Consider the following 57671-nt stretch of genomic DNA (forward strand, 5'->3'; position numbering starts at 1 on the left):
AAATTATACTGTACCAATATTGGCACATGTCGGACGATATGTCTTCGACACTGCGATTACATCAGCATATCGTCGATTTATTTTATAAAACCGTGTTGCGTTCGTAATTATTGCAGTGCACACTCCGGCACGCAAATCCTCGGCTCCGCGCCGATGATGCATGCATCAAACGACGAAGAGGAGTAGCAGATGGCCACTTTGGAAGGCGGCGCATACGACGACGCCCTGTTTGGCTCCCGCTTTGACGATTTCATCCGCGCCCACGGGGGTGATGATTTCGTCAACGGAGGCAATGGGAACGACACTATCTTCGGTGACGAAGGTGATGATTTGCTGTTCGGCGGCAACGGAAACGACACCGTGTTCGGCGGCGAAGGCACCGATGTGCTCCATGGCGAAAACGGTGACGACATCCTGGTCGGCGGATCGGGTGACGACCTCATCTATGGCGACAACGGCAACGACATTCTCCTTGGGGGCGCAGGCAGCGACTTCCTCCTCGGAGGCAGAGGCAATGACGTGCTCTTCGGCGGTGCCGGCAACGACATCATCGACGGCGGCTCCGGTTCCGACCTTCTTGTCGGCGGTCAGGGCAGCGACATTTTCGTGTTCGACGGCGGCGGCGGCAACGACGTCATCCTCGACTTCACTCCCGGCGAGGACGTCCTTCAGATATCCAAGGGCATCAATGGCCTCGACATCACCGCACCCGAGGATCTCGCTTCGCGCATCACCCAGGTCGGCGGCAATGTCGTCATCGACCTCGGCCACGGCGACACGCTGACGCTGGTCAATGCCGACGCCGAGGACATACAGGCGCACCCCGAAAACTACTTCACCGTTCACTGATAGGCTGACGCGGGATGCGGGTAGAACACCGCAGACGGCTTTCCTCATCCCGCCCCTGACTTCAAACGGTGCGCCCTGCCTCCTCCCGCGGGGCGCGCCTTTCCAATAGCAGAGGAGTGGCGTGTGACGTTTGACGACCGTATGCGGGGCGCCAGCGGTTTTTTCGAGGACGCCAGGGCTTTTCGGCTCGGCTCCGAAGTAGCCGTCTTGATCTGGAACGTTCGCGCCAGGCCGCCTGCCGCCGCCAAACACACCCTTGTCATGCCCGAGCAACCGGTCCCGCTCGTCAGCACGATCCTGCCGCTCGCCGACGGCGGCCAGCGTGTGCTTTGGGCCATGCGGCCGGAAGGCGAGCGCCGCCGCGGACAGATTTCCATCGACCGCGACTGTGTTCAGACGGTCGTCCTGCCCCCCGTCGGCGAACTTCCGCCGCTCGATGTGGAGGCGCTGTTTGCCGAACTCGCGCCGGAGGGCTGCGTCAAGTTCCTGAACAATCTTCTCACCGCCTGGCGGAGCGCTTTCCGCCTGTCCCGCGACCCGCTCTTCATCTGTCTGGTCGAGGACGCACTTCACGCGCTGACGTCGCGGCCGCGACCCGCCAAAATCGTATGTCCGATCACACAGGGCCAATACCTGGTCGAGACCGCGATAAGCCCTGATTTCGGTGAGATCAGCGCCGTCTATGCCCTTGGGACCGACGCCATCCTGCCGATGGCGTCGCAAGCAGTGATCGGCGCCCAGAGGGACAAGCTTCGTCCCTGCCACTTCGTCGTCGAGTCTCCCAAATACCCTCAGTCCTTCGTGCTCGTCGGAAAGAGGGGCATCGCGCTACGCGATCTCTCTTCCGTCAAACCCCAGTACCCCAACCTCCAGACCTGGTGGGCAGAACGGGGCGCAACGCCGGGACTGCACGAGTTCGTCGTTCGCTGGCTCTCGACTACGCCGGAGGGCGGGCTTGCGACCGCCGTTGACCTCCAGCTTCGGACCCCGCTCCCCCCTAGACGGATCGGCAGGTCCGCAATGCATCCTTCGGCGGAGGTGGATCTCGCATTGGCGGTTTCTGGCGGCCTGCTTGCTGGCGGCTGGTCCCATGATCCGACAGGCACTCTCGCCGGCATCGACTACCTGAAAGAAGACGGTACGGCCGTACCGCTCGACTGCAACTGGTACGAATTTCCCGCATGGGCACGCGGGGAGGACGACAACGCGCGGGCCGACGTGACCGGCTTCGTGGCCTGGCTGCCGTCGAATGACGCGCCCGGTGCCCTGCTCCAGCCGCGTTTCCAGATGCGGCTCGCCTCCGGCACCGCGAGACCGCTCGTGCCGAAGCCGCAACCGTTCGAGGCTTCCGCACAGCGCAACTGCATCCTGCGGGCAGTCCCCCCGCAGCACGCAGTCGACCAGGCCTTCCGGACGATCCTTGCCCCCGCGCTGCAGGACGTCGAGCAGCGGCTGGGCAAGGCCACCAAGGTCGACTACACCAAGGACTACGACCTGCCCGAAAGGGCGCCCCTGGTCTCGATCGTCGTACCGCTTTACCGCGTTCTCGATTTCCTCCGGTTCCAGCTCTCCGGCATGGCAACCGACCGCTGGCTCGCGAACAATGCGGAGATCATCTATGTCCTGGATTCACCGGAGATTCAGGACGAGACCGAGCATCTGCTTGGCGGTCTGCATCTCCTCCACGGACTGCCGATGAAGCTCGTGGTGATGAACCGCAACGGCGGCTATGCGCGGGCCTGCAATGCCGGCGCGCGCTTCGCACGTGGCTCGGTCATCGTCATGCTGAACTCCGACGTGGTCCCATCGGCACCAGGTTGGCTGCAGAGGCTGGCGCTGCCGCTGATCGAACAGAAGCGGCTCGGAGCCATCGGTCCGAAGCTGATCTTCGAGGACGGATCGCTCCAGCACGCGGGACTGTATTTCGCACGCGACCAGCGCGGCATATGGCTCAACCACCATTTCCACAAGGGCATGCCTGGGGACTATGCGCCGGCTCAGCTTGCACGCAGCGTTCCCGGCATCACCGGTGCGTGCCTGGTCACGCGGCGGGACACCTACGAGCTCGTGGACGGATATACGGAGGATTATGTGATCGGCGACTACGAGGACAGCGACTTGTGCCTGAAGATCCGCCGGTGCGGCTATGACATCGTCTACGAGCCGTCGGCGTGTCTCTATCATTTCGAGCGCCGCTCGATCCGCCGCAGCGAAGATTATATGCGCGGAGTCGCCAGCCAGTACAACTCGTGGCTGCACACCGAACGCTGGAATGACGACATTGGCGAGCTGATGAAGGCCGATCTCGGCGATCCGGACCACCTGACGGCTACCTTCGGGATCGGTACGGCAGCGAGGACCGCCGCATGAGCGAGACCGCACTGCGCCAGGAAAACACTGCACCCACGGAACTGCCCCCTCGCGACGAGCGCGTGGAAACCCTGCTGGGGAGCATTCTTCGAAACCGCTTTCTCCCCGAGCCCAATCCCGACAGCGTCTTCGTCGGCGACGGCGATTTCAGGGCGGTGGGCGTTGAATTTCTGGGCCATTTCGTCCGGCTGGGGGGGCTGCGTCCGGAAAGCCGCGTTCTCGACATCGGCTCCGGCATCGGCCGAATGGCTGTCCCGCTCACGCAGTATCTGGATTTCGAGAAGGGGCGCTACAGCGGAATAGACCCTGTGGAGGGCGGCATCGCCTGGTGCCGCCGCTTCATCACTCCGGCCTATCCGAATTTCACATTCCAGCGCGTCGATATTGCCCATGAACTCTATAATCCGAGCGGCAAGATCAGCGGCAACGCATTGAAACTGCCCTATGCCGACGGTCATTTCGACTTCGTGGTCATGACGTCGATCGTGACGCATCTGCCGCCGGACGAAGTCCTGGTCTATCTGCGAGAGGTGGGAAGGCTTCTGAAGCCGGGCGGCCGCCTCTTCATGACCGCTTTCGTCGTCGACCGCGTCGCGGCGGCGAACGAGAACGGCCGGCGCGACGCACGCCTTGGATTTTCGCGCGACGGCGACGGGCCGTGCTGGTACGTCCCCGACCTGCCGCGTCTCGCCGCCGTCGGTTTCGACGACGGCTTTCTCGACGCCGCACTCGACCGGGCCGGTCTCACAACAAGCCTGAAGGCGCTCGGCGCCTGGCGCGGAAAGGAAGCGGAGCACTATCAGGACATCTTCGTCGCCGAACGTCGGGGAGGCGGTGCGTGAGCATGCGCGTTCTGGTTGCAGCTCATAACCATCCGGCTCTCCACCCCGGAGGTACGGAGATCTTCGCCCACGACCTGTTCGCAGCCTATAAGCGCGCCGGCTGCGAAGCGCTTTTCCTCGGCGCGACAAACCAGATCCACCGCCAAGCGCGGCCGGGCACCAGCTTTCAGGGTGTCGGTCCCGCAGGAGACGAGTTGCTGTTGTGGTCCGGGCACTTCGACCGCTTCTTCATGAGCCAGATCGATCTCTACGGCATCGTGCCGGATCTCGCGGAGCTGTTGCGCGACTTCAGGCCCGACGTCGTCCATATCCATCACCTGCTTCTGCTCGGCGCGGAGTTTCCGCATATCGTTCGCCGTACTCTGCCGCACTGCCGGATCGTCATGACGCTGCACGACTATTATCCGATCTGTCACCACGACGGGCTGATGGTGAGGACGAGCGGCAAGGAACTTTGCCATATGGCAAGCCCCGACAGGTGCCATGCCTGCTTCAAGGACATAGCGCTCGACCGGTTCGCATTGCGCGAACGCCACCTGAAGGCCCTCCTGAGCGACGTGGACCGGTTCGTGTCGCCAAGCCGATTCCTCAAGCAGCGCTTCGTCGAATGGGGGCTGGCGGAAGACGCAATCAGCGTCATCCCCAACGGGCTGCCGCCTCGCAACCCACCGGCCGCAGCCCGAGGGCCCGGCTCGGATCGTCCGATCTTCGGCTACTTCGGCAATCTCAACCCCTGGAAAGGCGTCCCCGTATTGCTGGAGGCGGCGCGACAGCTCATTGCCGAGGGGCTGACCTTCGAACTGCGCGTCCACGGCGGAGCGCCCTTCCAGAGCGAGAGCTTCGTGGACGAGATCACGCGCCTTTTCCGGGAAACGGCGCCGACCGTGCAGCAGCGCGGCGCCTACCGGCGCGAAGACGTGGCGGATCTCGTGGCTGCGGTGGACTGCACAATTGTACCTTCGATCTGGTGGGAAAATGCCCCGCTTGTCATCCAGGAAGCGCAGGCCCTCGGGCGGCCGGTCATAGCCAGCAACATAGGGGGCATGGCCGAGGCGATCGAGGATGGCGTGAACGGCCTCACCGTTGCGCCCAACGACCCGCGGGCGCTGGCCGCTGCCATGCGCCGTCTCGCGGAAGACGGAGGTCTGGCGCGCCGGCTTTCCGCAAACGCTCGGGCGCCCGAGAGCATCGACACCACCGCCCGACGCTACCTCGAGTTGATCGAAGCGATCAAGCCGTCACGTATCGAAGCGGCATAAAGGGGGAATCGATGGCTGCTGTTGCCGAGAAATCAAATGCCGCATCTGAGCAGGACAATACGAAGCCGATGAGCGGCCGGGTCGACGCAATCGACCAGGGGCGAATCTTCGGCTGGGCGTTCGATCCGGCAGCACCCGACAAGCGTCTCACCATCCGCGTGTACCTTGACGGCAGCGTCATTGCCGAGGCGGCCGCCGACCGCAATCGCCCCGATCTCAAGCGCAACGGCATCGGCGACGGCAGCCATGCCTTTGAAATCGCGCTTCCCGACGCGGCAGCCTCGCGCGCCGCCGATCTGACGGTAACGGCCCTGGACGGGCGCGGCACGGAGCAGAAACTGCGCGTTCCGCGGCCGGACGAGCAGGCAGCCGAAGCCCTCATCGCCGCACCGCTCGCCAAAGTTCTCGATAAGCTCGACGTCCTCATGGCGGCACAGCGCCAATTGCAGGTCTCACAGCGATCTCTCCAGCGCACGCATACCGACGACGGGAGCGAAGGCGGGACCGTGGGACCTGCGGCCGCCGCCGAAATCGGGCAGCGCCTCAATGACCTCGATGTTCATTTGATGCGGCTCGATGGCGTGGTTGCAGCGATGGAGAAGAATCTCGGCGCCTTGCAGAAACGGTCGAACGGGGAGCTGAAACCGCTGCTGCTCCTGCTTTTCGTTCTCGTGGGCTTTGCCGCCGGCGCCGCCCTCTCGCTTTTCGCCGGTGCATAAGAGGACGATCATGAGTGGCGCGGACCAGGTGCTTCCTGCAATATCGCAAACGGCGACCAGGATCATGCGGGGCGGGAGAGTTGTCGCCTGCCCGATCGACGATACGCTGTTGCTCGTCATCGGCGCGAGCGGGCCCGTCGCCGGACAGCTGCCGGCGGAGGTCAACGACGACCCCGCATCCGAGACGAGTGCCTCCGTGACCGGTTGGCGCCTGGCCTCACCGTCGTCGTCGGCCACGCATGGTTTTGCGGCGCTGCTGCAGACCGATGACGCCGATCGTCCGCTCACCACCTTCCGCCTGGGGCAGGAGGGCAGTCCCAAACGCTACATTTTCGCCCCGCGAGCGCTTGCGCTTCGCGAGGCCGCGACAATCCTCGCGGAGCTTGCCGGCGGCCGACTGGCCGACGTCCTGGATTCCCTCGTGGATGCACTGATGCAACTGCCCACCGGCCGACAAAGGCTTGCGGCAATCCTCGCCCTGATACAGGCCCGAAAGAGCGGGGACGGCTTCATCGAATTCGCCGGCGAAACCCACGAGGGCGCAATCTTCCTTAGAGGTTGGGCCCGCGCCGCCGAGCCCGGCAACGCTCGCGTGATCGTATCCGGCGAAAGTCCGGTCATTGCCGACTGCGGCATCGCGACCTTTTCCCGGCAGGACATTCCGCCAGGCAGTACGGGTTTCATAGGTCTGCTGGCGACCAACGGTCCCCTCCGCGCGCGCGACGTCGAGGGGCTCGTCTACCGGGGGCGCGGGGGCTGGCGATACACGCCGGTTCATGAGCACCGGCTGGTCGCCGGTCCCACGGAGACGCCCGGACATATCCGCTCCGTCCTGCTTCAGACACACAGTTCGCCCGCCGTTCTGCTCCGGTTGCGTTCGGCTGCCAACAGCTTCGAGGGGCGCGAAACGATCTCCGCCCTTCCCGTTCCGGTGCGGCTGGGAGTAGACAACATCTTTCAGGCAAACAGCGGCGCTTTCCTGATCTCCGGCTGGCTCCTCGACCCCGATGGGCATGTCCAGAGCGTCCGATTGCGCCATGGACGGACCGAGGTCCGGCTTGACGATCGCTGGACGCGGCTCGAGCGCTCAGATGTGACGGATGCCTTTACCGAAGAGCCGCTGTTCAAAAGCATGCTCGACCGGGACACCCATCCGCACGGCTTCATCGTATTTGCCAGTGGGCTGGGGTCGGATGGCATGGCCCCGCTGCACCTCGAATTGACGCTCAAGGATTCCCGCCGGGCCTTCCTGCCGCTGACACCCGCAAGACTTCCGCCGCGTCTGGCGGCTCTGCGCCAGATCAAATCGATCGATCCGGAAAATTGGGGGCTGACGGAGATCGTCGATCGTCAGATCGTACCGTTCCTGAGCGCGTCGGAATACCCCTCGCCCGGCGTCGGGGCTACCCTCGACGCGGGTGCGTTCGCCGACGCGTCGGATCCGCCGATCATCGTCGCCGTCGGACAGGCCGAAGAAAGGGGCCTTGCTCCCTTCCTCGGCCTTCTGGCTCTCGACCCGGAAACGCGGCGCGCGCCGATCGCGCTCGTGCTGCATTCCGAGTGCTTTCGGCGCCAGGCCGGCCGTATCCGGCAACTCGCGCAGTTCTATCGACTGCCGCTCAGGCTGATGTCGGCGGAAACGGACGATGTCCATGACCTTCTGGAGGCGGGCATTCGGGCGCTTGCGAGCGAAACGGTCGTTCTGCTTGCCGGCTCTTTGTTGCCCCGCAGCAGCGGCTGGTACGGCAAACTCCTTGCCGCCTACGAGGAGAAGGGCGGGGTGGTTTCTCCCACCCTCGCCTACGAGGACCATTCCGTCCGATGGGCCGGCTCCTGGGCGGACCCGCAGTCCGAATATTCGCTTACTGGCCGTTATGCCGGCTATCCGTTAAGCGCCGTGACGGGTCTCAAGCTCACCCGAATCGCGGCGGCCTCCTTCGAATGCTGCATCATGCGGCGCGAGGCGTTCCTTCTCGCCGGAGGTTTCTCGGGGACTTATCTCGGATCACGGCAGAAGGGACAGGATCTCGGCTTGAGACTCAGCCGGGCGGGGATCGAATCCTGGTGGCTGCCCTCGGTGCAGATGCTGGGCTCCGACGAGACATCCGCGCCTGACGGCGCCTCCGCGGCTCCCCTCATCGAGCGGATCGACGAAAGACTGTTTTCGGCCCGGTGGGCTCCCCAACCTGAGAGCGAAGGCAATCGCATAGTGGAGGCTTGCCCATGAGCGAGCGGCTTCGGGTTCTCGTCGTCTCGCATGGACATCCGGCGATGTCTCTCGGCGGGGCGGAGATAGCGTCCCATAGCCTGCACAAGGGCCTGAACACCCTGCCAGGGGTCGAGTCGATCTATCTCGCGCGTGTCGCCCATCCGGTCCCGCGCCACGGCGCGTCAGCACTGATGAGCATGCGTCTTGCCGTGGACGAAGTGCTCTTCCATGCCGATGACTACGACCATTTTTTCCTCTCCAACGGCGATACGGAGGCGATCCGCCGCGACCTCCTGCGTTTCGTCGGCGATCTGTCGCCTCATGTCATTCACTTTCATCACCTGATCGGCATGGGGATGGAGGCGCTGTATGCCCTCAGGGAAGCGCTGCCGGAGGCGGTCATCGTCGTCACCTTTCACGAATATCTGTCGCTTTGCCACAACCACGGGCAAATGGTGAAGCGACAGTCCGCTCAGCTCTGCAACGGTTCTTCACCTATCAGTTGCCATGGCTGCTTTCCCGAAATCCCGGTCTCCCGCTTCCTGAGGCGCGAGGAGTTCCTGCGCGGCATGCTCGGCCTTGCCGATGCCTTCATCTCTCCGAGCATGTTCCTCGCCACGCGTTATGTCGAATGGGGAATCGATGCGGACAAGCTTTCGGTGATCGACAACGGCATCGTCATGGACAAAGCCGCGCCGGTGCGCGAACTGCCGGTGCCATCCGCCCGACGGAACCGCTTCGCCTATTTCGGGCAGATGACGCCCTTCAAGGGCATCGACGTTCTGGTGGACGCGGTTTCGCGCGTGCCGGAAAAGATATGGGGCGAAGATTCCTGCCTGATGATCTTCGGCGGCAATCTCGAGCGCCAGCCGGCCGAATTCCAGGAGCGCCTAAGAAAGCTCATCGACGACGCCGGGCGTCGTGTGCGCTTCTATGGCGCCTACCAGAATGCCGATTTGCCACGGCTGATGCGCTCGGCCGATTGGGTGGTCCTGCCTTCCATCTGGTGGGAAAACTCGCCCGTCGTCATACAGGAAGCCCTGCACCACCGCAGGCCGATCATCTGTTCCGACATCGGCGGCATGGCCGAAAAGGTCCAGGACGGACGGGACGGGCTCCATTTCCGCGCCGGTAGCGCGCAGGACCTTGCCGACAGGCTGGCCGAAGTACTGGACAGACCCGAGACATGGGACCAGCTGCACGCAACGCTGCGGCCCGCGACCAGCCATATCGAATCCGCCTGCGCGCATGCCGAGCTCTATCGTCGGGTGTTGGCGGACAAGCGGCGCTCAATAGGTGCAGGTCAATATGAAGCGGCGGCACAGGCCCTGGTCTAGACGGTTGCGGCTCCACTGAACTGATAGCTGCTCGGGAATTCACATGATCGTTTACACCGACGAAAACCTCGAGGTCATACATCGCCGCGGATCGTCGCCCTATCTTCTCGTCACCTTCAACGAAATGGAGATGCAGGCGAACGGCAGCCGCTTTTGGGGACAGCGGTTCTGCGAGAAAGCGGACGTCGCTGCCCTCGGCTTCATCAGTCGCCGGCCGAACTGGTTTCCGGCGGCGAGCGTGGTTGCCGCGGTAGATGCCGCCGCGCCGATTCTTGCCGCAGCGCCGGAACGCATCCTTTATGGCCATTCTCAGGGTGGTTATGCGGCACTGCGTTATCGTCGCCGTTTCGGCGCAAATGTCGCCATTGCTTTTTGCCCGCAGATTTCGATCGATCCGAAGGGCGCTCCGTTCGACAACCGCTTCGTCCGCTACTTCGCTCCCGACCTTCACAAAAACATGGCAATCGCCCCGGACCAGGCGGCCGGGCGCGCCTACCTCTTCTACGACCCCTTCCATGCCGTCGATCGCCGGCACGCGGAGCGGATCGCGGCGGTACAGAGCGAGACGCATCTCATTCCGGTTCATATGACCGGTCACGGCACCGTTCGGGCCTTCACCGGAACGGCCCGCGCGCTTTCGCTCATCGATGCCTGCCGCGCGGACGACGGAGCCGGTCTGCGTGCACTCGCCCGCTCGGCGCGGATCGGCGCTCCCATGCGCCCCTATCAGATCGCTGTTGCGGCAATCGCTCGCCACCCCGCCTGGGCCGACCGGTTTCTTCAACGCTTCGGCCAGGGCTTTTCGCCAGTCGAGCGGGTAAATTTTCTCTACCACCGGGCCAACCGCCATATCCGAGACGGCGCGCTTTCGATTGCACGCGACATGCTTGCCGAGGCCGTGACGCTCCAGCCAGGCAATCACGGCTTCGTCCGCCGACTGGAAGAGCTTGAAGGCCGCATCGCTCGCACGCGCTGCTCGGAGCAGAACGAGGAAATGCGTGCAGGAAATTCCGCCCGCGCTTTTTCGTAGAGTGACGCCTGTCTCGCTTCGTTGCGACATTCTTGGTCGCCAACGAGCAGCCTTCGAAATACGCATCCGTTGCAGCCTGAGCACGATGCGGGCCAACCGGAGCGCACGCTTGAGTGGAGGAGAGGAGAACGATGGCGGGAGAATTGGAATTCATGAGCCGTGAAGTTGTTGCGGGCCGCCTGTCGAGGCGGGATTTTCTCGGGCGTGCGGCAGCCCTCGGCGCCACTCTTGCATCGGCACAGGCGCTGCTCGGCAATGCGGCTCAGGCCAGCGGCCCGGTCAAGGGCGGCATATTGCGCGCCGGACTTGTCGGCGGCGAATCCACGAACAGCCTCGATCCGGCGACCTGGGCGAGCCAGGTGCCCTATACGTTCGGCCGCTGCTGGGGCGAGCAGTTGCTCGAGGTCTCGCCCGCGGGCGAGGTAGAGTATCGGCTGGCGGAATCCTACGAAGCCTCCAAGGACGCGAAGACCTGGGCGTTCACGATCCGCAAGGGGGTGACCTTCCACAACGGCAAGGAGCTCACGCCTGCCGACGTTGTCGCGACTTTCGAACGTCATGCCGACAAGAACTCGAAGTCGGCCGCTTTGCCCTTCGTCCGGGAATTCGAGACGATCAAGGCCGACGGCGACAAGGTGGTCATCACCCTGCACCAGCCAAACGCCGACATGCCGTTTATCGTCAGCGATTATCATCTGATGATCCAGCCGAACGGCGGCAAGGACGATCCTACCGCCGGTATCGGAACAGGGCCCTACAAAGTCGTCGTCAACGAACCCGGCGTGAAGCATGTCGGCGAGCGCCAGGAGGGCTACTGGGGCTCGGCCGAGCGTGGGCATGCCGACCAGATCGAAATCACCGTCGTCAATGACGCAACGGCGCGCACCGCTTCGCTCCAGGCAGGCGGCGTTCACATCATCAACCGCATCGAACCGAAGATCGTCGCGCTCGTAAAACGCATTCCCGGCGTCACGATCCGGAACGTCCCCGGCAAGGGCCATTATGTCCTCATCGCCCATTGCAACGCGGCGCCCTTCGAAAATAACGACCTGCGGCTCGCTTTGAAATACGCCGTGGATCGCGAAGAGATGGTGACGAAGATTCTCGGCGGCTACGGCACGGTCGGCAACGATACGCCGATGATCAAGGGCTATCCGCTCTTCGACGACGATATCGAGCAGCGCGTCTTCAACCCGGACAAAGCGAAGTTCCACTTCAAGAAGTCGGGCCATGACGGTTCGATCCTGCTGCGGACCTCCGACGTCGCCTTCCCCGGCGCGGTCGATGCCGCGCAGCTGTTTCAGGCCAGCGCCGCAAAGTGCGGCATCAATGTCGAGCTCAAGCGTGAGCCCGGCGACGGCTACTGGTCCGACGTCTGGAACAAGCAGCCCTTCAGCATGTCCTACTGGACCGGCCGGCCGACACAGGATCAGGTCTATTCCATCGCCTATCTGTCAAACGCGGAATGGAACGACACCCGCTTCTTCCGAGAGGACTTCGACAAGCTGATCTATGCAGCGCGCGGCGAGCTCGACGAGATGAAGCGGAAGGTTCTCTACCGGGAAGCCGCAATGATCCTGCGCGACGAGGGCGGCGTGATCGCACCCATGTTCAACAACTATATCGATGCCACCAGCGACAGGGTCGGGGGCTGGGTCGACGATCCGAATGGAGAACTCATGGGCGGACACGCGCTGACGAAGTGCTGGCTCACCGCCTGAACATGATCCCTGAAGCAGCCGGCGGCCCCGCGGCCGTCGGCTCACATCACAGCGTGCAGGCTCAGCCGCGGCGCCGGTGCAGCGAAAGCAATCCGTCTTCAACGAGGCGAGCCTCGACGTCGCTGTAATGCGACAGCATGACATGCGGCATCTCGGCCGCCGCGGCATGAGCCCCGGTGATGATGGCGACCTCGGCGCCCGCGGATTTGCCCGCGAGAATGCCCGCAGGCGCGTCTTCGAAGACGAGGCAATCCTCAGCGCGTACCCCGAGCCTCTCGGCCGCGAGCAGATAGCCCTGCGGATCGGGCTTCCCGGCCGAGACGTCCTCGCCGGTCACCAAGAGACGCGGCACCGGAATTCCAGCCGCCTCGAGCCGCCGCTCGGCGAGTTCGAGCGGCGCAGACGTAACGATCGCCCACTTCTCCGGCGGCAAGGTCTTCAGGAAGGTCACGGCGCCGGGAATTTCAACAATCCCTCGACATCGGCAATCTCCGCCTCGGCAAGAATGCGCGCCTCCTGTTCGGGATCGACCGGCAGGCCCAGCGCCCGGATCGTATCCACGGCTCGCACACCGTGGACGACCTTCATGAGCGCCACCGGATCTATTCCGTTGCGGAGTGCCCAGGATCCCCAGACCCTTTCAACGACTGCCATCGAGTTGAGTAGAGTGCCGTCCATGTCGAAAAGGAGGGCGGCGAAGTTCTTCGTGAAGATTGCGGAAGAGGACGTGTCCAAACCGGGTCCCTTGGATTTCGAGTTCACATGCAGTGCAGCTCGGCACAACTATCGCCTGAAGCGGCATCGCACAATGCTATCCATATCCATCCGTGACCAGAAAATCGATCGGCCCCCCCGCCATATCGTCGTCGAAGACGGCGCAGGAGAGCATGCCGCCGAAAACAGCGCCGGAATCGACATTGGTCCTGTTCCCGACCGTGCGCGGATTGCTTCGGCTCGGCGTATGCCCGTGGCAGACGTGCTTGCCCCAATAGCTACCGGAGTAGTTCGGATCGGTACGTATCCAGAGGAGGATATCGTCGCCCTGCTCTTCGAGGGGAATGGTCTCGTCGAGGCCCGCATGGACGAAAATACGGTGCCGATCGACGACGAGCGATGGCAGTTCGGCTATCCAGACCAGGTGGCTCAGGGGAACGGCGCCGCCATAGGAAGCCATCGTCTCCTCGCCCCCGTTCATCAGCCAAAGAGACATTTCCGCATGGCCTTTGCGTGCAGCCAGCAGCATGGCTTCGTGGTTGCCCTTGAGCGTGATCCATTCCCAGCCCGCCCTGCGCGGCCCGGCCATGATCCGCTCCACGACGCCGCGGCTGTCCGGGCCGCGATCGATGAGGTCCCCGAGGAAGATCACCCTGCCGCCGGGGGCGACTGATTCGATGCTGGACAGCAAGGTTTCGAGTTGTGCGAGGCAACCGTGAATGTCACCGACGGCGAAAGTGAAACGCCGGCTATTCATGAATCGCTTCTCCTTCGCTCGTCCAAGACGGCGCGCTCCTTTCGTCGCTGATATGAATCGGCCATCTGAGGCCGCCCGGCGTGTCCGAGAGCTTTATCGCATCTCTCGGGCAATCGGAACCGATATTCGGAAAGCCCGATGCGTAGCAGGAATGGCGGGCTCGGACAGGCAGAGGCCGCAGGGAGAGGCCATGTCGCAATCGCCTGTGAAGGACGCCCTGACTCGCTGAATCTTCCGGCGACGGCAGGAGGCTCCATCTCCTTCACGCGAACCGATATCTGCCCCAGGCCTACCGGTGAGACGAACCCTTGGGAATCGCAGAACTGGTGATCGAAACGGGATCGCTTGCGGGAAACGTATCTTCGAGGCCCTCTTCCAACTGCTCTTCCATGGCGTCACGGTCATGCGCCTGCCGCGCATTCGCAAGTGCTCCCTCGGGGACCGAGGGAGAACGCCTCGTGCCGGTGATGGCAGGAAGCGTTTCATCCGCCGCAATGGCCGCGGCGAGTATCTCCTTTGCCTGGGCAACGGCGTTCAGCCTGGTGAGGCTACCGTCGGCGTTCTGCGGACAGGAGACGGAGACGACCTCCCCGTTGGTGCCGACGAATTCGACGGTGAAGCCCGCCTTGCCGCCGCGCTCGGGATGGACCTGAATTCCGGCTATCTGCATCGGATTCTCCTCTGATGGACGCCCCGCCGACTGCGAATGCGAGATCGGGCGGCAGTCTACCAGACTTGGCGAAGCGCCGACAGCTTGCCGGTGGGAGCGGCATGCCGGAAATCACAGAACGCCCGGTTCCCGTCGCGCTTCCGACTGCCCGCCAGCGCGTGGCCCGGATCCCGCATTCTCGGCCGCGCGGTATCCCGGCGCCGGCTGGTTCTCTTTGCTTGCCGGCCGGGTGCAGGCGGCGAAAGCGTCGAGATCGCGGTTATAGACGCTCGTCTCGACGTCCATCATGCCGAGCACCGTGTGAAACAGGTTGTCGTGCGATTTCGGCTGGTCGACATCCTTGGCGAGACAGCCGGTATCGACGCCCATCGCAGCCTTGTACGGCTTCGAAAACCAGGCGATGAACGGCACCTGCGTCTGCTCCTTCGGAGCGATCACATAGGGCGCACCGTGGAGGTAGATGCCGTTCTCCCCGAGCGATTCGCCGTGATCCGACATGTAGATCATCGCGCCGGCAATGCGCTCCTGGTGCTTTTCGAGAAGCCGCGCAACACTGGCGAGAATATGGTCGGTATAGAGGATGGTATTGTCATATGCGTTGACGATTTCCGCCGTGGAGCACCGCATGAGTTCCGGCGTGCGGCAGTCGGGCGTGAAGCGGCGGAACGCCTCGGGATAGCGCAAGTAGTAAGAGGGGCCATGGCTGCCGAGCTGATGCAGTACGATGACGCTGTTCGACGTTAGCGCCCCAAGCTTCCGGTCGAGATCGCCGAGGAGAATCTCGTCCAGGCACTCGCCGTTGCTGCAAAGGGGACTGTTCTTGCGGCCAGTCAGACTGGCGAAGCTGATGAGATCGGCGATCCCCTTGCTGCCGGTATTGTTGTCCCACCAGTTCACCGAGACACCGGCATGCGTCAGAACATTGACGAGATTTTCGGTCGATCGTGATTTCCAGTCGCTGTACTGGCTGCGCGGATACACCGAAAACATGCAGGGAAGCGAGACGGCGGTTGCCGTGCCGCAACTCGTCGTTCTGCGGTAGTTCACGACCCCGAGCGTCTTCAACTCCGGATTCGTCTCGCGACCGTAACCGTTGAGCGAAAAATTCATGGCGCGCGCCGTCTCGCCGGCGACGACGACAACCACCACCGGCTTCCCGGCGCCGGCTATACGGGCGCCTTGATGCGCATCGGTTCCGAGCGGCTGCACGACGAGATTGCGCTCCCGGTAGGTAGAGAGACCGTAGCGCACGCCTGCGATCAGCGGTCCGGAGGGATTGAACCTTTTCATGAGGTCCGTGTGTTCGCGCAGCGCATAGGCGAGCGTGGCAAAATTTGCATATACGAGACCGGCGCCGGCGACGAGCGATACGGAGACGAAGAGGAAATTGACCGCCGCCTTGGGCAAGAACCGGCGGTGGCGTATTCTGACCCAGGCGATCAGAATAGAAGGAAGCGCCGCGTAGACCAACAGGTGCTGCGCAAGGCTGAACGTCAGCAGATGGCTCGCCTCGGCCTGCGTCGTCACTGCGGCGTTACCGATCATGTCGCGGTCGATGATGACGCCGAACGTGTCGGCGAAATAACCCGCCGTGGCAGACACAAGGATGAGAAAGACCAGCACGGGCTTCATCAGGTATTTGAGCGACAAGCTCGTCAGGATCGCAAACAGGGCCAGATAGAGTGCCGCCGCAAAGGCGATGAGGCTCATCGGGGCCTGATCGAAATAGACGATGGCATGAACCCAGAAAGAGTTGTTGGTCGCCAGCAGCAGATAAAGGGCGACGATCGCGCTCAGGGCTATGCTGCCGATCTCGAGTCGGGGAATTCGCAGGATCTTCAAGCCGCTACCTCCAAAGACGCGCGCCCCTCTCGATAGGCAGGATGCGGCGTTGACTTCATGCTCCCAGAACCGTTTGCGATCCGAGGGAACATGCCCAGTAGCGTCGTCGAGCTGTCGAAAACCTGTCGGGAAGCACCGCAGCCCTGAACGGAGACCCGCCCCTGAATGAGATTTCGCAAGTTGGCACCCGCGGAAAAACGTCCTATGTTCCGCCGTCACCGACGCCAGACGATTCAGGCTGCGATCCGCATGCGTTTACTCCTCGTCGAGGACAGTCCTCGCCTAACCGAACTCATCAGCGAGACCATGCATGACGCGGGTTGGAGGCTCGACGGCGTTTCGACGCTGCGCGATGCGGAAGCGGCCATTGCCGCGCGCGAGCATGATCTTGTGCTGCTCGATCTCGGCCTTCCTGACGGAGACGGCCTGCAACTCTTGCAATGGATCCGGCGTGAGCATGTCGGCCTGCCGGTGCTGGTCATCACGGCCAGGGGTTCGGTCGACGAGCGCATCGCGGGGCTCGACGCCGGCGCCGACGACTATCTCGTCAAACCGTTTCACCACCGCGAACTTCTGTCTCGCTGCCGCGCAATGCTGCGGCGCAATCCGCATGCGATACAGCCGGTCCTGGAGGCCGGATCGCTGCGCTACGATCCGGCAACGGCGGAGCTTGCCTGCGATGGGGCCGTTGTCGCCCTTCCGCCGCGCGAGCGCTCGCTGATCGAGATCCTGATGCGCGAAGTCGGACGCGTCGTGCCGAAACGCCGCCTCGAAACGGCACTTTCGGAATACGGCCAGGAACTGAGCTCGAATGCGCTCGAACTTGCCGTTTCCAGGGTACGCAAGCGCCTGCAGTCCGTGGAAGCCGGCGTGCAGATCGAAACCGTACGCGGCATCGGCTATCTGTTGCGGACGGTCGCATGAAGCGGGCAAACCCGTCGCTCATCGGAATCGTTGCCCGGCGCGTAATCGCGTTCTCGCTGCTGGCCATGATCCTGCAGATCGGCGTCGTCTTCGCCGATTACTGGTTCGACGATGACGAGCTCAGCGTCCTGATGCTGCAGGAGGAGACAGAGACTCTCTCGGCTGCGATCGCGAAGCAGGACGGGGAAGTGACGTTCGAACCCGATCACGGCGTGAGAGAGCGCTATCGGGTACGGGAGGGACCGGGCGCGATCTATATCAGGGTTCGAACCGCTTCCGGGCGGGTGCTCTTTTCCAACTGTTCGAGCGAGTGTTCGGACCATTTCCTTCCGCTGGCCGTCGACGCTCCGAATTTCTGGAAACGGCTGATTGCGCCCGGCAAACCCTTCAGTGTTGCCGGTGGCCAGTCCTTCGAACGTTACGGTGAGACCGTGCTCGTCGAGTTGGCCGTGCTCAAGGACCCCAACGGCTTCATGTACAGCGTTCTACTTCGAGAGATGTTCGATTCCATGATCGTGCCCATGACGCTGATGTTCTGCCTTGTGATCGGAGCCACAATCTGGTCGATCCGCAGCGCCCTCAACCCCGTGGCGGCGGCGGTAAGGGCGGCCGATGCGATCGACCCGCGCGACGGAACGGCGCGCCTGCCTTCGTCGCATATGCCCGAGGAGATCGAGCGCCTGGTCGCCGCCGTCAACCGCCTCCTCGCGCGCGTTGCCGATCTTATCCAGGCACAGAAGGTCTTTTCCTCTTCCATAGCGCACGAGATTCGCACCCCCGTTTCGATCGCCAGGATGGAACTCAGCCGCATCGCCGATCCTCGCGCCCGCAACGCCGAGCGCGATCTCGATGCGCTGACGCACATCCTCGAGCAATTGACCTCACTGGCCCGCGCGGACGCCGTGGACGCTTCCGCCTTTCAGTCCGCCAGTCTTTCGGCGATCGGAGCGGAGGTCGCGCAGATGACTGCACCATTCGTCTTCGACAATGCCAAGACCATCGAATTCATCGACCACGGTACGCCGCCGGTGCGCATGATTGCGCCACTTGTGGAGAACATGCTGCGCAACCTGATCGAGAACGCAGTGAAGCATAATCCCGCCGGTACGCGCATCGTGGTCACCTGCGGGCCAGGCCCCCTGGTGTCGGTGGAGGATGACGGCAGGGGATTGGTAGACCTGCCGGAACACCATGAGGATCTCGGCTATGTCAAGCGCTCGGGCCAGCTTGGACTGGGCCTCAAAATCGTTCACCGGATCGGTGAGCTTCACAAGGCGCGGATCGACATCACTACAGCTTCCGGCCAAGGAACGAAAATCGCGATCGACTTCGCCGCGGCCGGGTAGAGCGGGATAGGTCGTCCTCCATTTTCCGAAAAGCTTCGGGATGGCAAAACGGCATCGATAAACGGCAAATGAAGCCAGTCTCACCGGCTTCAACTCAAAACCGTGTTCGCGTTTCCGTGGTCGACGCTCCGATTTGGAATCCACAATCCGATTGCGCTTCCTCGTCGGGCGAAGGTCCAGGTCCGTTGGCCTCTCTCTGAAACGGCCCCGGCCTTGGGACAACGCAGGATTTATTCACATTCTCAGCTTTCATTCGATCGATTGACTTATTCGACCGAATGACGTACCATGCAACTCATGATCAAGGTCAACAACCGCACTTCCCAGCTTCGAGGCGACCGCGGCGACGCGACGCGGGAGAAGCTGCTCAACACGGCGATCGACGTCTTCGGGCGCTATGGCTTCGACGGCGCGACGACGCGGAAGCTCGCCGATGCTGCAGGCGTCAACCTTCAGGCGATACCCTATTACTTCGGCGGCAAGGAAGGGCTCTATGTGGCGGCTGCCGAGCACCTCGCCTCCATCATCGGCGGCCATGTCGGCGACCTTCGGGCCGTAATCGTCGCCCGCCTTGCCGAACTCGACGCCGAGGGCGCTGAAATGATGCCAGCCGAAGCGCGCCAGTTCCTCACCCGGATGGTCCAGCGGATGATAATCCTCTTCGTCAGCAAGGAATCGGAAAGCTGGGCCCGCTTTATCATCCGCGAACAGATGGAGCCGACGGAGGCTTTCAAGCGCATCTACGGCACTATCATGGGGCCGATGATCGAAATGGCGCGCCGGCTGATCGGCGCCATCCTTCAGGACGATCCGGCTTCGGAGCACATCCGTCTGAGGACCCTCTCCTTCGTCGGAAGCGTTCTGGTTTTCCGAATGGCGCATGCGGCCGTCCATGCCCAGCTCGAATGGGAGGCTGCCGGACCGAATGAGATCGAGACATTGCGCCGCCACGCCGCCGAGCTCGTGACAGTGCTCGGTGCCGAAAAGGACCGCCGGTCATGAAAAAAGTCGCTATCCTCATTGCAATCGTCGCCGCAGCGCTCGCCGGCGCCTGGTGGTTCGACCTGCCGGCGCGCCTCGGCTTTGCCGGCGAAACGCGCCAGCTCGTTCTTTATGGCAATGTGGATATTCGGCAGGTTTCTCTCGGATTTCGGGTGAGCGGGCGGATTGCCGAGTTGCGCGTCGACGAGGGCGATGCCGTCAAAGCGGGCGAATTGATCGCAAGGCTCGACGCCGAGCCGTTCCGGCAGGCGCTCGGCGCTGCCGAGGCGGAAGCCGAGGCTGCCCGGGCAACGCTGGGGAAGCTCAAGGCCGGCGCTCGCTCTGCCGAAATCGCCCAGGCACGCGCCACGTACGAGGAGCGCCTTGCGGAGCTTGAAAATGCGAAGCTCGCCTATGACCGTGCAAATCGACTGCGTCCGAATGGCACGATCTCGCAGGCCGAGCTTGACCAGGCGAGCGCAAGCCGTGCGGCCGCGGACGCCCGTGCAAGGTCGGCCCGCGAGGCCCTGGTGCTCCTCGAAGAGGGAAGCCGCGCCGAGGACATAGCGGCCGCCGCAGCCCAGGCGAATGCCGCGACGGCAAAGGAAGAGAGCGCCCGCATCTCGCTCAAGGACACGGAGCTCGCCGCTCCGAGCGACGGGATCATTCTCTCACGGGTACGGGAAGCCGGTGCGATCGTCTCGCCCGCCGACGTCGTCTACGTGCTATCGCTGACCGAGCCGGTCTGGGTCCGCGCCTATGTCGCAGAGCCCGACCTCGGCCGCGTGCATCCGGGAATGAAGGTGACGATCACCTCCGACACGGCTCCGAGCCACGGCTATGAGGGAACCATCGGCTTCATTTCCCCGGTCGCCGAATTCACGCCCAAATCTGTGGAGACACCGGAACTCAGAACCGACCTCGTCTACAGGCTGCGCATCGTGATCGCCAATCCGGGCAAGGATCTTCGCCAGGGCATGCCGGTCACCGTGCACCTGCCGGACGCGAAGGAGACCTCCTGATGCCCGCCCCCGCGACGGAGCTCGGCACGGCTCCATTCGTTCGGCTGACAGCCGTCACCAAGCGCTTCGGTACGGCGCCCCCGGCGCTCGACGCAGTTGCCGGCGAAATCTTTGGCGGACGGATCACCGGTCTCGTCGGTCCCGATGGCGCAGGTAAGACGACACTGATCCGGCTGATGACCGGCCTTATGCTGCCGGACGCAGGCACCGTCGAGGTCCTTGGCTACGATAGCCGCACAAATCCCGCCAGCATACAGGCGGTGATCGGCTATATGCCGCAGCGCTTCGGCCTCTACGAAGATCTGTCGGTCCAGGAAAATCTCGACCTTTACGCCGATCTGCGCGGCCTGCCTAAGAGAGAGCGCAGCCGGACTTTTGGCGAGCTGCTCGAGTTCACCGATCTTTCCCGCTTCACGACGCGGCTCGCCGGCAAGCTCTCGGGCGGCATGAAACAGAAGCTCGGCCTCGCCTGCGCGCTCCTGCGCAAGCCGCGGCTCCTGCTTCTCGACGAGCCCGGTGTCGGCGTCGACCCGATTTCGCGGCGCGACCTCTGGAAAATGGTCGAGAATCTGAGGGCGGAGGGCATAGGCGTCGTCTGGTCGACTGCCTATCTCGAGGAGGCGGAAGCCTGCGACCATGTTTTCCTGCTCAATCAGGGAAAACTCATGTTTTCCGGTCCGCCGAGCGAGATGACCGGCCGTGTCGAGAACCGCGTCTTTCGCCTTTCCGGCATCCGCGGCCGCCGGCGCGAAGCACTCGCGCGCCTACTCGACCAGGACGGCGTGGTCGATGGCGTGATTCAGGGCGAAGCCCTGCGTCTCGTCATGAAGCCGGATCTTTCGCCGCCGCTTGGCGACACAGCCGATGCAACGGATGCAACAGTCACCCCGCCGCGCTTCGAGGACGCTTTCGTCGATATGCTCGGCGGAGGTCCCGGCGGCCGCTCGAGACTCGCCGAAACACAGCGCCCCTTCGCCGAAGACGCCGGCCGACCCGTGATCGAGGCACGAGGGCTGACGAAGCGTTTCGGCGACTTCACCGCTGCCGACGGTATCACCTTCGACATTCCGCGCGGCGAGATTTTCGGTCTTCTCGGTCCGAACGGCGCCGGCAAATCGACAACGTTCAAGATGCTGTGCGGCCTCCTGAAGCCGACTGCCGGAGAGGGCCGGGTCGCCGGATTCGACCTCAGGCGAGACGCCCCCGAGGCGCGCAACCGATTAGGCTACATGGCGCAGAAATTTTCGCTCTACGGGGATTTGAGCGTCATCCAGAACTTCAAGTTCTTCGCAGGGGTTTACGGCCTTTCCGGCGCGAGAAAACGGGAACGCATCGGCCTGATGACCGAAATCTTCGACTTCCGCACGATTCTCGACATGTCGGCCAAGGACCTGCCGCTCGGCCTCAAGCAGCGCCTGGCGCTCGCCTGCGCGGTTCTGCATGAACCGGAAGTGCTTTTCCTCGACGAACCGACCTCCGGGGTCGATCCGATCACCCGCCGCGAGTTCTGGACCCATATCAACGGTCTCGTCGAAAAGGGGGTCACCGTACTCGTCACCACGCATTTCATGGACGAGGCGGAATATTGCGACCGTATTTCGCTCATCTATCGCGGCCGCTCGATCGCACTCGGCTCGCCGGACGAAATGAAGGCCCGAGTCGCAGGCAGGAACCTCCCCGATCCAACAATGGAGGATGCGTTCATCGCCCTGGTCCAGGACTCCGAAGCGAAGGAAGCAGCATGAACGCCCTAAGGGAAAAGGCGAAAGCGTACGACTCCCGGGGCCGGGCCAGGCGCTTCGCCGCCCTGGTGCGCAAGGAAAGCTATCAGGTCGTACGCGACCCGAGCAGTATCCTGATTGCCTTTGTCCTGCCATTGGTCCTGCTCTTCCTCTTCGGCTACGGCGTATCGCTCGACACGACGCGCACGCGCGTCGCTCTCGTCGTCGAGGAAGCGACCCCGCTCACGCGCGATCTCGCGGCAAGCTTCGTGGCGTCGCGGTATTTCTCCGTCGTCAGCGGACGCGACCGCAGGGAATTCAACGACGACCTCGTCCTCGGACGCGTACGCGGCATCCTCGTGATCCCCGCAGGCTTCGCCGCCGACCACGCGGCGGGGCGCCATCCCTCAGTTCAGGTGATCGTCGACGGCTCCGATCCGAACACCGCCAATTTCGTGCAGAACTACGCCCAGGGCGCTGTTGCCAATTGGGAACGCCAGCGCATGGGCGAAGGCGGGCGTGCGGCTCCGGCGATCGCCTCCGAACAGCGCTTCTGGTTCAACCCGCAACTGACAAGCCGAAACTTCCTGGTGCCGGGCTCCATCGCCATCGTGATGACGCTGGTCGGCACGCTTCTCACCTCGCTTGTCGTCGCCCGCGAATGGGAACGTGGCACGATGGAGGCGATGATGGCGACGCCCGTCTCCGCCGCCGAGCTGCTGGCCGGAAAGCTGCTGCCCTATTTCATCCTCGGCCTTACGTCGATGACGCTTTGCGTCCTTGTGGCGGTCTTTCTTTTCGATGTGCCCTTCCGTGGATCGCTTGCGGCGCTCTACGCCCTTTCGGCGACCTTCCTCATGCCGGCGCTCGGACAGGGGCTGCTGATCTCGGCCGCGACGAAGAACCAGTTTCTCGCTTCGCAGCTCGCGCTGATCTCGGCTTTCCTGCCGGCCTTCCTGCTATCCGGCTTCCTCTTCGAGATCAACTCCATGCCCACCGTCATCCAATGGGTGACCTATGCCGTTCCGGCGCGATATCTCATTCCCAGTCTGCAGACGGTGTTTCTCGCCGGCGATATCTGGCCGATGTTCGCGCGCGCCATCGCGGTAATGTTCCTGATCGGTTGCATGTTCTTCGCGCTTGCCGCGCGCAGCACCAGAAAGAGGGTCGGCTGATATGTGGTGGACACGGTTGAAAGCCCTGATCGTCAAGGAGCTGCTTGCGGTCCTGCGCGACCCGAAGGGCCGCACCGTGCTGATCGGTCCCCCGATCATCCAGCTCCTCGTCTTCTCCTATGCGGCGACGCTCGAGGTGACGAATGTCGACATCATGGTACTGAACCGCGACAACGGCCACTGGAGCCAGGAACTCGTGCAGCAGATCGGCGGCTCTGAGACCTTTCGCTCGATAGAGCTCACGAGCAGCCCTGACCAGGTCCGCCTCGCGATCGACACCCAGCGCGTACTCGCGGCACTGGAGATCGGTCCCACCTTCTCCCGCGACATCGAGGCGGGGCGACCGGCGGAAGTCCAGGTAATTCTCGACGGTCGGCGCTCCAACGCATCGCAGATCGTCGCCGGCTATCTCGGCCGGATCGTCGGCGCGGTGGCAGGGGAAACGCCGGCCGGCAAGCGTACGGCCTCCGAGACTATCCGGGTCGAGGCGCGCAACTGGTTCAATCCGAACCTCACCTATCAATGGTTCATGGTGCCCAATCTGGTCGCGAGCATCGCTCTCTTGATCGGGCTCATCGTCACGGCGCTATCGGTCGCGCGCGAACGGGAGCTCGGCACCTTCGACCAGCTTATTGTCTCGCCGTTGCGTACTCACGAAATCCTGCTCGGCAAGCTCATTCCCCCGATGATGATCGGCCTTTTCCACATCACCATCTATATCCTTGCCGCGGTCTTCGTTTTCGGCGTGCCGCTGCGCGGCTCGGTCTTCCTGCTCTATGGCAGCGCCATCTTCTATCTCGCCGCCGTCGTCGGCCTCGGCCTCTTCATCTCGGCGCTGTCCATGACCCAGCAGCAGGCGATCCTCGGAGCCTTTCTCTTCATGGTGCCCGCCATGCTGCTCTCCGGCTTCGCGACACCGATCGAGAACATGCCCTCCTGGCTGCAGCCGGTGACGCTCATCAATCCGCTCCGCTATTTCCTGGTGATCGTAAAGGGCGTGTTTCTGAAGGACATTCCGCTTGCCGAGGTCGTCCACCAGACGCTGCCACTTTGCCTGATCGCGATCGTCACCCTCTCCTCCGCCGCGTGGCTCTTTCGCAGGCGCCTCGAATGAAATGACGCCTAAACGAGTCGGATGGCACCGGGGTAGCGGCTGACGACTTCATCGGACGTGACGAGCGTGAGGCCCTCGACCATGGACTGCGCGATAAGAAGGCGGTCGAATGGGTCCTTGTGGATAGGGGGAAGTTGATCGAGTGCCACCGCATGGGTACTGCCCACCTGCAGTTCCTGATAACCATTGTCCAGCAAGCCTCGACGCAGAAGCCGTGGGTCGGCATCGAAGTCCGTCCGCCCCAGGCCACGCTTGATCGCGATCTCCCACACGCTCGCCGCACTGAAGTAAAGCTTGTTCCCGGGGTCTTCAATGAGAGCGCGGGCCTCCCTGGACAAGCGGCCGGGTATACCGGCCGCCCTGAGGAGAATATGCGTGTCCAAGAGAATGTTCATGCACCGAAAAGGCCTTCGATCTCGTCGCGGCCCATCCGATCGAAATCGTCGGGCACCGTCAACTGACCTGCCATGAAGCCGATCCGCTGCACCTTCGCATCGGAAGGCTGATCGACCGGGATCACCTTCACCATCGGCTTTCCGGCTTTGGCGATAATGAAGGGTTCGCCCCGCGCCGCCTTTTCAATCAGTCGCGACAAATGGGTCTTCGCTTCGTGAATGTTGACGGTTTGCACGGGGGGACCTCGCATTCGAACTTAGTTCACTGAACTTAGTTCAAACCACCGTCATGTTCAAGGCATTGCGCTGCCTCTTGCTGATTCAACCTTTCAGAAACCGTTCGATGGCAGCGATCTCGTTCGGGCGGATGTCGTGGCCGCCGGGATGCCATTCGAGTTCCACCGATGCCTTCTGCCCGGCGAAATAATCCCCCAGCGCTCGTGTCATCGGAGGCGGGCAGATCGGGTCATGTTCGCCCGCGGTCATCAGGATCTTCCGGCCGTCAAGCGCGCGATTGTCCTTCGGACGGAACGGGATCAGCGGGTGCATGAGCACGGCCCGGTCGAAGACGCCCTCTTCGATCAGGACATTCGCGAGAATGTTGGCGCCATTGGAATAGCCGAGACCGATGATCTCCGACGCATCGTGTACGCCTGCGAGGGCCTTGACGAAACGCGCCATTTTTTCCGTTGCCCGTGCGAGGTCCGCCATGTCGTAGACGCCTTCGCCGGTCCGCCGGAAGAAGCGGGCCGCCCCATGCTCCGAAACGTCGCCCCGCGGCGCAACGATAGTGGCTTCCGGCAGGAGCTGCGTTCCGAAGCCGAAAAACTGGTTCTCGTCGCCGCCGGTCCCGTGAAGCACGAAGAGGATCGGGCTGCCGCGCCGGCCGGTCTTCATTTTGTGGATATAGCCTTGATCCGTCATCGATTACTCTCCCTGAGTATCCAGCTTCTGCAGATGACTTTCGAGGATCGGGCGCAGATGCTTGTGCTGCTGTGGCAGCTTCAGCGCCTCGCCCAGATGCGCGACGTCCTCGTCCCGGTCGAAGCCCGGCTCGTTCGTGGCGATCTCGAAGAGAACGCCGCCCGGCGTGCGGAAATAGATCGCCCAGAAATAATCCCGGTCGATCACCGGCGTCACGTGATAGCCGGTATCCATCAGCGCCTTGCGCACTTCCAGCTGCTTCTCGCGGTTGTCGACGGCAAACGCGACGTGGTGCACCGAGCCCGCACCCTGCGCGGCGCGGTCGATGTTGGGCAGCGTCTCCAGATCGACGAGGCTCGCGCCGTTGCCGCCGGGCACGATCAGCCTGGTGACGCCGTCCTTGCGGTCGAGTTCCTCGTAGCCCATGAACTTCAGCAGTTCCGCCGTCGCGCCCTCGTCGCGTAGCCGCATGGCGACCGAGTGGAAGCCGCGGATGGCGTGATCCTCGGAGATGCCGCCTTCGGTCCAGGGCGTGCGCGGGTCGTCCTTGACCTCGACCAGAGCGAAGCCGTCGCCGTCCGGACCGGCAAAGTTCAGACGTCTCCCGCCGAAGCTTTCCGTTTGCTTGACACCGCTGACACCGAGCGTCGTCAAGCGCTCCTGCCAGAAGCCGAGCGAGCCCTGCGGGACGGAGAAGACGGTCGTCCCCACCTCTCCCGTGCCCGCGCGACCGCGCGGCATTCGCGGAAAGGGAAAATAGGTCATCACGGTGCCGGGGGTACCGGTCTCGTCGCCATAGTAGAGATGGTAGACGTCCGGCGAGTCGAAGTTCACCGTCTTCTTGACGCGGCGCAGGCCGAGCGTGTCGGTGAAGAACCGGTTGTTCGTGCGGGCGTCGTCCGCCATCGACGTTACGTGGTGCAGGCCTTTGATCTGGTCGAGCATGATCCGCTTCCTTTCTGTCCGCGGCTTTGCGGGATGCGTTTATGCCGATTAGATGCTCCCTCGACGCCGAGAGCGAAAGACTGTTCCGGACGGACGCATTGTCAACGGAGCGTTGACACGCACGGAACACCGTTAACAATTTAGCCCCACAGAAGAGGAGCGCCCGCATGGCGGCTTGCCACGCGTCAGGGCGCCATCTAGCATCGCCACGGTCGCCCAAACCTGCGGCCAGACCGCGAGCGGGAGGAGGAGCCCGGGCATTCCGTGAAATACCGTTTCTTTCTTGCGCTCCTTCTCGTCCCGGCGGCCGCCGGGTTGATAGCCCTGCAGGGAAACGCCGTCGCCACGCGCAGCTACATGCAGGAGGCCTCGTCGCAGGCGAACACGGCGCTGCGGCTGGCCGTCGCCGCTCTCAGCGGTCACCTGAACCGCTATCAAGCCCTGCCCGCGCTCATCGCCGATCATGACGACGTCAAGGAACTGGTGACACGTCCGGGCGACCGGCGGCTGCGCGCCGCCGTCAATTCCTATCTCAAGGAGATCAACGAACTCCTCAAGTCTTCCGACATCTACGTCATCACGCCGGACGGCAACACGATAGCGGCCAGCAATTATGATGGACCGACGAGCTTTGTCGGCGAGAATTTCAGTTATCGCCCCTATTTCCAGCACGCTCTCAAGGGCGAGCAGTCCCGCTTCTACGCGCTGGGCACGACATCGTCGAAGCGGGGCTACTACTTCGGTGCGCCGGTGCGTGTCGGCGGGGACATCCGCGGCGTGATCGTTTTCAAGGTTGATATCGAAACCATCGAAGCCTCCTGGCAGGGCGGCGAGTACCGGATTTTCGTCTCCGACCCGGAGGGCATCATCTTCATGAGCGGCAACCCGGAATGGCTCTATGCCGGAATCCTGCCGCTGACCCCGGAGCGGCTTGCCCGGACCGAAGCCTCCCGGCGCTATGCCGATGCGGCGGTTCGTCAGCTGCCGGTCGTTCGAAGCGAGTTTTCCGGGCACCGGTTGCTGAGGGTGTCCGACGTCCGCGAACGGGAATATCTGGTCCTCTCGCATTACATGCCCGAGGCGGATTGGACCGTAAACGTGCTGACGGATACGGCTTCCGTCCGGACGCAGGCCCTTACCACCGTCGCGGCCGCCATGCTGCTTCTTTGCCTTGCTGCGCTGGCCATCGCGATCGTCATTCAGCGACGGGCACGCCTCCGGGAACGCATCCTGATGCAGGAGCAGGCGCAGGAGGAACTGGAACGCCGCGTCGAAGAACGCACGGCCGATCTTGCGCGTGTCAACGCGCAGATCGAAGCGGAGATCGCCGAACGGCGGCTGACCGAACAGCAGCTGCGCCAGACCCAGGCCGATCTCATCCAGGCTGGCAAACTCGCCGGTCTCGGGCAGATGTCCGCTGCTTTGTCGCACGAGTTCAACCAACCGCTTGCCGCCGCCAAGACCTATGCCGACAGCGCCGCCCTGCTGATCGAACGCGGCCGCACGGCCGAGGCAAGCGACAATGTCCGGCGGATTTCGGGCCTTATCGATCGTATGGCCTCAATCAGTCGCCACCTGCGCAACTTTGCCCGAAAGCCCAATGAGAAACTGGGCCCTGTTCGTCTTGACGAAGTCATTCGCGACACGCTCGAGATCGTGGCCGCACGCGTAAAGGCGGCGGGTGCGGAGCTGGACATCGACCTCGGCGGGGAACTGACGGTCCGGGCCGGTTCTGTCCGGCTGCAGCAGGTGCTCGTCAACGTCATCTCCAATGCCGCCGACGCCGTCGAGGGACTTGCCGATCGCAGGCTTTCCGTGCGCGCGTGGCGCGAAAGCGGGAGGGTCGTGCTTACGGTGCGCGATCGCGGCGCGGGCGTCGCGCCGGCTGTCGCGGAACGCATCTTCGATCCATTCTACACCACCAAAGGCGTCGGCAGGGGCCTTGGCCTCGGCCTGTCCATTTCCTACAACATCATCAAGGATTTCGGAGGCAGCCTGACCGTGTCGAACCATCCGGACGGCGGCGCGGTCTTTCGCATCGAGCTGGCCCTTGCCGGGGAAGCCGGGCGGGAGGCCGCCGAATGAGCGAAAGCCGCGTCCTGCTCGTCGACGATGAAGAGGAATTACGCCGTTCCAGCGCTCAGGCGCTGGAACTCGCGGGCTTCCGGGTAGATACGTTCGCCAGCGCCGAGCATGCGCTCGAACGCATCGCCTTCAGCTTCCACGGTGTCGTCATTAGCGATATCCGCATGCCCGGCATGGACGGAATGACCTTTCTGCAGCGCATCCGGGAGATCGATACCGAACTGCCGGTGATCCTGGTCACCGGCCACGGCGACGTGCAGCTCGCGGTCCGGGCGATGCGCGAGGGCGCCTATGACTTCGTTGAAAAGCCCTTCACGGCCCAGACGCTTGCCGGAACCATCCGCCGGGCGCTCGATTGGCGCGGTCTCGTGCTCGAAAACCGCCGGCTGCGGGCCGTTGCCGGCAAACGCGACGACATCGAGCAGCGGCTGCCCGGGCGAAGCCAGGCGATGGTAGACCTGCGCTATCGCATCAGGGCGATCGGCGCCTCCGATGCCGATACGCTGATCATCGGCGAAACCGGGGTGGGCAAAGAAGTCGTCGCCCGCGCGCTCCACGATCTGAGTAGCCGCGCGAGCGGGCCGTTCATCGCCATCAACTGTGCGGCTCTTCCGGAAAATCTGATCGAGAGCGAACTCTTCGGCCACGAACCCGGCGCATTCCCCGGAGCGCTCAGGCCCCGCTACGGCAAATTCGAACACGGCCGCGGCGGCACCATCCTGCTCGACGAAATCGGCTCAATGCCATTCGATCTTCAGGCAAAGTTCCTTCGCGTGCTGCAGGAGCGGGTCATAACCCGTCTCGGCTCGAACGAGACCGTAGCGCTCGACGTTCGCTTCGTCGCCACCAGCAAGGTCGACCTGGAGCGCGAGGTAGCAGCCGGCCGGTTCCGTGCCGACCTGCTTTATCGGTTGAACGTCGCAACCTTGCGCGTGCCGACGCTTTCGCAGCGCCGCTCCGATATCCCCCTGCTCTTCATGCAGCTCGTCCGCGAATCCGCCGCCCGTTACGGGCGGGACGATATCGAGATCTCGCCCGTGCTTGCCTCGGAAATGGCCGCACGGGACTGGCCGGGCAATGTGCGCGAGCTGCGCAATGCCGCCGAGCGTCTGGTCCTCGGCCTCGAGGCCGAACGCGCAGAGGCGCCCGCACCGGTGAACGGCACGCGGCTGGCCGACAAGGTAGCCGCATTCGAAAAGAGCGTCATCGCCAGCGCGCTCGCCGCCCATGGCGGCGCATTGAAACCGGTCTACGAGTCTCTCGGGATTTCGCGTAAGACGCTTTACGAGAAGATGCAGAAGTTCGGGCTCGACAAGAGGACGTTGTCGGAGGAGTGATTGAGCTCCGAGGGCCAGGCTGCCCCTCTCCTCGGGTTTAACCCGAGGAACTAGCCCTCTCCCCGCGCGCGGGGAGAGGGGACGTGCCTGAAAAATGCTTGCGATGATGGTAACGAAGTCGGCCCGGCTAGTCCCTTCTCCCCGCCTGCGGGGAGAAGGTCGCGGCAGCGGGATGAGGGGCAATCCGAGGCGAGCGAGATTGGCCGTCTCACACGTTGAACGCCGCCCCGATCAGCGTCTTCGTATAGGGCTCCCTCGCCGATTCGAAGATCGCGTCCGTTTCCCCCTCTTCGACGATCCGGCCGTTCTTCATCACGATCACATAGTCCGACATCGCCTTCACCACCGAAAGATCGTGGCTGATGAAGATGTAGGAGAGGCCGTGTTTCGCCTGCAGGTCACGCAGGAGTTCGATCACCTGCCCCTGCACCGATCGATCGAGAGCTGAAGTCGGCTCGTCGAGAATGACGACCTTCGGTTTCAGGATCATCGCGCGGGCGATCGCGATGCGCTGGCGCTGTCCGCCGGAGAACTCATGCGGATAGCGGTTGCGGGATGCGGGATCGAGACCGACTTCCTTCAGTGCGGCGATAGCCCTGCGGTCGCGGTCGGCCCGGCTCAGGTCCGGCTCGTGCACATGGAGGCCTTCGGTGATGATTTCCCCCACGGTCCGGCGCGGCGAGAGCGAACCGTAAGGGTCCTGAAAGACGAGCTGGAGCTCGCGCCGCAGGGGCCGCATCGCGCCGCGGTCGAAGCCGGAAATGTCGGTCGAGCCGAAACGGTAGTAGCCGCTGCTCGGCAAAAGCCTCAGCAGCGCCCGGCCGAGCGTCGATTTTCCGGAACCGGACTCGCCGACGATGCCGATCGTCTGACCTTGCCTGAGCCTGAGGCTGACGCCGTCGACGGCGCGGAAAGCGGAGGATGCTCCGCGGAACAGGCCGCCGGGAATCGTATAGTCCACAGCGACATTGCGGCCTTCCAGGATGATCGGGGCGTTTTCCGGCGGCGAAGCCTTGCGCCCGCTCGGCTCGGCTTCCAGCAGCATTTTCGTATAATCGGCCTTCGGCCGCACGAAGATCTCGTCCGTCGTCCCCTGCTCCACGACCTCGCCGCGGCGCATGACCGCAACCCGGTCGGCGAAGTGCTTGACGATACCGAGGTCGTGCGTGATCAGCACGATCGCCATGCCGAAGCGCCTTTGCAGCGATTTGAGCAGATCGAGGATCTGGGCCTGGATCGTCACGTCCAGGGCCGTTGTCGGCTCGTCGGCGATCAGGATGTCCGGCTCGTTGGCAAGCGCCATGGCGATCATCACGCGCTGGCGCTGTCCGCCGGAGAGCTCGTGCGGATAGCTGTCGATGCGCCGCCCCGGCTCGGGAATGCCGACGAGCTCCAGGAGCTCGAGGACGCGCTTGCGCGCCTCCTTGAAGCTGCCGCCGCGGTGATGGACGATCGGCTCGGCGATCTGGCGGCCGATCGTGTAAAGCGGATCGAGCGAGGTCATCGGCTCCTGGAAGATCATGGTAATCTTCGAGCCGCGCACGGCGTTCAGGGCCTTCGGTGCAAGTCCTACGAGCTCCTGGCCACGGTAGCGTGCCGAACCGGTCACTGTCCCGTTCTTGGCGAGGAGGCCCATGATCCCCATCATGGTTTGGCTCTTGCCCGAGCCGGATTCGCCGACCACCGCGAGCGTCTCGCCGGAGCGGACGTCGAGATCGATGCCCTTGACCGCCTCGACGGCGCCGTCGGGCGTGGCAAAGTCGACCTTGAGCCCACGCACGGCAAGGATGGTGTCCTTCGTCTCTATCATGTCAGCGGTCCTTCGGGTCGAGCGCATCGCGCAGGCCGTCGCCGACGAAATTCAGCGAGAACAGCGTCACGACGAAGAAGATGGCGGGGAAGATCAAAAGCCACGGCGCCGATTGGATGTTGTTCGCACCTTCCGAGATCAGCGCGCCCCAGCTCGTAAGCGGTGCCTGCACGCCCAGTCCGAGGAACGACAGGAAACTCTCGAGCAGGATGACTTTCGGTACGACGACGGTGACGAAGACGATGACCGGACCGATCGTGTTCGGAATGATGTGCCGGCGGATGATCTGCCAGTCGGTAAGGCCGAGCGCCTGCGCCGCGCCTACGAATTCGCGCCGTTTGAGCGCCAGCGTCTGGCCGCGGACGATGCGGGCCATGTCCAGCCATTCGACCGCGCCGATCACCAGGAAAATCAGGATGAAGCTGCGGCCGAAAAAGACGACGAGCACCACGACGAGGAAGACGAAGGGCAACGAGTAGAGAATCTCAACGAGGCGCATCATGACATTGTCGACGCGCCCGCCGATATAACCGGACGTCGCCCCGTATACGACACCGATACCGAGCGAGACGAGGCTCGCCAGCAGGCCGACGGCGATGGAGATCTGTCCGCCCAGCATCACGCGGACCAGCAGGTCGCGACCGTTGGTGTCCGTGCCGAACGGGAAATATTCGCGATCCACCCGGCCTTCGAGCTTCAACCTGCGACCATCGTCCTCGGTCGCCACGACTGCGGTGCCCTCGAATTCGTTGGCCCGGTCGAAATAGCGGGTGGCGCGCGGATCGATCGGCTCATCCGACGTAACCGTGGCGGTGAAGCTCTGGCCCTCGACGCTGAATTCCGTAAGCGTGACGCGGGCGCGGGCCGCTACCGCCTCCATCACGTCCTGAAGCGTGGAGGTATCCGGCCGCGGCTCGAGGCTGGGGCCGATCGTGACATAGGAAGGAAAGACCTGATCGTAGCTGTGGGGGGAGAAAAGCGGCCCGGCGAAGGAAAAGAGCGCGATGAGCACCAGCATGACGCAGCCTGCCATGGCGGGACGATTGCGGCGAAAACGCAGCGCCGCAAGCTGGAAGAGGCTTCGGCCCTTGGTTTCAGGCGTCGATACCGGGATCTGAACGATATCAGTCATGGCGAACCCTCGGGTCGAGCAGGCCGTAGAGAATATCGACCAGAAGATTGAAGAGGATGACGAAGATGGCGATAAGGATCACCGTACCCATCACCAGCGTGTAGTCGCGATTGATCGCTCCCAGAACGAAGTAGCGCCCGACGCCCGGAATGGTGAAGATCGTCTCCACCACGGCCGAGCCCGTAAGCAGGGCGGCCGCGCACGGAGCAAGGTAGGAGACGACCGGCAGCATGGCACCGCGCATGGCGTGCGTTACGACGACGGCGCGGGACGGCAGGCCATAGGCCTTCGCGGTGCGGATATGGTCCGTGTTCAGCGCCTCGATCATCGATCCGCGCGTGAGCCTGGCGAAGACTGCAAGCTGGGGAAGCGCGAGGGCGATCATCGGCAGGATCAGGAAGCGGAGGGACCCGTCGCCCCAACCGCCTGCAGGCAGCCATGCGAGCATGATCGCAAAGATCAGCGTCAGTACCGGACCGACGACAAAGTTCGGAACGGTGACCCCGATCGTGGACACCGACATGACCGCGAAATCCAGGAAGCTGTTCTGCCGCAATGCGGCGATCGTTCCGGTTATGACGCCGCCCACGACCGCCAGTATCAGCGCATAGAAGCCGAGCTCCATCGAATAGGGCAGGCCCTTGCCGATCAGCTGCGCGACATTGTTGTCGTGGTAGATATAGCTCGGACCGAAATCACCGGTGACCGCATTGCTGAGATAGGTGACGTATTGGCGCCAGAGCGGCTGATCGAGGTGATAGGTCCTCATCAGGTTCTCCATCGTGGAGGGCGGGAGAGGACGTTCGAGGTTGAAGGGCCCACCAGGGGCAAACCGCATCAGGAAGAAGGATATCGTGACGACGATGAACAGCGTCGGCACCGCACTCGCCAGCCGGCGAAGGATGAAGGAGATCATGGACTTGGCTCCGGAGACGACGCGCGGGTGCCCGCGCGTCGTCTCTTTTCGTTATTCGGCGATGCTCAGGAACTTGCTCAGATGCGCGTTCGGCGCATTGTCCACCCAGCCCTTGACCCGCTCCGAAACCAGCCAGAGGTCCGCCTGGGTCAGGAACGGCGCGATCGGCTGTTCCTTCATCAGCAGCGTTTCCGCCTCGTGCAGGATCTTCGAACGTGCGTCGGGATCCTGTTCTTCATAGGACTTCTTCATCAGCGCATCGAATTCGGCGTTTTCGAAGTGACCGTAGTTGAAGGTCTTATTGGTGCTGAGACTGAGCGCCAGGAAATTCTCTGCATCGGCATAATCGGCGACCCAGCCGGCGCGCGCGACGTTGAACTTGCCGCCCTCCTGGAGATAGGCGTAGTGCGACGACACGTCGAGGTTCACGAGCGACACCTTGGCGCCGAAGGTGTTCTTCCACATGTCGGCAACGGCGGTCGCGACACGCTCATGGTTGGGGTTGGTGTTGTAGCGGATTTCGATGTTGAGCGGTTTGCCGCCTTCGCCGTAGCCGGCTTCCTTCATCAACTCGATCGCCTTGTCCTCGCGGTCGAGCTGCGACATGTCCGCGAAATCGGCCTTGGCCGGGTCGCCGTAACTCTCGATGCCAGGCGGCACCATCGAATAGGACGGCAGCTGCGAGCCGCTGTAGATTTCCTTGGCAAGGAAGTCGCGGTCGACTGCCATCGAGAGTGCCCGGCGGACGCGGACATCGTTATAGGGCTCCTGGCGCGTGTCGAAAGCGTAGTAGTAGGTGGCAAGCGTCGGAGAGACGTGCACCTGCTCCCCATAGGAAGTGCGCAGGCGCTCGATCTGGTCGGCCGAGAAGTTGTAGGCGAGGTCCATCTCCTTCGCTTCGAAACGACGCACCGAAGCCGCCTGGTCGTCGATCGGATAGAAGATCACCTTGTCGAGCTTGACGTTGGCGGCATCCCAGTAATTCGTGTTCTTCTCCACGGTCAGGCTGTCGTTCGGCACATGCGCCGTCAGCCTGAAGGCGCCGTTCGAAACCATCACGCCCGGCTTCACGAAATCCGCGCCGTTCTTCTCGACGCTTGCCTTGCTGACCGGAAGTGCCGTCTGGTGTGCGAGCAGTTCCAGGAAAAACGGCGTCGGCCGCTCGAGGGTAACTTCGAGCGTCTTCTCGTCGACGGCCTTCACGCCGAGCTGGTCGACCGGCAGTTCGCCCTTGTTGACCTTTTCGGCGTTCTTGATCGGGAAGAGGATATTGGCGTATTCGGCCGCCGTCTTCGGATCCTCCACGCGACGGAAGGAGAAGGCGAAATCTTCGGCCGTCACCGGCGAGCCGTCCGACCACTTGGCATCCGCACGCAGCTTGAAGGTATAGACGGTGCCGTCATCCGAAAGCTCCCAGGTTTCGGCGGCGCCCGGGACGATCTTGCCTGCGGCGTCGTAGATCGTCAGACCTTCATAGAGGTCCTTGAGAATGAACTCCTCGATGTTGATCGAGGTATGGGCCTGATCGAGTGTCTGCGGCTCACCGGCATTGCCGCGGTGGAGTACCGCCTCGGCGAGCGCGGGACTTGCGCCGATGAGCAGCGAGCCGATGAGCGCGGCAGCCCTCAGATTGAGTTTCAGTGAAGCCATTTTTCTTCTCCTTCCCCTCGTTTTGGGTTTGTTGATCGCAGGAGAGAAGTGCAAATTCCCAGTAAAGGCAAGGCGATTTGCACGGAAAATGCATCCTTCTCTTTAAATTTGGAATGCCGATAACCGCATAGGTTGCATATCAATTTGCGTTGAATTTCGTCCCGTTCGCGACACCAGCCCTTACCCGGCACCCGAGTGCCGATGTCGACCTGCAACGTTGTAGACCGCTTCGGCAAGTTGCGCTCATCCTCGCTGGGACGCTTCGAAAGACGCCGTCATGCAACCTTCATGAATTGTAGCGGCACTTTACGTAATATGCACAAAAAATTGCGCGCCTCGCTGCAATCTTTTTGCAATTCGTTCTTCCTGCGCGGCACAGCGCCGGATCCGAACCCCTGCCGGGATCCGTGGGCGGACCAGCGGACGGCCGGCGAAATCTGCCGCTGCTCGGTGGGTCGCATCCGAGACTGACAGCACCACCAGAGGGCGAAAACAGCGATTTTTTGCAGAGGTATTTCTCATCCACAGCAATTTCGTCTGACGCACGTCCATCAAGTGACTTGTCGGCCCGTCTGGCCGGTTGCCAAAAGGTCCGCATGAATTATTGTGCCCTTGAATTCGGCGCCCGGAGTGGCGCAAAGCATCAGGGAGCTAAGAATGGCATTGATCACATTGCGGCAACTGCTCGACCACGCGGCGGAGAACAATTATGCGCTGCCGGCCTTCAATGTGAACAATCTCGAATACATTCAGGCGGTCATGAGGGCCGCCGATTCGACCGACTCTCCTGTCATCCTGCAGGCGAGCCGCGGCGCGCGGGCCTATGCCGGCGATGCCTTTCTCCGCCATCTGATCCTCGGCGCTGCGGAAGAATACCCGCATATCCCCGTCTGTCTGCATCTCGACCATGGCGACCAGCCGTCAACGTGCATCTCGGCGATCACCAATGGCTTCACCTCGGTGATGATGGATGGTTCGCTGGAGAAGGACGGCAAGACCGTCGCGAGCTACGAGTACAATGTCGCCGTTACCGCCGAGGTCGTGAAGATCGCCCATGCGGCGGGGGTTTCCGTCGAGGGGGAACTCGGCTGTCTAGGCAATCTGGAAACGGGCGCCGGCGACAAGGAGGACGGGCATGGCTTCGAAGGCAAGCTCTCGCGCGAGGAACTGCTGACCGATCCCGAGCAGGCCCTGGACTTCGTCTCGAAGACCGGCGTCGATGCCCTTGCGGTGGCGATCGGCACCAGCCATGGCGCATACAAGTTCACGCGCGAGCCCGACGGAGAAATCCTATCGATCGAGACGATCGCCAAGATCAACAAGCGCCTGCCGAACACGCACCTCGTCATGCACGGATCCTCAAGCGTGCCTGCCGATCTCCAGGAACTCTTCAACGCCTACGGCGGCAAGATGAAGAAGACCTGGGGCGTGCCCGTATCAGAGATTCAGAAGGCCATCCCGCTCGGCGTACGCAAGGTCAACATCGATACGGATCTCCGGCTTGCCTTCACCGGCGAAATCCGCAAGCACCACATCGAGCATCCGGACAATTTCGACCCGCGCAATTATCTGAAGCCGGCGATCGCCCATATGACCGAGGTCTGCAAGGAGCGTTTCGAGGCCTTCCGCTCTGCCGGCCAGGCATCGAAGATCCGCGTGCTGAGATTGCCGGAAATGGCCAAGCGCTACGCAGCCGCCTGAGGTCTGGACGCAAAGCGGACGCAGCCTCCCTTGGGCCTCCCGGCTCCCCCGCAGGGGAGAGGACAGCCGGCTACCCCGCGCGCCCACAGCACGCCCGGTCTTCGATGGAAGCTCGGAGTCTTGCCGTGCATAGTCTCTCCATGGGGACAGGGCGGCAGGCAATGCATTGTGGCGCAAATCTCAATTTCCGCTTTCCGCGCGCGTCTCGTGCTCGTAGAGCTGGTCCATGCTGAGCGATGCGACGTCCGCGAGGGCGGACTGGCCCTTAACGCGCCCGGAGCCGAGCACGACGACGTCATCGCAGAACGAGATCGTGCTCCTGTGATGGCTGATCACGATCGTCGTGCGCCTGCCGGCCCTCGATCTCAGCGTCTCTACGATCGCCGCCTCCGACAGACCGTCGACTGCGTTCGTCGCCTCGTCGAGGATCAGAATCGCCGGATCGCGCACCAGCGCTCTGGCGAGCGCGATGCGCTGGCGTTGCCCGGCCGAGAGGCTTGCCCCCCGGTAGCCGACGACGGTTTCATAGCCCTGCGGTAGCTGTTCTATGAAGCCGTGCGCCTCGGCCAGCTTCGCGGCGCGTTCCGCTTCCGCAGGCGTAGCGCTTTGACCATAAGTGATGTTTTCAAGGACGGTGCCGTCCACCAGTTCGAGGTCCTGACTGGCGACGGCGATCTGGCGACGCCACTGGACGGGATCAATCTCGCCGAGCGGCACGCCATCGACGAGGATGCGGCCTTCATCAGGCTCGACGAAGCGGCAAAGGAGATTGACGATCGTCGTCTTTCCTGCCCCGGAACGGCCGATGATTGCGGTCGAGCGGCCGCTGCGGATTTCGAAGGTCGCAGAACGCAGCACCAGCGGGCGCACCTCGGAACCGGGATACCGGAAGGTCACCCGGTCGAATTTCATGCCCTGGTATAAACCGTCGACAGGTGCGTCGCCCTTGGGGGGCATCGGCTTGTCGGAGGAGTCGAGAAGCCATCGCACCTCTTCGAGCGACCCGCTCCAGCCCAGAATCTGGCTCCAGGACATCTGCAGGGCGCGCATATGCGGCTGCAGCCGATATAGCAGCACGACGAAGGCTACGATTACCGGAAAGCTGACTCCGACGGACCAGGCGCTCACGACCACGGCCAGAAACAGCGCCGAGTGCAGCACTTCGGTCAGCGGCGGCAGCGCGCCCTGGCGCGACTGGAGCACGATACCGGCCCGGCGAACGGCGTCTGATGCGGAATCGAACGCCTTCTTCTCGCGCAGCTCCTGGCCAAATGCACGGATCAGCCTTCCGGCGTGAACGAGATGCAGCATCCTGGCGGCAAGCTCGCTGTTGAAGGACGTCACATGGCGGCTCGGCCCCTTGAGCGTTGCCGAAAGGGCCGCGTGGGCAAGCTGGACGAGAACGAGGCCGAGCGCCACGAAGAGCGTCATCTGCCAGGACATGAGCAAGAGAAAAGCGAGCAGGATGACGGCCGCCGAACCGTGCACGATAGCCGAGAGGATCGTCTGGATCGCGTCGGAGGCCCGCCAGGACTCGTTGGAGATGATGTTGAGCAGCCGGCCGGGATTTTGCTGCATGAAGAACGGGTATCCTATCCGCAAGAGTTGATCTGCGAGCGCGCTGCGGATGGCGTGACTGGCCTTGCCGTAGATGAAGGTCGTGAGCAGCGTGTTTGCAAAGGCGAGGATGTTCTTGAGCGCGATCAGCGCAAGGACGGCGCCGGCAATCGCCAGCAGCCGCTCGCGGTCGCCCAGACTCTCTCCTATCCCTTGAAAGTAAGCGGAGATACCGCTCAAGCCGGCGGCCTGGCCGTCCCCGGCGATGATGCCAAGCATGGGTATGATGAGGCCGATGCCGGCGCCTTCGAGCGCAGCGCTGGCAAGGCCGAGAATGACGACGGCCGGCAGCAGGCGCATTTGCCGCCCCAGCGCACCGCGCAGGACCTCAAGGCCTGGCAATAGGAATCTGCGCATGTACGGTCCTCACCTGAGCTTCGACGCTGCTTGTTCGGCCTGACGCCGTTCGGTCCGCGGCGCCAGGCTTGTCATGGCAAGCCGCGCGAAGCGCGCGGCGCCGACGATATTCATCGAAACGATCGGCCAATGCGACAATTGCAGTTTAGGATCGAAACGGGCCCCGCCGAAAGCTTCGCCGCACGCCGATCTGACGGTCCAGCCGAAATGTTTGAGAAGCCACGGCGCACCGAGGAGGTGCTTAAGACAGAGTCCGCCATTTCCAAGGCTGTAGTTGCGATGAAGCTCTTCGATCGCCGCACGAAGACGGCGGCCGTGATGATGGTGGACGATCATGTCCGGCACGTATTCGACAGGAATGCCGAGCTGGAACGCACGCACCAGGTAGTCCGTGTCCTCGGCGGCTTTCAACGGCGCTCCGGCGCCGAATCGCTCGTCGAAGAGACCAATGCGTGCCGCCACCTCGCGATGCATTGTCATGTTGCAACCAAGCACGAAGCCACCGGGATGGACATCGGGGGTCAGGCGTGCCGCGACCTTCGACCGCTTTATAGTGAACGGCAGGTCGGCGGGGTCGCCCAGTTCGACGCGTCCCCCGCGGATCACGCGCTGTTCGCCGTTGGCGTAATGCCGTTCGAGGTCGGCGAGATAATTCCTGTCCACCTCGCAGTCGTCGTCGATGAAAACGAGGACCCGGCCGCGCGCACGCGCCATCCCGGCATTGCGTGCAACGGCGAGGCCCGAGCGAGGCTCGGCGACCAGCGTGATCGGCATTTTCGAACACGACGCTATGCGGGCGAGTTCGTCCGCAGTGCCGTCCGTGGAGCCGTTGTCAACGACGACGAGTTCGCTCCCAACCCCAGCATGGGCACAGCATGCGGTTTCAATCGACCGGATCGAGGCACCAAGCGTCCGGATGCGGTTGCGCGTGCAGACGATGAAGCTGGCGAACGGCTCCGCACCGTCGGCCGGTACGCTTGGGCGTTCTTGCGTTGTTGCGGACTGTTCGAACTCCATTTCAGTTTGAGCCATATTCAGGCAGAACGGTCGCAGCGGGCACCGATTGCAGGCGGCGCGCGAGCCGATCCAGCCGCTTGCTCGCAGCGAGCGAAACGAGACTGCACCAAGGTGCGCGGGCCGCCGCAAGCAGCCCGTACCGCTCACGGCGGCGAATCAGGCCCCATTTTCCCGTCCGAGTCAGGAACTCATGGGTCAGCCGCGGCTGTTCCTCGTCGGCGATGAGCTGGTAGAGGAAATAGAAGAAGCAAAGGGCGCCTTCCTCATAGGCATGGCGTACCTCCGCCGGCAGCGCCGAAATCTTGCGCTCGAGCTCGAGTATCCAGTCGGCCGAACGTGCCACCGTCTCGCTCGTTACCGTGGCCCCGATCGCCTGCAGCACACCGGAATCCGCGACAAGCGCCTCCCGTGCCAGGTTTTGGGCGACGATAGTCAAATGAGTGCGGCGCATCTGCCGCTTGTGCTTGCTGGTGACGCTGTCCTCATGGATGCGATAGGCGACCAGGGCCTCATCGAGCATGTGAACTGGAAACCGATCCGCGATCCGCCTGAAGAGATCGAAATCTTCCGCATGCACATAATTCGGATCGTAGCGGAGCATCTCTTCCGGGATGACTTGCCGGTTATAGACCACGGTCGAATGCATGAAGATCGTGAAGAACAGCGACAAGATCCTCAGACTTCCCGTCTGATAGACGGGATTTGGTTTGCCGCGCAGGACGCGGTTGCCGATCAGCATGTCGATGCCGGTGCCGCATAGGGCGAGCCGAGGCTCCTTCGCAAACAGCGCGACCTGCCGCGACAAACGCGACGGATAGGCGATGTCGTCGGCGTCCATCCGCGCGACAAGCTCGCCGTTCGCGAGCGCGAGGCCTTCATTCAGGGTCGATATGAGACCGCGGTTCTCGCGGGAAATGATGGACAGGCGAGCGTCGGCCTTGCGGTAGCGCTCGAGAATGTCCCGTGACCGATCCGTCGATCCATCGTCGATCGCGATCACTTCCAGACGTTCGTGTTCCTGGCGCAACAGGCTCTCGATAGCTGCAGCAACATATGGCTCGGCATTGTAGACAGGCAGGACGACGGAGACGAGGGGCGTCGGCATGTTCGGCTCGTGTGCTTATCGAAGATTCTGGGGCTGCAGGGCTTCGTCGCGCCTGGTACCGGGAACTGCAATTGCCGCCCCTGCTCCGCCGTCTGGACGAACATAAGGAAAGTGGCGCTTCAGTCCGTTCAGGGGCCTCTCGAAGAGCAGCCAGGATGCCGAGGCAAGAAGCAAGGTCAGAGCGCCGGCGACGACGAACCGCCCTGCCCCCTGACTCGAGACATTCACCGGGATCAAAGGCTGCGCTTGAACAACCAGAGCCAGCACGACGGCGTGGAAAAGGTAGACGCCGTAGCTGATGCGGCCGAGCGCCGCCAACGGCGAAAGCGCGATAAGCCGCCCGGCAGGCCCGCCGATCCCCTTCGAACAGCTGCCGACCAGCACGGCGAGCGGCAAGAGTGGGAAAACCTCCAAACCTATCCAGGCAAGCCACGCGATGACGGGCGTCATCGGAACCGGCTTCACCCACAGGACGAGTGCGGCAAGCGAAAGCGGAAGCCAGCTCAGTCTCGCCCATCGCGGCCAAGCCGCGCGCCAGGATGGGCGGGCGGCGAGCAGCGCACCTGCGGCCAGCGCATCCATCGATGCCGGCGGCAGGAGATCGCGCGCGATCGAAGGCGTACCGGTGAGCGGCCAGTAAAAGCGGTAGGCAAGCGAGCAAACGATAACGCCGAGGCAAACCCCGGCGACCGACCGGCGCGGCACGAGCAATACGATCAGTGGCCAGACGAGGTAGAATTGCTCCTCGATGCTCAGGCTCCACGTGTGACAGAGAACCCACGGCGCCCATTCGTTCTGCAGTGCGTACCAGAAGTTCGAGAGATAGAGGGCGTGCCACGCCAGGACTTCCCTGGAGCGGACCATATCCAGAAAAAAAACGGCGGCGAGCACGGCAAAGTAGGGAGGGAAGATGCGCAGTGCCCGGCGCGCATAGAACGACCTGAGCGCCGTCACCGGCTCGAAACGAGCGGCATCGCGCGCGTCGAGCAGCAGCCGCGTTATCAGGAAGCCGCTCAATATGAAAAAGAGCCTTACGCCGAGATGACCCCAAGGGGATCCATCGGCTGCGAAGAAATGCGCGTAGAGCACCATTGTGACCGCTACGGCTCTCAGACCGTCCAGTTGCTGGTCGCGCGCCATCTGCATCAACACTCCCTCCGCATTCAGCCTTTGCGGAACTTCTCCCGTAAGCTCATGGAACAGGTGCATCCTTTGCAATCAGGTTCGCTAAGCGCTCGCCAGCGGCAGCTGGCGGACGGGTGGGCTAAAGAACAGTTCGAGGCTGAATGGGGGAATCGGGCCAAACTTTGTCCCACACTTCATCAACACAGCCCGCCTGGTCCCAAGACGTCGGGAGTGTGGCTCGCCCGCAATATCATACCGCAAGGGCGTTGAGCCGTGTCACACGGGGGCAGCTTCATTGATCGGGTGCAGATCGTTGATCGATTCCGATAGCTGGCGGCGGGATGCGCAGAAGACCGCATACTTTCCTCATCCCGCTTAGCCGTGAGTGCCGGTGCTTCCCGTCAAAACGTCGGGGGCGTATTGATCCACAACAACACGGTTTCGCCGTCATGCCTGTTCGACCAGGCATGACGGCGCCGGCTCTCGAAATAGAGGGAGTCGCCCGGATGAAGGTCGTAGAACTGATCCGAATCCAGTACGAACTCCACATGCCCGGAGAGAACATACACGAATTCCTCCCCCTCATGCCGGTAGGCGCCCTCGCTCGACGCGCCTGGCGCCAGAACGAAGCGATGGCAATCCATCTGGTTCCTGCCTTCGGCAAGCAGCTGCACCGTCACCCCCGGTGCCGTGCGCGGCCAGTTGCGCCATTCGCCGGCCCGGACGAGCGCCCGCGCTCCTGTCTCCTCTTCGCCGGAGAGGCTCGATACGGTGGTTCCGAAATATTCCGCCAGATTGTGCAGAACGGCGATGGAGACACCCTGCGACGTCCGCTCCAGAGTTGAAAGCACGGATGCGGCGATGCCGATGTCACCGGCCACCTGTTCCAGCGTCTTGCCCGCGGCATGCCTCAGACTGCGCAGCTTCCGCCCGACCTGCAGGTCGCCATTGTCGTCGGTCGGCGTGGCGGAGCCATTTTCGTCTTCTGTGAAGGCGCTTTCAGCCTCCAGAGCCTCCCTGATCGCTGCGGGGTTGAGGCCGCGTTCGGAGCGGAACCAGGAAATGCGCTTCAGCCGGGCGAGATCGGCATCGGTATATTGTCTATGCCCCGTCACCGAACGCTCCGGCACGACGAGGCCTTGCGTTTCCCATAGCCTGAGCGTCGAGGCCGACACGCCCGCTAGCCTTGCCGCCTCGGCAACCTTGTAGCGAATGCCGCCAATACCGCCCATCAATTCATATCCTTATCACCGTGCCGGATCCGTGCAGCCGCCGCGCTGGCGCTATCTAGCCGCGAGCGCGGCGGCGGCTGCACAAGAAGCGCCCATCAATACGGGTGTTGCCTCGATCAGCAAATTTGATTTGCAATCCATCGTGAAAAATGTACCTCTTCCTGAGAAAAGTTGCAGAAAAAATGCAATATATTCCCTCTCGACCAGGACGACAACGATGACGAGCCTCACAGATCGCAAGAATGCAGCCATCTCCCGCGGTGTCGGAATGACCACGCAGGTCTATGCCGATCGGGCGGAAAATGCCGAGATCTGGGACAAGGAAGGCAACCGCTACATCGACTTTGCCGCCGGCATCGCCGTGGTCAATACAGGCCACCGCCACCCGAAGGTGATCGCAGCCGTCAAGGCGCAGCTCGACCGCTTCACCCATACCTGCCACCAGGTGGTACCCTATGAGAACTACGTGCATCTGGCAGAGCGCCTGAACGCGATCGTTCCCGGCGACTTCGCGAAGAAGACCATCTTCGTCACCACCGGTGCGGAGGCCGTCGAAAACGCCGTCAAGATCGCGCGCGCAGCGACAGGCCGCCAGGCGGTCGTCGCCTTCGGCGGCGGATTCCACGGACGCACCTTCATGGGCATGGCCCTGACGGGGAAGGTCGTTCCGTACAAGGTCGGCTTCGGCGCAATGCCGGCAGATGTCTTCCACGCCCCCTTCCCGATCGAGCTTCACGGCGTGACCGTCGAGCAGTCGCTTGCGGCGCTGAAGAAGCTCTTCGCGGCCGATGTCGATCCGGCCCGTGTCGCGGCGATCATCATCGAGCCGGTTCAGGGCGAAGGCGGCTTCTATCCGGTCCCGACCGCCTTCATGAAGGCGCTTCGCGAGATCTGCGACCAGCACGGTATCCTGCTGATTGCCGACGAGGTGCAGACCGGCTTTGCCCGCACCGGCAAGCTCTTCGCCATGGAACATCACGGTGTCGCGCCGGACCTGACGACGATGGCGAAGAGCCTCGCCGGCGGCTTCCCGCTTGCCGCCGTCACCGGCCGAGCCGAGATCATGGACGCACCCGGGCCGGGCGGCCTCGGCGGCACCTATGGCGGTAATCCGCTCGGCATCGCCGCCGCGCATGCCGTCCTCGACGTGATTGCCGAGGAGAACCTGTGCGAGCGGGCGAACCAGCTCGGCAGCCGGCTGAAGCAGCGCCTTGCAGCGATCCGCGAGAAGGTGCCGGAGATCGTCGACATCCGTGGACCCGGCTTCATGAATGCCGTCGAATTCAACGACGTGAAGACCAACCTGCCGAGCGCCGAGTTCGCCAACAGGGTCCGCCTCCTTGCCCTCGACAAGGGGCTCATCCTGCTGACCTGCGGCGTCCATGGCAACGTCATCCGCTTCCTGGCGCCGATCACGATCCAGGACGAGGTCTTCGCAGAAGCCCTCGACATTATCGAGGTATCGATCCTCGAAGCACGCGGTTGACGGCTGCCGGGCCGGCCGCTATCGCGGTCGCCCATGCCGGGGCGCATGATCCACGCCCTCACAAGGAATAGAAGCGATACCTGCGGTCGCCGCAGGGATCGCGGGAGGACGTCCGATGGCCCTGATGCCCGCACTCACCAGACACATCCGAACAGCGGAGCTCTTCGCCTCGCTCGGCAGCGTCACCCGGCCCTCCGAAGAATGGGCCGGCCCCACCTTCGATGTTTCCAACCCATCGACCGGCGAACTGCTCGCGACGCTTCCGGACATGGGAATCGATGACGCACGCGCGGCCATCGACGCGGCCGCCTTCGCCCAGCCTCTTTGGGCCGGCAAGCCGGCCAAGGATCGCAGCATCATCCTGCGTCGCTGGCATGACCTGATCGTCGAGCATGCCGACGACCTCGCCGCGATCCTGACCGCCGAAATGGGCAAGCCCGTCGGCGAGGCAAAGGGAGAAGTCCTGCACGCCGCTTCCTACGTCGAGTGGTACGCGGAGGAAGCCAAGCGCGTCTACGGCGAGACCTTCCCGGCACCCGCCAACGATCGGCGTATGCTCGTGATCAAGCAGCCGGTCGGCGTGGTCGGCACGATCACGCCCTGGAATTTCCCGGCCTCGATGGTCGCCCGCAAGATTTCCCCTGCGCTTGCCGCCGGCTGCACGATCGTCCTGAAGCCCGCCGAACAGACGCCGCTGGTAGCCGGCGCCATGTTTGTGCTTGCCGAGAGGGCGGGCTTCCCCGAAGGCGTGCTCAACCTTCTCTACGCCTCCGAAGGCGCCCCGATCGGGCGCGAACTCTGCAGCAATCCCAAGGTCCGAAAGATCAGCTTCACCGGATCGACGGAGGTCGGAAGGCTCCTGATGCGGCAATGCTCCGACCAGATCAAGAAGGTAAGCCTCGAGCTCGGCGGCAACGCCCCCTTCATCGTCTTCGACGACGCCGATATCGACGAGGCGGTGGACGGCGCGGTCCAGGCGAAATTCCGCAATGCCGGCCAGACCTGCGTTTCGGCGAACCGCATCTATGTGCAATCCGCGGTGCATGACGCGTTTGCCGACAAGTTCGTCGCGCGCGTGCGCGAACTCACGGTCGGTGACGGTTTCGCTCCCGACGTCGCCATCGGTCCGATGATCGACGCCCACGCGATCGACAAGATCGAGGCGCATGTAGCCGACGCCGTCGCCAAGGGAGCGCAGGTGCGCTCGGGCGGCAGCCGGATCGGAACGACCGGCACCTTCTTCGAACCGACCGTGCTTACCGGCATCGCGCACGACATGCGCATCGCGCAGGAAGAGACTTTCGGGCCGATCGCCCCGATCATCCGCTTCGAGACGGCCGAGCAGGTGGTGGCCGAGGCGAACGACACGATCTACGGCCTCGCGGCCTATTTTTACGCCGAGAACCTGAAACGGGTCTGGCATGTCGCCGAGGCTCTGGAATACGGCATGGTCGGCATCAATACGGGCCGGATGTCTTCGGAAGCCGCTCCCTTCGGCGGCATCAAGCAATCGGGCATCGGCCGGGAAGGCTCCCGCCACGGTCTCGAGGACTATCTCGAGATGAAGTATCTCTGCATGGGGAATATCTGATCGAGGCCAGCCGGCCATCTCCCCCGCAATGGGAGAGTACATGCAGATTCCCATCTGAGGAATCAGGTTTCGGCCGGCTTCTTCAAGAAGCACGGATAACTGCAAGCGTGTGGCGGGCGATCATCAATTCCTCGTCGGTGGGCATGACGTGGAGCGCGACGCGGCTGCCTCCCTTCGAGATGATCGAGGCGCCTGCATCGTTTGCCGCCGGATCGAGCTCCGCACCGAGCCAGGCGAGACCTTCGGAAATACGGGCCCGGATCGGCGCGGAGCGTTCGCCGATCCCCGCGGTAAAGACGAAAGCATCAAGGCCCCCCAAGGCTGCGGCCAGCATGCCGGCGTTGAGCGCGCAGCGATGCACGAAATGGTCGATTGCAAAGGTGGCGCGCGGATCGCCGCTCTCCAGAAGGTCGCGCATGTCGTTCGACATCCCGGAGAGACCTTTCAGTCCGGACCGATGGTAGAGGAGGTCAGAAACGTCTTGGGCGCTCATACCCCGCTGCGTGAGCAGGTAGAGGACGACGCCAGGATCAAGCTGGCCGGGCCGCGTGCCCATGGGCAGCCCGTCAAGCGCCGTGAAGCCCATCGTCGTTTCGACGCTGCGGCCATCCTTCAGCGCGCACATCGACGCGCCACTGCCCAGATGAGCGACGATTACCCGGCCGCGGGCGACCTCCGGCGCCACCTCGCATAACCGCCCGGCGATGTATTCGTAGGAAATCCCATGAAAGCCATAGCGCCGCACGCCCTCATCATAGAAGGCGCGCGGCAGGGCGTAGCAGTCTGTATGCTCGACGCGCCCCCGGTGGAAGGACGTGTCGAAGCAGGCAACCTGCGGCACGTCCGGCTCGATCGCCATGGCAAGGCGGATCGGCGCAAGATTGTTGGGCTGGTGCAACGGCGCGAGATCCTGATAGCTCGCAAGCCGATCGAGCACCGGCGCGTCGATCAGCACCGGCCGGACATAGTCCGGACCGCCATGCACGACCCGGTGGCCGATCGCCCGGAGTTCGAAACCGCGAAGCGTCGACAGCCAATCGCGTGCGATTGAAAGGGCCGCCGGAAGATCTTGAACGGCGGCCGTATCGAAGCGCCGATCGATGAGCTGCGTGCCGTCGGCTGTCGTCGCCGTCAGACGTGGCCGGGTTCCGACGCCTTCCAACCTGGCACGAATCTGCCGCTCGGGCCCCGCCGCGGCGATGCCGAAGATCTGGAACTTGAGACTGGACGAGCCGGCATTGACGACGAGCAGCGCTTCCATGGGTCGGATCGCTACCTCTGCCACTCGCCGCGCAAAGCCGATGCTGCCGTGATGAATGGCATGGCAAAGCCTCTCGCTCACTCCCCGTTGCGGTCACCCGGGAGCTTCGCACCGAAGCTCGGCCGCCGCAAGACGGCCCTTGAAATTCAAGCCGCGGCTTGCCAATTGGGAGCAAACATCAAGGAGGTCCGAAAACGCGATGAGTGAAGTCGAAACGTCCGTAGAGAAACATGTCTTCGAAGCCGATGTGGCGAAGCTGCTGCACCTGATGGTGCACTCGGTCTATTCCGACAAGAACGTCTTTCTCCGCGAGCTGATTTCGAACGCGGCCGACGCCTGCGAGAAGCTGCGTTACGAAGCGATCGTCGCCCCGGAACTGCTTGGCAGCGATCCCGCTTCGCGCATCACGCTGACGCTCGACGAGGAGAATGCCCGCCTCGTGATCGAGGACAACGGCATCGGCATGAGTCGCGACGAACTCGTCGAGTCGCTCGGTACGATTGCGCGCTCCGGCACGCGCGCCTTCATGGAGCGAATCGAAGCGGCGCAGAACAAGGACGGGGCCCAGCTCATCGGCCAGTTCGGCGTCGGCTTCTATTCGGCCTTCATGGTGGCCGACAACGTCGATGTCGTTTCCCGCCGTGCCGGCACCGACAAGGCATGGCACTGGGCGTCCGACGGCAAGGGAAGCTACACGGTTTCGGCGGTCAGCCTTGCCGACGCGCCGGCGCGGGGCACGCGCATCACGCTGCATCTGATGGATGACGCCAAGACCTTCACCTCCCGCTGGACGGTCGAGCGCATCGTCAAGGAGCAATCCGGCCACGTCCCGGTCCCGATCTCGATCGTCGAAAAGCCTGGAGCAGAACCGGCACAGGTCGCAGACGGCACAGCGCTCTGGACAAAGCAGAAAAGCGAGATCAGCAAGGACGATTATACCGATTTCTATCGCGGCGTGGCCGGGCAATATGACGAGCCGGCACTGACGGTCCATTTCCGCGCCGAGGGACGCCACGAATATACGGCGCTTGCCTTCGTGCCCGGCTCGAAGCCCTTTGATCTCTTCGACCCCGATCGCAAGGGCCGGATGAAGCTCTACGTCAAGCGCGTCTTCATCACCGACGAGGCGGAACTGCTTCCTCGTTACCTGCGCTTCGTGCGCGGCCTTATCGACACGGCCGACCTGCCGCTCAACGTCTCGCGCGAGATGATTCAGGAAAGTCCTCTTCTCGCGAGCATCCGCAAGGGGCTGACGAACCGGGTCCTGACCAGCATCGAAAAGCTCGCGGAAAGCGATCCCGACGCCTTCGCCAAAGTCTGGGAAAACTTCGGCAGCGTCATCAAGGAAGGCATCTACGAGGATTTCGAGCGGCGCGGACAGCTGCTTGCGCTGTCGCGGTTCCGCACGACTGCCGACGACGAGAAACCGCGCTCCTTAAGCGATTACGTCAGGGAGATGAAGGAAGGCCAGTCGGCGATCTACTACCTGACCGGGGACAACCTCGCCCAGTTGAAGGCCTCGCCCCAGCTCGAAGGTTTTCGCGCCCGCGGAATCGAGGTGCTGCTCCTGACGTGTCCTGTCGACAGCTTCTGGGTTACGACCGCTCCCGACTTCGAAGGAAAGCCGTTCAAATCGATCACGCAAGGTGCGGCAGATCTCGCCGGCATCGCCAAGAAGGACGATGCGGACGCCGCTTCCCCGGAAGCAGGCACCGCAGTCACCGACTTCGTGAGCTTCGCCAAGGAGACGCTCGGCGAGGCTGTTTCAGACGTGCGGACCTCCGACCGGCTGACGGAGAGCGCCGTCTGCCTGGTGGCGCCCGAACAGGGACCGGATCGGCAGCTCCAGAAGATGCTGCAGGGCGCCGGGCGTATCGAAAGCGCGCCAAAGCCCGTCCTCGAGATCAATCCCGGTCATCAGCTGATCGCCGCGCTTGCCACCTGCCCCCGGGAGGACACAGCCTTCCGTGAAGACGCGGTCAAGCTCCTCCTCGACCAGGCACGCGTCCTCGACGGCGACAAGCCCGAAGACCCGCGCGCCTTCGCAGAAAGGCTGTCGCGCGTGTTCGATCGGGCTTTGAAGGGATGAGGCATTAACGTTTCGATGTTTCAATGAAGTCGTGAAACGCTCTTGGAGAAAAGCCCCTCATCCGGCCTGCCGGCCACCTTCTCCCCGCAAGCGGGGCGAAGGAGACTCGCGGCGGCCTCGCACTCGTCCCCTCGCCCCGCTTGCGGGGAGAGGGTTAGGGTGAGGGGCATATATTCAGGGCTCAAATTCACTTACCCACTCGTCGGCAGATCCATCCCGAGTTCGGCGAGCACCTCCTCCGTATGCTCTCCAAGCCGAGGAACGCCACGCTCCAGGGCGAGCGCCGCGCCTGAAAAGCGGATCGGCGTGCGCACGCCCGGAGACGTCCCGGTTGCCGCACCGGTGTGCGGCGTGTCCACTCGCATCTGCCGGTGGACGATCTGCGGATCGGCAAAAACGTCGGCGACGGTGTTGATCGGGCCGCCGGGAACGCCTGACGCTTCCAGCTTCTCGAGCAGCGCGTCCCTCTCGTACTTCGCCGTTTCCGCCGCGAGATCAGGCGTCAGGCTGTCGCGGTGCTGCACGCGGTCGGCATTGGTGCGGTAACGCGCATCCGCCGCGAGATCCGGCCGCCCGAGGAGTTCGCAGAACTTCACGAATTGGCGGTCGTTTCCCACCGCAACGATCAGGTGTCCGTCGGCCGTCGGGAACACCTGGTACGGCGCGATATTCGGATGGGCATTGCCGAGCCGCCGCGGCGCCTTTCCGGAAACGAGGAAATTCAGCGCCTGATTGGCGAGCACGCCGGTCATGCAGTCGAGCAGCGCCATGTCGATCTGTTGGCCCTCGCCCGTGCGCTCCCGTTGCGCCAGCGCCGCCTGCACGGCGATAACGCCATAGAGACCGGTAAAAATGTCGGCAAAGGCGACGCCGATCTTCTGCGGTTCGCGATCCGGCTCGCCCGTCAGGTCCATGATGCCGCTCATGCCCTGGACGATGTAGTCGTAGCCCGCGCGATGAGCATAGGGCCCGTCCTGTCCGAAGCCGGTGACCGAGCAATAGATGAGCCGCGGATTGACTTTCCTCAGGCTTTCATAATCGAGCCCGTATTTGGCGAGCCCGCCGACCTTGAAGTTCTCGAGCAAAACGTCGGATTGCGCAGCGAGCCGGCGCACCGCCTCCTGGCCCTCCTCGGTCGTGAAATCGAGAACGACCGACCTCTTTCCGCGGTTGCAGGCGTGGAAATAGGCCGCATCCAACCTTTCCTTACCCATGCCTTTCACGAAAGGAGGCCCCCAGGTCCGGGTGTCGTCTCCGGCAGGACTCTCGACCTTGACCACATCAGCCCCGAGATCGGCGAGCGTCTGCCCGATCCAGGGACCCGCCAGGATGCGGGCAAGTTCGAGTACGCGGATGCCCTTGAGCGGCGCTTCCATGGCCGCGCTCAGAAAAAGGCCTGCAGCCCGGTCTGGGCGCGGCCGAGGATCAGCGCATGCACGTCGTGGGTGCCCTCATAGGTATTGACCGTTTCCAGGTTCATCATGTGGCGCATGACCTGGTATTCCTCGGAAATGCCGTTGCCGCCATGCATGTCGCGCGCCATTCGGGCAATATCGAGTGCCTTGCCGCAGTTGTTACGCTTGACGATCGAGATCATCTCCGGCGCCATGCGGCCTTCGTCCATCAGCCGTCCGACCCTGAGCGAGCCCTGCAGCCCAAGCGCGATCTCGGTCTGCATGTCGGCGAGTTTTTTCTGGAAAAGCTGCGTCTGTGCGAGCGGCCGGTTGAACTGCTTGCGATCGAGGCCGTATTGCCGCGCGGCATGCCAGCAGAATTCTGCCGCGCCGAGCGCGCCCCAGGAAATGCCGTAGCGGGCGCGGTTGAGGCAGCCGAAGGGGCCTTTAAGTCCCTCGACATTCGGCAGCAGCGCCTCCTCGCCGACCTCGACATTGTCGAGAACGATTTCGCCGGTGATCGAGGCGCGCAGCGAAAGCTTGCCTGCGATCTTCGGTGCGGAAAGGCCCTTCGCGCCTTTCTCCAGCACGAAGCCCCGGATAGCATTGTCATGCGCTTCCGATTTCGCCCAGACGACGAAGACGTCGGCAAGGGGCGCATTGGAGATCCACATTTTCGAGCCGACGAGACGGTAACCGCCCTCAGTCCTGATCGCCCGCGTCTTCATTCCCGCCGGGTCGGAGCCGGCATCCGGCTCGGTCAAACCGAAGCAGCCGATCCACTCGCCGCTGATAAGCTTGGGAAGGTATTTCCGCCTCTGCTCCTCCGAACCGTAGGCGAAGATCGGATAGATGACGAGCGACGATTGCACGCTCATCATGGATCGATAGCCGGAATCGACGCGCTCCACCTCGCGTGCGACAAGACCGTAGGCGACGTAGGACGCGCCGACACCGCCATATTCGTCGGAAACGGTGACGCCGAGAAGGCCGAGATCGCCCATCTCGCGGAAGATCGCCGGATCGGTCGTCTCTTCGCGGTAAGCCTCGATCACGCGCGGCTGCAGCTTTTCCTGGGCATAGGCTCGCGCCGTGTCACGGATCATCCGCTCGTCTTCGCTCAGTTGATCCTCGAGCAGAAACGGATCGTCCCACTGGAATTGGCTTTTGCCGGCCATGTCTATCTCCCGTCGCATTGTCGCGCCTCGTGTTATGACAAGCCGGGTCAAGGCTTTCAAACGAAATTGAGACACCGGCTCATGCGCCCGCTGCATGAATAGTCCGATGGGGACCTGGCGAATGGACTTGTTATCCCGGCCATTCTTCTGATTATGCATGAAGTCCCTCGTCTCTCCTTGCGAACATGACCAGCAACCGCCTCGAACGTTTCGCCCACAATCTCGACTGGAACCTCCTGCGCACCTTCGTCGTGGTCGTCGAGGAAGGCAGCATCACGGCGGCCGCAAACCGACTGCTCCTGCAGCAGCCGGCCGTCAGCATGGCGCTCAAACGGCTGGAGCAGACGATCGGCCAGAAGCTGATCGACCGCCGTCCGGGACGCTTCGACTTGACCGAAGCGGGCGAGAAACTGCACCTCCAGTGCCGCGACATCTTCGCCGCCGTCATTCGGCTGCCGCATGTTCTGGAAACGGCGGGTGAGGAAATTACCGGCCATCTCAACATCCATGCGGTGAGCCACGCCCACAATCCCGCCTGGGATCGAAAGCTCGGCAGCTTCTTTCGCATGCATCCGAAGGTCACGCTGTCCATAACGGTTGCGACGACCGCCGACGTCCTGAGCGCCGTCGAGCGCAACATAGCGACGATGGGCCTTTGCGACGGAATCATACCGGAGGGCTTGAACAAGAGCTTTCACATACGCGAACGCTATGCTCTCTATTGCGGCCGCGGCCATCGGCTCTTCGGCGTCGAGGGCGTCGATTTCCACGATCTGCGCGGCGACCCCTATATCGCCTTCATAGCCGATGTGCTTGGCGGACAGCATATGAATTCCGTAACCGCGGTCCGCGCCGTCGGCTCCTTCGGCCAGCAGGTTCGGGGCGTTTCCTGCAATGTCGAGGAGGTGATGCGGCTGATCTCCGCCGATGTCGGCATAGGAATGCTGCCCGACCATATCGCCCGCCCGGCCGTCGCGGCGGGGGAGTTATGGCAATTGCCGCCTTATCGCGACCTGCCGACGACGGACGTATTCCGCATCTCCAATCCGAACTCCATACTCAACGTGGCCGAAGCCGCTTTCCTCGCCCATGTCGCAGACACCGAAGCGCTGGATCACTGTCTCGACCATCAGCAGGATTGATAGTCGCATTAATCACTATAAATTTGAACAGCACCCTCACCCTCCCTATGGTCCCGGCGGGAAGCAGCGGGAGCGGGCACATGCGACACTACGACGTTGTGATTATCGGGGGTGGCATCGCCGGCCTGTCGCTAGCCTATTTCCTCAGTCCGCATCGTTCCGTCGCAGTCCTCGAGCGGGAAGAGGCACTCGGCTATCATAGCACCGGCCGCTCGGCCGCAGAATTCGTGCTCAGATACAACGCACCGGAGATCTGCGCACTTGCGACGATATCGAAGGACTTCTTCGACAGGCCGCCGGAAGGCTTCAGCGACGTGGCGCTGTTAAGGCGGCGCGGCGGCGTGATGATCGCCGGCGCCGGGAAGCTCGCGCGATTTGAGAAGCTGCTTGCCGAAGAACGTGAATTCACGCCGGAGATCGAGCGGCTCACCAGGGACGAGGCGCTTGCCCGCGTTCCAATCCTCAGGGCCGATTATGTCGCAGCCGCTTTCCACGACCCGAATTTCTGGGACATCGAGGTCGAGAACCTGCTCCAGGGCTATGTCAAAGGCGCCCGCCGCAACGGCTGCGACATTCTCGAGCGCCACGAAATCCTGGCCGCTCGGCATGGTGTATCGGGCTGGCTGCTGCGCACGGCTGCCGGTGAGATAGGGGCCAAAGTCGTCGTCAATGCTGCCGGAGCCTGGGCGGACGCCGTCGCCGCATTCTTCGGCGTAGAGCCGGCCGGCATCGTGCCGCATCGCCGCACCGCCATCACCGTCGACTTGCCGGCGGGAATCGATGCGCCAAGCCTTCCGGAAATCAACGAAATAGATGAAGACTTTTACATGAAGCCCGAGGGAGGAAGGTTGCTCGCCTCGCCTGCCGATGCGACGCCGTGCGAAGCATCGGACGTTCAGCCGGAGGAGATCGATGTCGCCTGGGCCGCACACTATGTCGAGGAGGCGACGACGATCCCGGTAAAAAGGATCGTCAAAAGCTGGGCGGGCCTGCGCAGCTTTTCCCCCGACCGGCTGCCCGTCATCGGTTTTGCGCAAGGGCGCCAAGATTTTTTCTGGCTGGCCGGCCAGGGCGGCTATGGGATCCTCACCTCGCCTGCGCTGGGCGCACTGGCAGCAACCCTTCTGAGCGACACCGCGCCGCCGGAAGGCTTTGGTGCCGAAGGGCTCGATCCCGGCATTTTCGATCCCCGTCGCCTCCAAAGCTAGGCGGTCCCGATCGCCAACGCCTGTCCGGGATCAAAACCGCCCGAGGCTCAGAAACCGCACCTGTGCACTGTAACAGAACCTACACGAAACTGACACTGCGCCTTCATGAAGCGCGGATATGGCAGGGTCATACCGATGACCGGTCTCCCCGAAAGAGGAACTGCTGCCAATGTTTCAGTTGAAGGACGTAACCCGCCAATTCGGCAAGAAGACAGCCGTCAGCTCGGTTACCTTCGACATTCCGCAAGGCCAGATGGTCGGCATTATCGGCCGCTCCGGCGCCGGCAAGTCGACACTGCTGCGCATGATAAACCGTCTCGTGGACCCGTCCTCCGGTTCGATCGAATTCGGCGGCGTAAAGGTCTCCTCGCTCAAGGGGGCGGCCCTGCGCGAGTGGCAGCGCGACTGCGCGATGATCTTCCAGCAATTCAATCTGGTGCCTCGCCTCGACGTGCTGACCAACGTTCTCCTCGGACGGCTCAACCATCGATCCACCGTACTGAGCGTGCTCAACATGTTCAGCCGCGAAGAGCGCATCATGGCGATCGGTGCGCTCGAGCGGCTCGGTATCGAACAGACCGCCCTTCAGCCGGCCGGCACGCTCTCGGGCGGGCAGCAGCAGCGTGTCGCAATCGCACGCGCGCTGATGCAGCAGCCGAAGGTGCTGCTTGCCGATGAGCCGATCGCATCGCTCGACCCGCTCAATGCCAAAATCGTGATGGACGCGCTGCGCGACATCAACGAGCGCGACGGGATCACCGTGATTACCAATCTGCATACGCTCGATACTGCGCGAAACTATTGCGAGCGGATCATCGGCATGGCGCATGGCCGCGTCGTCTTCGACGGGCAGCCGAAGTATCTGACCGCCGCCGCGGTCGCGGCGATCTATGGCGCGGACACGGCGATCGAGGAGTCGATGACCTCGACCAGCATCAATATCCCCGCGGAAGCCCCGCGGGAAACAGCATCGGCCGGCTTGAAGCCGCTGGCACTGGCCGGCCCTTAAGGTCCGCCGCGATCGAATGCCCGCGTCAAGGGCGCCATTTCGAAACCGAGCAAAACCCGGGCGCGTCCGGGAAAACGGGAGAACGAACCCAATGCTTAAAAAAGCACTTCTGAGCGCCGTCGCGCTCTTCGCCCTCGTCGGCCATGCACAGGCCGAAGACCTGAAGGAATTCCGCGTCGGCATCATCGGCGGCGAAAACGAAGCCGACCGCCTGCGCAACTACCAGTGCCTCGTCGATCAGCTCCCGGCAGCCATCGGCGTCGAAAAGGTCTCCCTCTTCCCGGCGGCAGACTATGACGGCGTGATCCAGGGCCTCCTCGGCGGCACGCTCGATTACGCCGAACTCGGCGCCTCCGGCTATGCCAAGATCTATCTCGCCAAGGCTGATGCGGTCGAGCCAATCCTGACGACCGTACAGACCGACGGCTCCACGGGCTATCATTCGATCATGGTTGCCCGCAAGGACTCCGGCATCACAAAGCTCGAAGACCTGAAGGGCAAGAAGCTCGGCTTCGCCGATCCGGACTCGACCTCGGGCTATCTCGTTCCCCTCGTCACGCTGCCGGAAGCGATCGGCGCGCCGGTCAAGGAATATTTCGGCGAGACCGGTTTCGGCGGCGGCCACGAAAACCTGGTGCTTGAAGTCGTCAAGGGCACCTTCGATGCCGGGACGACCTTCGGCTCGGGCGTCGGCGAGTTCAAGGACGGCTACACCTCGGGCAACCTGCGCAAGATGGTCGACAAGGGTATCGTCGACATGAACGACCTCGTCGAACTGTGGAAGTCGCCGCTGATCCCGAACGGCCCGATCGTCGTGCGTACCGCATTGAACGACGACATCAAGGCCAAGTTCAAGCAGTTCATGATGGATCTGCCGAAGACCGACGCCGCCTGCTTCTCCGCCATTCAGGGCGGCGAGTTCACCGGTTTCGTCGAGGTCAACAGCGATTTCTACAAGCCTATCATCGACGCCCGCAAGGCGACGATCGGCGGCTGATCGCCAAAACGCGCCGTTCTGAGCCGGCCGCCGAGCTGCGGCCGGCATTCGCCTATCGGGCACTTGCAGCCGCCCGCTCCGGATCGTCTCGATGAAACGATCCGACTTTTTGAACCGACGCACTTCCTCTTCCCCGGAAGCGCTCTAGAGGCCGGCCCCTGCCGGAAACCCAATGGCCACTTCCGTGACAACACGGCACCTCAGCGAGAAAGGCGCCCTTATCGAGCGCCACTGGCAGGAGCTCAACGATCGACGGCGTCTCTACACCTGGCTCGGTCTCGCATTTCTTGGGCTGACGCTTTTCAGTTCGCTCTGGTTCGCGAACGAGTCGAACGCGGGCAAGTTCTTCGACCGGCTGCCGCACTT

At 63.0% G+C, this 57671-nt stretch carries 46 protein-coding genes and 1 pseudogene (1 of these 47 running past the window's edge); 27 read left to right on the plus strand and 20 right to left on the minus strand.

Annotated features, from left to right (window positions below; genetic code table 11):
* The first annotated feature begins 189 nt into the window (after nt 1-189).
* The 9 genes from SINAR_RS0103100 (at nt 190) to SINAR_RS0103140 (ending at nt 12336) form a co-directional block, all read left to right on the plus strand.
* The gene (locus SINAR_RS0103100) at nt 190-849 is read left to right on the plus strand and encodes a calcium-binding protein (protein WP_027997690.1); all 660 of its coding nucleotides are present in this window, start codon (nt 190-192) and stop codon (nt 847-849) included.
* Nucleotides 850-972: 123 nt separating this feature from the next.
* Nucleotides 973-3219: a glycosyltransferase family 2 protein gene (locus tag SINAR_RS0103105; RefSeq protein ID WP_027997691.1), complete on the plus strand. Its 2247-nt coding sequence runs from the start codon at nt 973-975 to the stop codon at nt 3217-3219.
* Nucleotides 3216-4061 (plus strand): class I SAM-dependent methyltransferase, encoded by an 846-nt coding sequence (locus SINAR_RS0103110; protein ID WP_027997692.1) that lies wholly within the window; start codon nt 3216-3218, stop codon nt 4059-4061. Before SINAR_RS0103105 ends, SINAR_RS0103110 begins: the two co-directional genes overlap by 4 nt.
* The gene (locus SINAR_RS0103115) at nt 4058-5320 is read left to right on the plus strand and encodes a glycosyltransferase family 4 protein (protein ID WP_027997693.1); all 1263 of its coding nucleotides are present in this window, start codon (nt 4058-4060) and stop codon (nt 5318-5320) included. Before SINAR_RS0103110 ends, SINAR_RS0103115 begins: the two co-directional genes overlap by 4 nt.
* An 11-nt stretch (nt 5321-5331) precedes the next feature.
* Nucleotides 5332-6039 (plus strand): hypothetical protein, encoded by a 708-nt coding sequence (locus SINAR_RS0103120; protein ID WP_027997694.1) that lies wholly within the window; start codon nt 5332-5334, stop codon nt 6037-6039.
* A 10-nt stretch (nt 6040-6049) separates the two neighbouring features.
* Nucleotides 6050-8266, plus strand: coding sequence for a hypothetical protein (locus SINAR_RS0103125; protein WP_027997695.1), 2217 nt, complete (start codon nt 6050-6052; stop codon nt 8264-8266).
* A complete protein-coding gene (locus SINAR_RS0103130) occupies nt 8263-9585 on the plus strand; it encodes a glycosyltransferase family 4 protein (protein ID WP_027997696.1) in 1323 nt (440 codons plus the stop codon). The genes SINAR_RS0103125 and SINAR_RS0103130 overlap by 4 nt, the downstream gene beginning before the upstream one ends.
* Nucleotides 9586-9628: 43 nt before the next feature.
* Nucleotides 9629-10615 (plus strand): alpha/beta fold hydrolase domain-containing protein, encoded by a 987-nt coding sequence (locus tag SINAR_RS0103135; RefSeq protein ID WP_027997697.1) that lies wholly within the window; start codon nt 9629-9631, stop codon nt 10613-10615.
* A gap of 131 nt (nt 10616-10746) precedes the next feature.
* Nucleotides 10747-12336: an ABC transporter substrate-binding protein gene (locus SINAR_RS0103140; protein ID WP_027997698.1), complete on the plus strand. Its 1590-nt coding sequence runs from the start codon at nt 10747-10749 to the stop codon at nt 12334-12336.
* Nucleotides 12337-12397: 61 nt separating this feature from the next.
* On the opposite strand, the pseudogene SINAR_RS01000000133010 reads toward SINAR_RS0103140, so the two are convergent.
* From SINAR_RS01000000133010 to SINAR_RS0103160, 4 genes and pseudogenes are all read right to left on the minus strand, one after another.
* Nucleotides 12398-13071, minus strand: a pseudogene (locus tag SINAR_RS01000000133010) (HAD family hydrolase).
* Between the two features lie 76 nt (nt 13072-13147).
* Entirely contained in the window at nt 13148-13807 is a 660-nt protein-coding gene (locus SINAR_RS0103150) for a metallophosphoesterase family protein (RefSeq protein WP_027997699.1), read from the minus strand.
* Nucleotides 13808-14096: 289 nt separating this feature from the next.
* Nucleotides 14097-14477, minus strand: coding sequence for a hypothetical protein (locus SINAR_RS0103155; RefSeq protein WP_027997700.1), 381 nt, complete (start codon nt 14475-14477; stop codon nt 14097-14099).
* Between the two features lie 111 nt (nt 14478-14588).
* Complete coding sequence (locus SINAR_RS0103160) at nt 14589-16319, minus strand: phosphoethanolamine transferase (protein WP_027997701.1); 1731 nt, start codon at nt 16317-16319, stop codon at nt 14589-14591.
* A gap of 249 nt (nt 16320-16568) precedes the next feature.
* Here SINAR_RS0103160 and SINAR_RS0103165 point away from each other — a divergent pair, with 249 nt between their 5' ends.
* From SINAR_RS0103165 to SINAR_RS0103195, 7 genes are all read left to right on the plus strand, one after another.
* Complete coding sequence (locus tag SINAR_RS0103165; protein WP_027997702.1) at nt 16569-17243, plus strand: response regulator; 675 nt, start codon at nt 16569-16571, stop codon at nt 17241-17243.
* Nucleotides 17240-18589, plus strand: coding sequence for a sensor histidine kinase (locus tag SINAR_RS0103170; protein WP_027997703.1), 1350 nt, complete (start codon nt 17240-17242; stop codon nt 18587-18589). The genes SINAR_RS0103165 and SINAR_RS0103170 overlap by 4 nt, the downstream gene beginning before the upstream one ends.
* 297 nt (nt 18590-18886) lie before the next feature.
* Complete coding sequence (locus SINAR_RS0103175; RefSeq protein WP_027997704.1) at nt 18887-19591, plus strand: CerR family C-terminal domain-containing protein; 705 nt, start codon at nt 18887-18889, stop codon at nt 19589-19591.
* On the plus strand, nt 19588-20592 hold the full coding sequence (gene hlyD, locus SINAR_RS0103180) for a secretion protein HlyD (RefSeq protein ID WP_027997705.1): 1005 nt from the start codon (nt 19588-19590) through the stop codon (nt 20590-20592). Before SINAR_RS0103175 ends, hlyD begins: the two co-directional genes overlap by 4 nt.
* Complete coding sequence (locus SINAR_RS0103185) at nt 20592-22337, plus strand: ATP-binding cassette domain-containing protein (RefSeq protein WP_027997706.1); 1746 nt, start codon at nt 20592-20594, stop codon at nt 22335-22337. The genes hlyD and SINAR_RS0103185 overlap by 1 nt, the downstream gene beginning before the upstream one ends.
* A complete protein-coding gene (locus SINAR_RS0103190; protein ID WP_027997707.1) occupies nt 22334-23488 on the plus strand; it encodes an ABC transporter permease in 1155 nt (384 codons plus the stop codon). The genes SINAR_RS0103185 and SINAR_RS0103190 overlap by 4 nt, the downstream gene beginning before the upstream one ends.
* Nucleotide 23489: 1 nt before the next feature.
* Entirely contained in the window at nt 23490-24602 is a 1113-nt protein-coding gene (locus SINAR_RS0103195; RefSeq protein WP_027997708.1) for an ABC transporter permease, read from the plus strand.
* 8 nt (nt 24603-24610) lie between these two features.
* Here SINAR_RS0103195 and SINAR_RS0103200 read toward each other — a convergent pair whose 3' ends face one another.
* The 4 genes from SINAR_RS0103200 to SINAR_RS0103215 form a co-directional block, all read right to left on the minus strand.
* The gene (locus tag SINAR_RS0103200; protein WP_027997709.1) at nt 24611-24997 is read right to left on the minus strand and encodes a type II toxin-antitoxin system VapC family toxin; all 387 of its coding nucleotides are present in this window, start codon (nt 24995-24997) and stop codon (nt 24611-24613) included.
* Complete coding sequence (locus SINAR_RS0103205) at nt 24994-25233, minus strand: type II toxin-antitoxin system Phd/YefM family antitoxin (RefSeq protein WP_027997710.1); 240 nt, start codon at nt 25231-25233, stop codon at nt 24994-24996. The genes SINAR_RS0103200 and SINAR_RS0103205 overlap by 4 nt, the downstream gene beginning before the upstream one ends.
* 85 nt (nt 25234-25318) lie before the next feature.
* Nucleotides 25319-25921, minus strand: a complete 603-nt coding sequence (locus SINAR_RS0103210) for an alpha/beta hydrolase (RefSeq protein ID WP_027997711.1) — start codon at nt 25919-25921, stop codon at nt 25319-25321.
* Between the two features lie 3 nt (nt 25922-25924).
* A complete protein-coding gene (locus SINAR_RS0103215; protein WP_027997712.1) occupies nt 25925-26866 on the minus strand; it encodes a VOC family protein in 942 nt (313 codons plus the stop codon).
* 264 nt (nt 26867-27130) lie between these two features.
* Between SINAR_RS0103215 and SINAR_RS0103220 the strand changes: the two genes are divergently transcribed.
* Both SINAR_RS0103220 and SINAR_RS0103225 read left to right on the plus strand, forming a co-directional pair.
* Nucleotides 27131-28951: a sensor histidine kinase gene (locus tag SINAR_RS0103220; protein WP_027997713.1), complete on the plus strand. Its 1821-nt coding sequence runs from the start codon at nt 27131-27133 to the stop codon at nt 28949-28951.
* Complete coding sequence (locus SINAR_RS0103225) at nt 28948-30288, plus strand: sigma-54-dependent transcriptional regulator (protein WP_027997714.1); 1341 nt, start codon at nt 28948-28950, stop codon at nt 30286-30288. Before SINAR_RS0103220 ends, SINAR_RS0103225 begins: the two co-directional genes overlap by 4 nt.
* 208 nt (nt 30289-30496) lie before the next feature.
* Here SINAR_RS0103225 and SINAR_RS0103230 read toward each other — a convergent pair whose 3' ends face one another.
* Genes SINAR_RS0103230 through SINAR_RS0103245 form a run of 4 tightly spaced genes read right to left on the minus strand, consistent with a single transcriptional unit; the run spans nt 30497 to nt 35796 of the window.
* Nucleotides 30497-32098, minus strand: coding sequence for an ABC transporter ATP-binding protein (locus tag SINAR_RS0103230; RefSeq protein WP_027997715.1), 1602 nt, complete (start codon nt 32096-32098; stop codon nt 30497-30499).
* 1 nt (nt 32099) lies between these two features.
* On the minus strand, nt 32100-33230 hold the full coding sequence (locus tag SINAR_RS0103235) for an ABC transporter permease (protein WP_027997716.1): 1131 nt from the start codon (nt 33228-33230) through the stop codon (nt 32100-32102).
* Nucleotides 33223-34146 (minus strand): oligopeptide ABC transporter permease OppB, encoded by a 924-nt coding sequence (gene oppB, locus SINAR_RS0103240; protein ID WP_027997717.1) that lies wholly within the window; start codon nt 34144-34146, stop codon nt 33223-33225. Before oppB ends, SINAR_RS0103235 begins: the two co-directional genes overlap by 8 nt.
* 51 nt (nt 34147-34197) lie before the next feature.
* On the minus strand, nt 34198-35796 hold the full coding sequence (locus tag SINAR_RS0103245) for a peptide ABC transporter substrate-binding protein (RefSeq protein ID WP_027997718.1): 1599 nt from the start codon (nt 35794-35796) through the stop codon (nt 34198-34200).
* Nucleotides 35797-36453: 657 nt separating this feature from the next.
* Between SINAR_RS0103245 and fba the strand changes: the two genes are divergently transcribed.
* Entirely contained in the window at nt 36454-37497 is a 1044-nt protein-coding gene (fba, locus tag SINAR_RS0103250) for a class II fructose-bisphosphate aldolase (RefSeq protein ID WP_027997719.1), read from the plus strand.
* A 180-nt stretch (nt 37498-37677) separates the two neighbouring features.
* Here the strand turns inward: fba and SINAR_RS0103255 are convergent, their stop codons facing one another.
* From SINAR_RS0103255 to SINAR_RS0103275, 5 genes are all read right to left on the minus strand, one after another.
* On the minus strand, nt 37678-39471 hold the full coding sequence (locus SINAR_RS0103255) for an ABC transporter ATP-binding protein (RefSeq protein ID WP_027997720.1): 1794 nt from the start codon (nt 39469-39471) through the stop codon (nt 37678-37680).
* Nucleotides 39472-39480: 9 nt separating this feature from the next.
* Nucleotides 39481-40488 carry a glycosyltransferase family 2 protein gene (locus SINAR_RS0103260; protein ID WP_033056968.1) on the minus strand — a complete coding sequence of 336 codons (1008 nt, stop codon included), beginning with the start codon at nt 40486-40488 and terminating at the stop codon, nt 39481-39483.
* 1 nt (nt 40489) lies between these two features.
* On the minus strand, nt 40490-41593 hold the full coding sequence (locus SINAR_RS0103265) for a glycosyltransferase family 2 protein (RefSeq protein WP_027997722.1): 1104 nt from the start codon (nt 41591-41593) through the stop codon (nt 40490-40492).
* 15 nt (nt 41594-41608) lie between these two features.
* A complete protein-coding gene (locus tag SINAR_RS0103270; RefSeq protein ID WP_027997723.1) occupies nt 41609-42739 on the minus strand; it encodes an acyltransferase family protein in 1131 nt (376 codons plus the stop codon).
* Nucleotides 42740-43119: 380 nt separating this feature from the next.
* Nucleotides 43120-43950 carry a MerR family transcriptional regulator gene (locus SINAR_RS0103275; RefSeq protein WP_027997724.1) on the minus strand — a complete coding sequence of 277 codons (831 nt, stop codon included), beginning with the start codon at nt 43948-43950 and terminating at the stop codon, nt 43120-43122.
* 217 nt (nt 43951-44167) lie between these two features.
* Here SINAR_RS0103275 and SINAR_RS0103280 point away from each other — a divergent pair, with 217 nt between their 5' ends.
* Nucleotides 44168-45436, plus strand: a complete 1269-nt coding sequence (locus tag SINAR_RS0103280) for a 4-aminobutyrate--2-oxoglutarate transaminase (protein WP_027997725.1) — start codon at nt 44168-44170, stop codon at nt 45434-45436.
* A gap of 115 nt (nt 45437-45551) precedes the next feature.
* Nucleotides 45552-47027: an NAD-dependent succinate-semialdehyde dehydrogenase gene (locus SINAR_RS0103285; RefSeq protein ID WP_027997726.1), complete on the plus strand. Its 1476-nt coding sequence runs from the start codon at nt 45552-45554 to the stop codon at nt 47025-47027.
* An 82-nt stretch (nt 47028-47109) separates the two neighbouring features.
* On the opposite strand, the gene SINAR_RS0103290 is transcribed toward SINAR_RS0103285, so the two are convergent.
* The gene (locus SINAR_RS0103290) at nt 47110-48288 is read right to left on the minus strand and encodes an acetate/propionate family kinase (protein WP_027997727.1); all 1179 of its coding nucleotides are present in this window, start codon (nt 48286-48288) and stop codon (nt 47110-47112) included.
* Nucleotides 48289-48487: 199 nt separating this feature from the next.
* Here SINAR_RS0103290 and htpG point away from each other — a divergent pair, with 199 nt between their 5' ends.
* A complete protein-coding gene (gene htpG, locus SINAR_RS0103295) occupies nt 48488-50377 on the plus strand; it encodes a molecular chaperone HtpG (RefSeq protein ID WP_027997728.1) in 1890 nt (629 codons plus the stop codon).
* 191 nt (nt 50378-50568) lie between these two features.
* Here htpG and SINAR_RS0103300 read toward each other — a convergent pair whose 3' ends face one another.
* Both SINAR_RS0103300 and SINAR_RS0103305 read right to left on the minus strand, forming a co-directional pair.
* Entirely contained in the window at nt 50569-51753 is a 1185-nt protein-coding gene (locus tag SINAR_RS0103300) for a CaiB/BaiF CoA transferase family protein (protein WP_027997729.1), read from the minus strand.
* 8 nt (nt 51754-51761) lie between these two features.
* Complete coding sequence (locus SINAR_RS0103305; protein WP_027997730.1) at nt 51762-52949, minus strand: acyl-CoA dehydrogenase; 1188 nt, start codon at nt 52947-52949, stop codon at nt 51762-51764.
* Nucleotides 52950-53134: 185 nt separating this feature from the next.
* On the opposite strand from SINAR_RS0103305, the gene SINAR_RS0103310 reads away from it, so the two are divergent.
* The 5 genes from SINAR_RS0103310 to phnE form a co-directional block, all read left to right on the plus strand.
* Nucleotides 53135-54091, plus strand: a complete 957-nt coding sequence (locus tag SINAR_RS0103310) for a LysR family transcriptional regulator (protein ID WP_027997731.1) — start codon at nt 53135-53137, stop codon at nt 54089-54091.
* A gap of 80 nt (nt 54092-54171) precedes the next feature.
* Nucleotides 54172-55299 carry an NAD(P)/FAD-dependent oxidoreductase gene (locus SINAR_RS0103315; RefSeq protein WP_027997732.1) on the plus strand — a complete coding sequence of 376 codons (1128 nt, stop codon included), beginning with the start codon at nt 54172-54174 and terminating at the stop codon, nt 55297-55299.
* Nucleotides 55300-55468: 169 nt separating this feature from the next.
* On the plus strand, nt 55469-56308 hold the full coding sequence (gene phnC, locus SINAR_RS0103320; protein WP_027997733.1) for a phosphonate ABC transporter ATP-binding protein: 840 nt from the start codon (nt 55469-55471) through the stop codon (nt 56306-56308).
* A 91-nt stretch (nt 56309-56399) separates the two neighbouring features.
* Nucleotides 56400-57305, plus strand: a complete 906-nt coding sequence (phnD, locus tag SINAR_RS0103325; protein ID WP_027997734.1) for a phosphonate ABC transporter substrate-binding protein — start codon at nt 56400-56402, stop codon at nt 57303-57305.
* A gap of 172 nt (nt 57306-57477) precedes the next feature.
* Nucleotides 57478-57671, plus strand: partial view of a phosphonate ABC transporter, permease protein PhnE gene (gene phnE / locus SINAR_RS0103330; protein WP_027997735.1) — the start only. Its footprint extends 769 nt past the window's final position; only the first 194 of its 963 coding nucleotides appear in the window; it begins with the start codon at nt 57478-57480; the stop codon falls past the right edge of the window.

The organism is Sinorhizobium arboris LMG 14919, assembly GCF_000427465.1.
Taxonomy (GTDB): domain Bacteria; phylum Pseudomonadota; class Alphaproteobacteria; order Rhizobiales; family Rhizobiaceae; genus Sinorhizobium; species Sinorhizobium arboris.

What these genes read in the sequence shown, in the direction of transcription:
- SINAR_RS0103280 (WP_027997725.1), top strand. Translation starts at nt 44,168, where the DNA reads ATGACGAGCCTCACAGATCGCAAGAATGCAGCCATCTCCCGCGGTGTC.
- SINAR_RS0103310 (WP_027997731.1), top strand. Translation starts at nt 53,135, where the DNA reads ATGACCAGCAACCGCCTCGAACGTTTCGCCCACAATCTCGACTGGAAC.
- phnD (WP_027997734.1), top strand. Translation starts at nt 56,400, where the DNA reads ATGCTTAAAAAAGCACTTCTGAGCGCCGTCGCGCTCTTCGCCCTCGTC.
- htpG (WP_027997728.1), top strand. Translation starts at nt 48,488, where the DNA reads ATGAGTGAAGTCGAAACGTCCGTAGAGAAACATGTCTTCGAAGCCGAT.
- SINAR_RS0103290 (WP_027997727.1), bottom strand. Translation starts at nt 48,288, where the DNA reads ATGGAAGCGCTGCTCGTCGTCAATGCCGGCTCGTCCAGTCTCAAGTTC.
- SINAR_RS0103300 (WP_027997729.1), bottom strand. Translation starts at nt 51,753, where the DNA reads ATGGAAGCGCCGCTCAAGGGCATCCGCGTACTCGAACTTGCCCGCATC.
- SINAR_RS0103305 (WP_027997730.1), bottom strand. Translation starts at nt 52,949, where the DNA reads ATGGCCGGCAAAAGCCAATTCCAGTGGGACGATCCGTTTCTGCTCGAG.
- SINAR_RS0103215 (WP_027997712.1), bottom strand. Translation starts at nt 26,866, where the DNA reads ATGCTCGACCAGATCAAAGGCCTGCACCACGTAACGTCGATGGCGGAC.
- SINAR_RS0103150 (WP_027997699.1), bottom strand. Translation starts at nt 13,807, where the DNA reads ATGAATAGCCGGCGTTTCACTTTCGCCGTCGGTGACATTCACGGTTGC.
- SINAR_RS0103235 (WP_027997716.1), bottom strand. Translation starts at nt 33,230, where the DNA reads ATGACTGATATCGTTCAGATCCCGGTATCGACGCCTGAAACCAAGGGC.
- SINAR_RS0103140 (WP_027997698.1), top strand. Translation starts at nt 10,747, where the DNA reads ATGGCGGGAGAATTGGAATTCATGAGCCGTGAAGTTGTTGCGGGCCGC.
- SINAR_RS0103210 (WP_027997711.1), bottom strand. Translation starts at nt 25,921, where the DNA reads ATGACGGATCAAGGCTATATCCACAAAATGAAGACCGGCCGGCGCGGC.
- SINAR_RS0103285 (WP_027997726.1), top strand. Translation starts at nt 45,552, where the DNA reads ATGGCCCTGATGCCCGCACTCACCAGACACATCCGAACAGCGGAGCTC.
- SINAR_RS0103120 (WP_027997694.1), top strand. Translation starts at nt 5,332, where the DNA reads ATGGCTGCTGTTGCCGAGAAATCAAATGCCGCATCTGAGCAGGACAAT.
- SINAR_RS0103135 (WP_027997697.1), top strand. Translation starts at nt 9,629, where the DNA reads ATGATCGTTTACACCGACGAAAACCTCGAGGTCATACATCGCCGCGGA.
- SINAR_RS0103245 (WP_027997718.1), bottom strand. Translation starts at nt 35,796, where the DNA reads ATGGCTTCACTGAAACTCAATCTGAGGGCTGCCGCGCTCATCGGCTCG.
- SINAR_RS0103275 (WP_027997724.1), bottom strand. Translation starts at nt 43,950, where the DNA reads ATGGGCGGTATTGGCGGCATTCGCTACAAGGTTGCCGAGGCGGCAAGG.
- SINAR_RS0103200 (WP_027997709.1), bottom strand. Translation starts at nt 24,997, where the DNA reads ATGAACATTCTCTTGGACACGCATATTCTCCTCAGGGCGGCCGGTATA.
- SINAR_RS0103175 (WP_027997704.1), top strand. Translation starts at nt 18,887, where the DNA reads ATGATCAAGGTCAACAACCGCACTTCCCAGCTTCGAGGCGACCGCGGC.
- SINAR_RS0103165 (WP_027997702.1), top strand. Translation starts at nt 16,569, where the DNA reads ATGCGTTTACTCCTCGTCGAGGACAGTCCTCGCCTAACCGAACTCATC.
- SINAR_RS0103225 (WP_027997714.1), top strand. Translation starts at nt 28,948, where the DNA reads ATGAGCGAAAGCCGCGTCCTGCTCGTCGACGATGAAGAGGAATTACGC.
- SINAR_RS0103170 (WP_027997703.1), top strand. Translation starts at nt 17,240, where the DNA reads ATGAAGCGGGCAAACCCGTCGCTCATCGGAATCGTTGCCCGGCGCGTA.
- fba (WP_027997719.1), top strand. Translation starts at nt 36,454, where the DNA reads ATGGCATTGATCACATTGCGGCAACTGCTCGACCACGCGGCGGAGAAC.
- oppB (WP_027997717.1), bottom strand. Translation starts at nt 34,146, where the DNA reads ATGATCTCCTTCATCCTTCGCCGGCTGGCGAGTGCGGTGCCGACGCTG.
- hlyD (WP_027997705.1), top strand. Translation starts at nt 19,588, where the DNA reads ATGAAAAAAGTCGCTATCCTCATTGCAATCGTCGCCGCAGCGCTCGCC.
- SINAR_RS0103195 (WP_027997708.1), top strand. Translation starts at nt 23,490, where the DNA reads ATGTGGTGGACACGGTTGAAAGCCCTGATCGTCAAGGAGCTGCTTGCG.
- SINAR_RS0103100 (WP_027997690.1), top strand. Translation starts at nt 190, where the DNA reads ATGGCCACTTTGGAAGGCGGCGCATACGACGACGCCCTGTTTGGCTCC.
- SINAR_RS0103190 (WP_027997707.1), top strand. Translation starts at nt 22,334, where the DNA reads ATGAACGCCCTAAGGGAAAAGGCGAAAGCGTACGACTCCCGGGGCCGG.
- SINAR_RS0103255 (WP_027997720.1), bottom strand. Translation starts at nt 39,471, where the DNA reads ATGCGCAGATTCCTATTGCCAGGCCTTGAGGTCCTGCGCGGTGCGCTG.
- phnC (WP_027997733.1), top strand. Translation starts at nt 55,469, where the DNA reads ATGTTTCAGTTGAAGGACGTAACCCGCCAATTCGGCAAGAAGACAGCC.
- SINAR_RS0103130 (WP_027997696.1), top strand. Translation starts at nt 8,263, where the DNA reads ATGAGCGAGCGGCTTCGGGTTCTCGTCGTCTCGCATGGACATCCGGCG.
- SINAR_RS0103155 (WP_027997700.1), bottom strand. Translation starts at nt 14,477, where the DNA reads ATGCAGATAGCCGGAATTCAGGTCCATCCCGAGCGCGGCGGCAAGGCG.
- SINAR_RS0103270 (WP_027997723.1), bottom strand. Translation starts at nt 42,739, where the DNA reads ATGCAGATGGCGCGCGACCAGCAACTGGACGGTCTGAGAGCCGTAGCG.
- SINAR_RS0103110 (WP_027997692.1), top strand. Translation starts at nt 3,216, where the DNA reads ATGAGCGAGACCGCACTGCGCCAGGAAAACACTGCACCCACGGAACTG.
- SINAR_RS0103185 (WP_027997706.1), top strand. Translation starts at nt 20,592, where the DNA reads ATGCCCGCCCCCGCGACGGAGCTCGGCACGGCTCCATTCGTTCGGCTG.
- SINAR_RS0103265 (WP_027997722.1), bottom strand. Translation starts at nt 41,593, where the DNA reads ATGCCGACGCCCCTCGTCTCCGTCGTCCTGCCTGTCTACAATGCCGAG.
- SINAR_RS0103230 (WP_027997715.1), bottom strand. Translation starts at nt 32,098, where the DNA reads ATGATAGAGACGAAGGACACCATCCTTGCCGTGCGTGGGCTCAAGGTC.
- SINAR_RS0103315 (WP_027997732.1), top strand. Translation starts at nt 54,172, where the DNA reads ATGCGACACTACGACGTTGTGATTATCGGGGGTGGCATCGCCGGCCTG.
- SINAR_RS0103260 (WP_033056968.1), bottom strand. Translation starts at nt 40,488, where the DNA reads ATGGAGTTCGAACAGTCCGCAACAACGCAAGAACGCCCAAGCGTACCG.
- SINAR_RS0103125 (WP_027997695.1), top strand. Translation starts at nt 6,050, where the DNA reads ATGAGTGGCGCGGACCAGGTGCTTCCTGCAATATCGCAAACGGCGACC.